Genomic DNA, 56154 nt, shown 5'->3' with positions numbered 1-56154 from the left:
GTCAGGCGGCGGGCGATCTGCGGGGCGAGCAGCGCCACGAAGTCGACGGGGCCGGAGGTTCCGGTGGCCACGGAGGCGAGCACGACTCCGGTGAGGACCAGGCCCAGGCGGACGCGTCCCAGCCGTACGCCCAGCGCGGTCGCGGTGTCGTCGTCCACCGACACCGTGCGCTGGGCGCGGGCGGCCCAGAGGACGGCGGGGAGCAGCGCGAGGAGCACCCAGCCCAGGAGGGCCGCCTCGTCCCAGCCGCGGCCGTTGAGGGAGCCGGTCATCCAGATCTGCGCCTGCTGGGCGACGAGGTGGTCGCCCTTGGTGAGGAAGAGGTGCGTGACGGAGCGCAGGGCGATCGCGAAACCGATGCCGATCAGCACGAAGCGGGTGGCGTGCAGTCCGCCACGCCAGGCGAAGGCGTAGACGAGGGCGGCGGCGAGGATTCCGCCGGCCACGGAGAGGTAGGGGAGTACGGCGTAGGAGGTGATCCCGAAGGTCGTCGCCCCGACGGTGAGGGCGCTCGCGCCCTGGCTGATGCCGATGATGTCGGGGCTCGCGAGCGGGTTGCGCGCGACGGTCTGGATCAGTGCGCCGGCCACGCCGAACGCCGCCCCGACGAGCAGTCCGACGGTCATGCGGGGCAGGCGGAGGGTTCCCACGACGAGTTCGTCCGACGAGGGCCGGCCGAAGAGGACCTTCAGCACTTCGGCGGGCGGGACGTTGCTCTCGCCGACGCAGAGGTACGCGACGCACGCTCCGGCGAGCAGGAGCGCGAGCGCGCCGGCGACGGCGGCGGCCCGCCGGTGCAGCAGGAAGCGTCCCCGTCCGACGCGCACGAGCGCGTATCCGGTGGGCCGCATCCCGACCGCCGCGCTGTTCGTGGTCACGCCGGCACCGCCTTCCGCCGTACCAGGGCGACCAGGAACGGCACGCCGATCAGCGCGGTCATCACGCCCGCCGGGACCTCGCTCGGCGGGAAGACCACACGGCCCGCCACGTCGGACACCAGCAGCACGACCGGGCCGATCAGCGCCGCCATCGGCAGGACCCACCGGTGGTCGCCGCCCACGACCGCCCGCGCGATGTGCGGGACCGCGAGGCCAACGAAGCCGATCGGGCCGGCCGCGGCGACGCCCGCGCCGGTCAGGACCGTCGCGCCGACGCCGCCCACGATCCGTACGGCCGCGACGTTCTGGCCGAGGCCCTTCGCCATGTCCTCGCCCAGTGCCAGGGCGTCGAGTCCGCGCGCGACGCAGAGGACGAGGACCACACCGAGCAGCAGGAACGGCCAGATCCGGCCCACCACCTCCGCGTCGCGGCCGGCCACCGACCCGACCTGCCAGAAGCGGAACTCGTCGAGCGTGGCTGCCTGTGTCGTCAGGACCGTCATCGTGACGGAGGCGAGCAGCGCGTTGATCGCGGCGCCGCCGAGCGCGAGCTTCACCGGGGTCGCGCCGCCGCGCCCGCTCGCCGCGACGGCGTACACCGCGACCGAGGCGAGGGCCGCGCCCGCGAAGGCGAACCACACGTACCCGGACAGCGAGTGGATGCCGGCGAAGGCGATCGCGAGGACCACGCCCACGGACGCGCCCTGGCTGATGCCCAGGATGCCGGGGTCGGCGATCGGGTTGCGGGTGATGCCCTGGAGGACGGTCCCCGCGAGCGCCAGCGCGACGCCGACCATCAGGCCGATGACCGTGCGCGGCACCCTCATGGTCCGTACGACCTCGGTGGCGTCGCTGTGACCGCCGTTGAGCAGGACGTCGAGGACGGTGGACGGGGCGATGGAGCGCGCCCCGACCGCGAGGCTCAGCAGGACGGAGACCAGCAGGGCCGCGACAGCCGCGGCCGTCCAGCCGACACGGCGGGCCACCAGGGCGCGCCCGGGACGGCTGGTGACGGCTCGCATCTGGTCCCATCCGCGTCCGAAGGTTGGTAAGGCTTGGCTAAGTGTAAGGGTGGGTCCCGGAGCCCCCGTGGGCACAATGGCCCTCATGCCCACTCACCTGTCCACGCCCCCGCTGACGGTCGGCTTCGACCTCGACATGACGCTCGTCGACTCCCGGCCCGGCATCAGGGCCACCTACGAAGTGCTCGCGGCCGAGACCGGCACGCACATCGACGCCGACCTGGCGGTCACCCGGCTCGGCCCGCCGCTGGAGCAGGAACTGGCGTTCTGGTTCCCCGAGGACCGCGTCCAGGAGATGGGCGACCGCTACCGCGAGATCTATCCGACGTACGCGATCACGCCAACTCTCGCGCTGCCCGGCGCCCGTGAGGCAGTGGCCGCGGTACGGGCGGCGGGCGGGCGCGCCGTCGTCGTCACGGCGAAGCACGAACCGAACGCCAAGCTCCACCTCGCGCACCTCGGCATCGAGCCGGACGCGGTCGTCGGCTGGCTGTGGGCGGAGGCCAAGGCGGAGGCGCTGCGCGAGTACGGCGCCTCGGTGTACGTCGGCGACCACGTCGGCGACGTACGCGGCGCGCGGGCGGCCGGCGCCCTGTCCGTCGCCGTGCCGACGGGGCCCTGCGACGCCGCTGAGCTGCGCGAAGCCGGTGCGGACGTGGTCCTGGACGACCTCGTGGCCTTCCCCGCCTGGCTGGGCGGCTACCGCGAGGCGGCGCGTGCCTGACGGCGCTGCGCGGCGATCGACCTGAGCACTCCGGCGGCGGCGATCACGAAGCCGACGCCCATCAGCATGCACACGGCGTACGCCACCGGGGGAAAGGGCTCCGTACCCAGGAAGAGCGGGGCGACGGTGACCAGTGTGGCCAGTGCGCCGACGAAGAAGACGACGGCTCCGGTACGTACCAGCCGGTCGCCGGGGCCGGCCTCGGACGATGTGGTTTCAGTCATCACCTGACCAGGGTAGTTCCCTGCCCTGAGGAACCGCCCGGCGACGTCTTGTCACCAGCCCCTGGACCATTAGCCTTGGTGGTGGCGGGTCCTACGACCCGCTGTAGTGCTATCCAGAGCCGTTTTCAACGACGAGTACGAGGACGAGGACAGACGTGCCTACCGGCAAGGTCAAGTGGTTCAACAATGAGAAGGGCTTCGGCTTCCTCTCCCGCGACGACGGCGGCGACGTCTTCGTCCACTCGTCGGTGCTCCCTGCCGGAGTCGACGCGCTCAAGCCCGGCCAGCGCGTCGAATTCGGTGTCGTGGCCGGTCAACGCGGTGACCAGGCGCTTTCGTTGACGATCCTCGACCCGACCCCCTCGGTCGCCGCGGCGCAGCGCCGCAAGCCCGACGAGCTCGCGTCGATCGTGCAGGACCTGACGACGCTCCTGGAGAACATCACGCCGGCGCTGGAGCGCGGCCGCTACCCCGACAAGGCGGCGGGCGCGAAGATCGCGGGCCTGCTGCGCGCGGTGGCCGACCAGCTGGACGTCTAGCCGGGGACCGGGCAGCCGGGGATCAGACGAACGCCAGCGCGTCGGGGCCGAGGGGCGGTACCAGTCCCTCGGCCGCGGCGCGTGTGAGCAGCCCGCGCACCGCCGCGTAGCCGCTCTCGCCCAGGTCGGCGGTGAACTCGTTGACGTAGAGACCGATGTGCTGATCGGCCACCGCGGGGTCCATCTCCTGCGCGTGCTCCCGTACGTACGGCCGCGACGCCAGCGGATCGTCCCAGGCCATCCGCACCGACGTGCGCGCCGCGTCCGCCAGCTCGCGCAGCCGCTCCGCGCCCAGCGAGCGCTTGGCGATGATCGCGCCCAGCGGGATGGGCAGGCCGGTCGTGTCCTCCCAGTGCCCGCCCATGTCGGCGAGCGAGTGCAGACCGTAGTCCTGGTACGTGAAGCGCGCCTCGTGGATGACGAGCCCCGCGTCGACCTTGCCGTCGCGCACCGCCGGCATGATCTCGTGGAACGGCATGACGACGATCTCGCCGACCCCGTCCGGCACGACATCGGCCGCCCACAGCCGGAACAGCAGGTACGCCGTCGAGCGCTCGCCGGGCACGGCGATCCGCTTGCCGGTGAGGTCGGCCCCGGGCTCGCACGTGAGGACGAGCGGCCCGCAGCCCCGGCCGAGCGCCCCGCCGCACGGCAGCAGCGCGTACTCCTCCAGCACCCACGGCAGCACGGCGTACGACACCTTGAGCACGTCGAACTCCCCGCGCTCGGCCATGCCGTTGGTGATGTCGATGTCCGCGAACGTCACGTCGAGCGCCGGCGCCCCCGGCACCCGGCCGTGCGCCCAGGCGTCGAAGACGAAGGTGTCGTTCGGGCAGGGCGAGTAAGCGATCTTCAGTGCGTCAGGCGTCGTCATGTTCCTCATCCCGGTCTTCGTTCCGGTCTTCCCAGGTTTCGAGTACGGGCACGAGCTTGCCGAACGCACCGGTGAGCGCCGCCAGCGCCTCTCCGACGCGCCAGGCCGCCCGGTCGCGCGGCCCGACGGCGTTCGAGACCGCGCGGAGCTCCAGCACCGGCACCCCGTGCAGGGAGGCGGCCTCGGCGACGCCGAAGCCCTCCATCGCCTCGGCGGCGGCGTACGGGTGCCGGGCGCGCAGCTCGGCGGCGCGGGCGGCGGAGCCGGTCACGGTGGAGACGGTCAGCACGGTGCCGGTGACGGCGCCGGTCGCGTCGGCCACGGCCCGTACGAGGGCGGCGGGCGGCAGGTGCTCCACGGCGCCGAAGCCCAGGGCGGTCACCGGGACGTAGCCGTCGGGGGTCTCGGCGCCCAGGTCGGCGGCGACGATCGCGTCGGCGACGACGAGGGAGGCGAGCGGGGCCAGGTGGCCGAAGCCGCCGCCGATGCCGGCGGAGACCACCAGCCCGTACGGGCGGGTCGCGGACGCCAGCGCCGTCGCGGTCCCGGCCGCGCTCGCGGCGGGGCCGACCCCGCAGGCGATGACGTCGACGGCGGTGTCACCGGGGGCGAACGCGCGCGTGACCGCGTCCCGCTCGGCGGGAACCGCGGTCACGACCAGGACACGCATCGTCAGGAGGTCTTCTCCAGCTTGAAGTGCCAGATGCCGGTGAGCTTCTTGCCCTTGGTCTCGACGACGCTGACCTGCGCCTCGTCGGGGCTCGGCGCGCCCGGCTGCTGCTGTTGCTGCTGGGCGAAGAAGGCGCTGCCCGGGATGGTCCGGTACGTCTTCTTGAACGGCTCCTGCTCGGCCTGCTGGCCGTTGATGAAGAGCGTCCAGCCCTTGTCCGCGATCTCGGGGTCGACGCCGAAGCGGACCTTGTCCTCCATGGAGACCTCGACGGTCTTCTCGGCCTTCTTGTTCAGGCAGCCCTGGAGCAGGGATTCCTTGATCGCGGAGCCGTCGTTGTAGCACGCGGCCTCGGTGTGCACCGATTCCGTGCCGACCGTCACGGTCGCGAGCGGCGTCGGCTTGTCGCATGCGGACAGGACGAGGAGTCCGGCCGACACGGCACCGATCACGGTGGCGGTGCGGCGGGCCTTACCAGAGAGGAGCGCAACGGTCATGGGGCGAAGGCTATCGCCCGCCCCGCCTCACGCCACGCGGGGGTACGGCGAGCCGCGCCGCGCCGCACTCAGGAGGCCCCGTACGGACAAGGCCGCGCCGGTCGCGAGGAGGCAGGCGGCGACCGACATGCCGAGCGCGCCGTTCAGCGGCAGGGCGATCCCGACGGCGCCGCCCACCACCCAGGCCATCTGGAGCAGCGTCTCCGACCGCGCGAACGCCGACGTCCGCACCTCCTCGGGCACGTCCCGCTGGATCAGCGCGTCCAGCGACAGCTTGGCGAGCGCCTGGCACAGGCCCGCCGTGGCGCCGAGGACCGCCACCATCAGCCCGCCGAAGAACAGCGCCGCGCAGACGGCCACGCCCAGCGTCAGCCCCAGCACCGTCGCGATGATCGCCTCGGGCCCGCGGTCCCTGAGCCACGCCCCCACCGCCGTCCCGCAGGCGTTGCCCACGCCGGCCGAGACGCCGACGACCGCCAGCGACACGGCGGCGCTCTGCCCGGAGAGCGGGTGCTCGCGCAGCAGGAACGCCAGGAAGAAGATCAGGAAGCCGGAGAGGGCGCGGAGGGCGGCGTTGGCCTGGAGGCCGTGGAGCACGGAGGGGCCGACCGTGCGCAGGCCGGGGCGGCGCGGCGCCTCCCGCTTCCCGTGGCCGGGCCGGTGCACGTATCCGTGCCCGTGTTCCAGCAGCCTGGCCTTCCGCTCGCCCTTCGCGGAGTCCACCTTGTGCGGCATCGTGAACGCCAGGAACGTACCGACGACGAACAGCGCGCACGCCCCGTACAGCGGCCACGCGGTCCCGACCTGCTGGAGCCCCACCCCGATCGGCGCGGCCGCGCCCGTCGCCAGCAGCCCGGCCAGGGTCACCCGCGAATTGGCCTTCACGAGGGAGAAGCGGGGCGGCAGGAGGCGCGGTACGACGGCGCTCCGTACGACGCCGTACGCCTTCGAGGACACGAGTACGCCCAGGGCCGCCGGATAGAGCTCGATCCCGCCCGTGGCCACCGCGCCCGACAGCGCCAGCGCGAGCAGTGCCCGGGCCAGCATCGCGGCTGCCATCGCGGCCCTGCGGCCGTGCGGCACCCGGTCCAGGAGCGGGCCGATCACCGGGGCGAGGAGCGTGAAGGGCGCCATGGTGATCGCGAGGTAGAGGGCGACCCGGCCGCGGGCCTCGTCGGTGGGGACGGAGAAGAAGACCGTGGAGGCGAGGGCGACCGTGATCATGACGTCGCCCGCGCCGTTCACGGCGTGCAGCTCGATCAGCTTGCCGAGGCCCGACTCGCCCGCGCCCTGCGCGTGCGTGGCGCGGCGGATGCCCTTCGCCGTACCGGTGAAGGGCAGGTGGAGGGCGCGGCCCACCGCCCGACCGGTCCTGCGCAGTGGACCGGATCCGTCGGACGAATTTGCGGCAGCCACCCCGCCATAGTGCCCCAACCTCCCCGGCCCGAACCTGAAACGGGGCGGACGGAGCCGATGAGCCGCCACTCCGGGCATTTGGGACTCTCTGCGGGTCTCTCCCGGGCCTTCCGGTCCCAAAGACGGCGTGCAGGTGGGCCCGGGGCGGCAGAGGGGGTAGCGTGCGTAGCGCGCCACCGGCGGTTGTCCTCGGCCGCGCGCCTCTCCGTCATCCCGCAGAATGGGTGGTGGAAAGTGCGCCCGAGACCGAGACGAGTCGGGCGAGGCGTGGACGTCGACGCGGCCCTTCGGTCCGCTCCGCCCGCAGCTCGCACCTCGTATCTCGTACCTCGTACGGGCATCCGTTGGCGCACCCGTGAGACGGCGTAGGAGAGAAGCGAGACCTGTGAGTGCTGCGACGACGCGAAGCCGAACCCCTGACCGCCTGTGCGCCGAGGCGGTAGACCTTGCCCGTGAGGCGGCCGAGGAGGCCGCCTTCCCGGGGGTGGTCGGCGAGCATGTCTCCCTCTTCGCCGAGGGTGACCGGGTGGTCACCCACCTCTTCGAATGCAAGGAACCCGGCTACCGGGGCTGGCGCTGGGCGGTGACCGTCACCCGCGCCTCGCGGGCCAAGCTGGTCACCCTCGACGAGACGGTTCTCCTGCCGGGGCCGGACTCCCTGCTGGCGCCGGAGTGGGTGCCGTGGAGCGAGCGGCTGCGCCCCGGGGACCTGGGGCCGGGCGACCTGCTCCCCACCGAGGCGGACGACCTGCGCCTGGAGCCCGGTTACACGGGCGCCGACGTGCCGCCGCCGGACTCCCCGGTCTCGGAGGAGATGGCGCAACTCGTCGAGGCGGAGGACGCCGAGGTCACGGGCGGTGCGCCGGCGGCGCTGCCGCTGGTTCCCGCGCGGGGTTCGATCGCGGCGGTCGCCGAAGAGCTCGGAATGCGGCGTGCGCGCGTCCTGTCGCGGTACGGGCTGCACATCGCGGCGGACCGCTGGGACGAGGCGTACGGCGCGAAGGCCCCCATGGCCCAGGCGGCCCCCGCCACCTGTGTCTCCTGTGCCTTCCTCGTGCCGATGGCCGGGTCGCTGCGCCAGGCGTTCGGCGTCTGCGCGAACGAGTTCTCGCCGGCGGACGGCCATGTCGTCTCGCTCGCCTACGGCTGCGGGGGGCACTCGGAGGCCGCGGTCATGCCGAAGCCGCTGCGCCCGCCGCCCCCGGTCCTGGACTCGATGGCCACGGACGTGTTCCCGCTCCGCCCGGACCCGGAGGGCGGCTCGGTCCCGGCCACGCCGGACCCGGCGGAGGACCTGGGCCACTCCTGACCCCTGGGACGCGTTGCCGCTGCGCGGGGCTGTTCCCCTGCCCGCTCCTTCCCGAACCGGGGCGCTGCCCCGGACCCTGGTCCCCCGTCGCCGGGCGGGCCGGAGAATCCGGCCCGCCCGGCGACGGGGGACACACCGGCAGGGCGTTTCCGGGCCGGGAAGGGGCGGGGGACCGCCCCGCCCAGCGGCACACCCCGCCGCCCCCGGACCCGCACCGCGACGACCCGGCGGGCAGGTGGACGTCGCAGGCCCGTCCGCGCGCGATACTTGCGCCGCGCAGACACGGGTAGGCGCCAGTCGACGAGATGAGCCGACCGGCGGGCAGCACCCCAGCACCCGTACCTCAGGACGAGCGGAGACAAGCGTGAGCGTCAGGGCCACCGACGAGGCAGACCCCTTCGGGACGGCGCGGCTGCGGCGCGGGGTGCTCGACGCGTGGAGCGCGAGCCCCGCCCGGTTCCGCGAGGACGCCAACGCCGAGGAGGACCTCGCCCTCGGCGGCTACCGGGACCGCCTCGTCGTCGAGCTGGCCCAGAACGCGGCCGACGCCGCCGCCCGCGCCGGCGTCGCCGGCAGGCTCCGGCTCACCCTGCACGCCGCCACCGAACACGGCGCCCCCGCGATCCTCGCCGCCGCCAACACCGGCGCCCCCCTCGACGCCGCCGGCGTCGAGTCCCTCAGCACGCTGCGCGCGTCCGCCAAGCGGGAGTACGAAGAGGGTCCCGGCGGCGCGGTCGGCCGCTTCGGCGTCGGGTTCGCCGCCGTACTGGCCGTCAGCGACGAGCCCGCCGTCCTCGGCCGCCACGGCGGTGTCCGCTGGTCCCTGGCGGAGGCCAGGGAGCTGGCCGTGGACGCCGCCGGCACCGCGCCCGGCCTCGGCGAGGAACTGCGGCGCCGCGACGGCCACGTGCCCCTCCTGCGGCTCCCGCTCCCCGCCGAGGGCTCCGCCCCCGAGGGCTACGACACCGTCGTGGTCCTGCCCCTGCGCGACGGCGGCGCCGTGGACCTCGCCCGGCACCTGCTCGACGCCATCGACGACGCCCTGCTCCTCACCCTCCCCGGCCTCGCCGAGGTGGTCGTCGAAACCCCGGGCTCCACGAGGACGTTGACGCGGTACGAGCGGGACGCGTACGTCCACGTCGAGGACACCGCGCATGGCGCCGCGCCCGCCGCCGCGCCCGCCACCCGCACCACCCGCTGGCGCACCGTCACCCGCTCGGGAGCCCTGGCCCCCGCCCTCCTCGCCGACCGGCCCGTCGAGGAGCGCCTGCGCCCGCACTGGTCCGTCACCTGGGCCGTGCCGGTGGACAGCGAGGGCGCGCCGCAGCGGCCCGCCACCGCGCCCGTCGTGCACGCCCCGACCCCGACCGACGAACCCCTCGGCGTACCGGCCCTGCTGATCGCGTCGCTTCCGCTGGACACGGCCCGCCGCCACCCCGCGCCGGGCCCGCTCACCGACTTCCTCGTGCAGCGCGCCGCCGACGCGTACGCCGAACTGCTCGGCGACTGGGAGCCGGTGTCCACCGGGACGGTCGACCTCGTCCCCGGGCCGCTCGGCAAGGGCGAACTGGACGGCGCGCTGCGCGCGGCCGTCGTCGAACGGCTGCCCCGCGTCGCGTTCCTCGCACCGGCGGCGCCGTCCGAGGAGTTCACCGCGCTGCGCCCGTTCGAGGCGGAGGTCGTCGAGGGCGCGGGCGCGGACACCGTCCGCGTCATGGCCGAGGTGTTGCCGACCCTGCTGCCCGCCGGGCTCGAACGCCGCCCCGAGCTGCGCACCCTCGGCGTCGGCCGGCTGCCGCTGGGCGACGCCATCGAACGCCTCGCGGGCGCCGAGCGCGAGCCGTCCTGGTGGCGGCGGCTGTACGAGTCCCTGGCCGGCGTCGACCCGGACCGCCTGTCCGGTCTGCCGGTCCCGCTGGCCGGCGGCCGTACGGTGATCGGCCCGCGCCAGGTCCTGCTGCCGCTCTCCGGCGCGGACACGTACACGGACACGGACACCGGCGCGGACACCGGCGCGGGCGCGGACACCGGCACCGCCGCCGCCCCCGAGCAACTCACCCGCCTCGGCCTGAAGGTCGCCCACCCCGACGCCGCCCACCCCCTCCTCGAAAAGCTCGGCGCGCTCCCCGCCACCCCCCGCGCCGTCCTCACCACCCCGCAGGTGCGGGCCGCCGTCGCCGCCTCCATGGACGAGGGCGGCCAGATCTGGGACGAGGACGCCCCCGACGCCGAGGAGCTGGCGGAGACCGTCCTGGCGCTCGTGCGCGACGCCGACCTGTCGCCCGGCGACGAGCCGTGGCTCGGCGCGCTCGCCCTGGCCGACGAGGACGGCGAGCTCGCTCCCGCCGGTGAACTCGTCCTGCCCGGCAGCCCGTTCGCGCAGATCATGCGCGAGGGCGAACTGGCCCTGTGCGACGCCGAACTGGCCGCCCGCTGGGGCGAGCAGCCGCTCACCGCCTGCGGTGTCCTGGCCGGCTTCGCGCTGGTACGCGCCACCGACGTCGTCCTGGACCCCGACGAGTTCGAGCCGCGCGACGGCGACTTCGCCGAGCCCGACGACGCGGGCCTGCTCGACGCCGTGGACGTGTGGTGCGAGGACATCCTCGACCAGCTGCCGGAGACCTCCGTGCCGCCGGTCGCCACCGAGATCGTCGCCGTACGGGACCTGGACCTGGTCGACGACGACAAGTGGCCGCAGGCCCTCGCGATGCTCGCCCGGCCGCCGCTGCGGGACGCGCTGACCCAGCCCGTGCGCGTCCTGCTGCCGGACGGGACGACGCAGTCCGTACGCCCGTACACCGCGTGGTGGCTGCGCGACCACCCCGTGCTCGACGGGCGCCGGCCGGCCGGTCTGCGCGCGGCGGGCGGCGACCCGCTCCTCGACGGGCTCTACACCTCCGCGGACGCGACCGGCTTCGACGACGAGCAGGTGCTGAGGGCGCTGGGCGTGCGCACCTCCGTGGCCGCGCTGCTGGACGAGCCCGGCGGCGCCGCCGAGCTCCTCGGCCGCCTCGCGGACCCGGACCGTACGGTCACCGCGCCCCGGCTCCACGCGCTGTACGGCGCCCTGGCCGACCTCGACCCCGAGCAGGTCACGCTCCCCGACGAGCTGCGCGCGGTCGTGGACGGCGAGGTGCGGGTGGTCGACGCTGCGGACGCCGTGGTCGCGGACGCCCCCGACCTGCTGCCCCTCACCGCCGGACTGCCGCTGCTGCCGGTGGCCCCGTCCCGCGCAGCCGACCTGGCCGAACTCCTCCAGGTGCGCCGCCTCAGTGAGTCGGACCGGGCGGAGGTGGACTCGGAGGGCGCGGAGCGCGAGGTTCCGGAAGCGGTACGGGCCCTGCTCGGCGCCGCCACCCCGGCGACGTACGTCGAACACGAGGAACTCCTCGCGGGCGGCGTCGAACTGGACTGGCGCCGCACCCCCGACGGCGTGGTCCACGCGGCCACCCTGGAGGGCGTGGCGGCCGGTCTTGCCTGGTCAACGGGCCAGTGGCCGCGCCGCTTCGAGGTGGCGGCGCTGATCGAGGACCCGTCGCGCACGGAGGAGCTGGCGCGCGACCGCTGGTTCGACTGATTCTCTGTTTACGAACTCTCCACGGTATCCCTACACTTCGTTCGACACTCAAAGATCCCGCCGGGGGGAAACACGGCGGGGTCGCATCCATGTGGGGACTTACATACATGCGCATACGTGCCACTGTGGCCGCCGTTTCGGGCGCCCTGGCCCTGTCCGCCTTCGCCGCCCCGGCCGCCCAGGCCGAGGACGCCCCGAAGCCGGACAGCCTGTCGGCCTTCGCCGGACAGGCCCCCGCTGACGAGATCGTCGGCGACACCAAGATCACCAATGTTGTCGTCAACGGCGGCAAGGCCATCGTTCTCGGCACCACGGCCGCCAAGACCTACACCGTCTCGGTGACCGCGACCGACCCGTCCGGTATCGAAGACGCGTACGTCGACCTCTGGCACGGTGCCTCGGCCGAGGAGGCGGACAACTGGCTCCTCCCGAACGAGGAGGCGGCCACCTGCACGGCGTCCAGCGCCACGACGTCGACGTGCAAGCTCACGATCACGGTCGACCCGCAGATCGACCTGTACGAGAACTCCTTCGCGGGTACGTGGAAGGTCACCGCCGCCGCCCTGGGCAAGGACGGCGACATGATCTGGAAGGACGCGTACAAGACGCACCAGGTCCAGCGCTACGCGAAGCTGACGGTCAACGCCTCGCCCGAGCCGGTCGTGAAGGGCAAGACCATCACGGTCACGGGCAAGCTGTCCCGCGCCAACTGGGAGACCTCCGCCTACGCGGGCTACACCAAGCAGCCGGTGAAGCTCCAGTTCCGCAAGGCCGGCACCAGCACGTACACCACCGTCAAGACGGTCACCTCCAGCAGCACCGGTGACCTGAAGACGACCGTCACGGCGGCCTCCGACGGCTACTGGCGCTACTCGTTCGCGGGTACGTCCACCACCCCCGCGATCTCCGCGGGCGGTGACTACCTCGACGTGCGCTAAGCACCCGGGGCGGTAACCCCAGCAGTACCCCAGGCAGGACAGGCAGTACCCCCGCTGCGCGGGGGAGCGGCGGCCGACCCGGTGCCACACCAGCTCCGGGGCGGCCGCCGCCACCGCCGCGATGCCCACCGCCGCCCACGGCATCGTCGTACCCACCGGCTTCGGCGCGAAGAAGTCCTGGAGCCACGGGACCACGGGCACGACCACGAAGCCGGGGCTCATCGCGGCCACCAGGCCGACGCGCCACCAGGTGTACGGGCGGGCGACGATCGCCGGCACCCAGGCCGACACCGGGAAGGGCGTGAGCGTCGCCGTGCTCGTCTCGGCGGCCAGGGCCCCGGGGCCGGAGCAGTGCGACCGGGCGAGCAGGTACGTACAGAAGGTCGCGGACGCGGCGATGACGCCGCCGGGGACCGCGTACCGCACACCCGGCGTACGTAGTCCGGCCGGGCCCGCTCCTTGTCGGGCGCCGGCGCGAGGAAGAACGCGGGCACCCCGATCGTCGGCTTCGGGAGCAGCGTCGGGTGGCGCGGCAGGAACGGGTACTCGACCTGCGAGCAGACCACCAGGATCGCCGGCAGCGCCGGGTGGACCGTCTTCGTGAGGAAGAGGGGCGCGACCCGGGTGATGTCGCCGATGACCCGGCGCCCCTCGGCCACCACCGAGGGCGGCGTCGCGAAGCTGTTGTCGAGCAGTACGATCTGCGCCACCGTCCGCGTGGCCCCCGCCCCGGACCCCGTCGTGACCCCGATGTCGGCGTCCTTGAGGGCCAGTACGTCGTTGACGCCGTCGCCCGTCACGGCGACCGTGCGGCCCTCCGACTGGAGCGCTCCGACCATGTCGCGCTTCTGCCGCGGGGTGACCCGGCCGCCGCGTACATGGTTCCGACGGTACGGCCGGGCGTGCGGATCGACCCGTCGAGCGGCCGGAGCCCGTCGCTCGTCCGGGTTACGCGTCCGGGGCGGCGGCGCGGGTGCTCGTCCCCGCGGATTCCGGCCCCGCGGCCTTCGCGCGCTCGATCGCCGCTTCGCGCCCGCGCACGTACCAGATGCCGATCAGTCCGAGACCGGCGCCGGCCAGGCAGGTCCACACCCACCACGTCCAGCCGCGGTCGTCGAACCAGGCGTAGAAGGGGAGCTGCACCAGGAAGAGGGTGAACCAGATGAGCGTGCCGCCGACGACGGTGGCGACGACGGGCCCTTCAAGGGGCTCGGGTGCCTCGTGCTTGGGGGTCCACTTCGCCATGGGGACAGTGTAGGCGGCACCCGCACACGTGCGGCCGGTCCAGGTGGCCCAAGGGTCTACGCGCGGAGATAGCGATCTTTCCCTTATGTATTCATACTGAAACAGGTTTCGTCTGACTGGTTTTGTTCGTCTGAACATCCAATGTCGACTGCTTCCAGATGTATCCGACTTGCCCCCCGTCTGCCCTTCGGGCCCCTTCTTCCGCATGAGGTCACGCATGTCTCCCTCGGCCACGGCTCCGGTCGACGCCAAGCAGCCGCCGTCTTCTCCGGAGCCGAAGAACGGTCTCGACCGCTTCTTCAAGATCTCCGAGCGGGGCTCCACCGTTCCGCGCGAGATCCGGGGCGGTCTCGCCACCTTCTTCGCGATGGCCTACATCATCGTGCTGAACCCGATCATCCTGGGCAGCGCGAAGGACATGTACGGGCACCAGCTCGACGGCAGCGAGCTGGTCACCGCCACCGCGCTGACGGCCGCGTTCTCGACCCTGCTGATGGGCGTCATCGGCAACGTGCCGATCGCGCTCGCCGCCGGCCTCGGCGTCAACACCGTCGTCGCGCTCCAGCTCGCGCCCCGCATGAGCTGGCCCGACGCGATGGGCATGGTCGTGCTCGCCGGTTTCGTCGTGATGCTGCTCGTCGCGACCGGCCTGCGGGAACGCGTGATGAGCGCGGTGCCGATCGGCCTGCGCAAGGGCATCGCGATCGGCATCGGCCTCTTCATCATGCTGATCGGCCTGGTCGACTCGGGCTTCGTCTCCCGCATGCCGGACGCCGCGCACACCACCGTCCCGCTCCAGCTCGGCGCCACCGGCCAGCTCAACGGCTGGCCGGTCCTGATCTTCGTCCTCGGCGTGCTGCTCACGCTCGCGCTGATCGTCCGCAAGGTGCCGGGCGCGATCCTCATCTCGATCGTCGTGATGACCGTCGTCGCCCTCGTCGTCAACGCCGTCGCCGACATCCCGTCCTGGGGCCTGACCACCCCCGAGTGGCCCGGCAACCCGGTGGCCTCCCCGGACTTCGGTCTGGTCGGCCAGGTCAGCCTGTTCGGCGGTTTCGAGAAGGTCGGCCTGCTGACCGGCATCCTCTTCGTCTTCACCGTGCTGCTGTCCTGCTTCTTCGACGCGATGGGCACGATCCTCGGCGTCAGCGACGAGGCCAAGCTGCTGGACGAGAAGGGCAACCTGCCCGGCGTCAACAAGGTGCTGCTCATCGACGGCATCGCCGTCGCCGCGGGCGGCGCGACCTCCAGCTCCGCCACCACCTGCTTCGTCGAGTCCACCGCCGGTGTCGGCGAGGGCGCGCGCACCGGTCTCGCGAACGTCGTCACCGGCGGCCTCTTCGCCGTGGGTCTGTTCCTGACGCCGCTGGTCACGATGGTGCCGTCGCAGGCCGCCACCCCGGCGCTGCTCGCGGTGGGCTTCCTGATCCTGTCGGGCTCGGTCAAGGACATCGACTGGGCCGACCACACGATCGCGATCCCGGCGTTCCTGACCATGCTGATGATGCCGTTCACGTACTCGATCACGAACGGCATCGGCATCGGCTTCGTCAGCTTCTGCGTGCTGCGCCTGGCGGCCGGGCGCGGGCGCGAGGTGCCTGCGGCGATGTACGCGGTGTCGGCGGTCTTCGCCTTCTACTACCTGATGCCGGCGCTCGACCTCACGTAACACGCAGGCGGCCTCGAGGGAGCGGTCTCACGCGATGCCGTCGTAGAACTTCTCCGTCTCGTCGACCGCCGTCTTGAAGCGTTCGTCGAAGTCGTCGCGAATGAGCGTCCGGACCACATAGTCCTGGACGCTCATTCCGCGTCTGGCGGCACGGTCCCGGAGGCGGTCGTGCAGCTCACCGTCTATCCGCAGGCTGAGCACTGTTGATCCCATGCGGGACAGCGTCGCCGTCCCGCCCCCGGCCGTACGTCACTTTCTGGAGCGTTCTCACTCGTACGGGTGAAGTGATGCTCCGACTGTATTTAGCGTGGGTAATGAGTTAGGCTAAATAGATGCCTGACCTGTCGCACGCCGGCAACGCTGCCGCTGTGAACTCCCTGCGCTCGGCCGTCATGCGGCTGGGCCGGCGCCTGAAGCACCAGCGCGTCGACGAATCGCTGAGCCCCACCGAGATGTCGGTGCTCGGCACCCTCGCCCGCTGCGGCTCGGCCACCCCCGGTGAGCTGGCCCGCAAGGAGCACGTGCAGCCGCCCTCGATGACCCGCATCGTGGCGCTGCTCGAAGCCAAGGGACTGGTCAGGCTGGAGCCGCATCCCGACGACCGCCGGCAGAAGGTGGTCAGCCAGACCGAGACCGCCGAGGCGATGCTCGAGGAGAGCCGCCGTAAGCGGAACGCCTGGCTGGCCGGCCTCTGCGAAGGTCTGGACGAGGACGAATGGGCGAAGCTGCGCGCTGCCGCCCCCGTCCTGGAGAAGCTCGCACACCTCTGACCGCACCACCGACCCCGCGCGCCGCCGAGGAGGCGAACCCACTTTGAGTACGGGATCCGGAGCAGACTCCGCCCCCGCACCGAACACCCACCACGAGATACCCACCAGGGAACGCAAGGGGCCGAGCATGTTCTCGTCCCTGAGGATCCGCAACTACCGGCTCTTCGCGACCGGCGCCGTCGTGTCCAACACCGGCACGTGGATGTCGCGCATCACCCAGGACTGGCTGGTCCTCGACCTCACCGGGTCGGCGGCCGCCGTCGGCATCACCACGGCCCTCCAGTTCCTGCCGATGCTGCTCTTCGGCCTGTACGGCGGTGTCATCGCCGACCGCTACCCCAAGCGCACCCTTCTGCTCTTCAGCCAGGCCGCCCTCGGCCTGTGCGGCGTCGCGCTCGCCGCCCTCACGCTCTCCGGCCACATCCAGGTCTGGCACGTCTACCTGATCGCGTTCCTGCTCGGCATGGTCACGGTCGTCGACAACCCGGCCCGGCAGTCCTTCGTGTCCGAGATGGTCGGCCCCGACCAGCTGCGCAACGCCGTCAGCCTCAACTCGGCGAACTTCCAGTCGGCCCGTCTGATCGGCCCCGCCGTCGCGGGCGTGCTGATCACGACGATCGGCAGCGGCTGGGCGTTCATGCTCAACGGCCTGTCCTTCCTCGCACCGCTCGCCGGCCTGCTGCTGATGCGCCAGAGCGAGATGCACAAGGTGGAGAGGGTGCCGCGCGGCAAGGGCCAGCTGCGGGAGGGCCTGCGGTACGTCAAGGGCCGCCCCGAGCTGATGTGGCCCATCGTCCTCGTCGGCTTCGTCGGCACGTTCGGCTTCAACTTCCCGATCTGGCTGAGCGCCTTCGCCGACGGCGTCTTCCACGGCGGCGCCGGACTGTACTCCTTCTTCAACATCCTGATGGCGGCCGGTTCGCTGGTCGGCGCGCTGCTCTCCGCCCGCCGCCGCTCCTCGCGGCTGCGGATGCTGGTCGCCGCCGCGATGGCCTTCGGCGCGCTCCAGATCACGGCGTCGTTCTCGCCCGCCCTGTGGCTGTTCGCGATACTGCTGGTGCCGATCGGCATGCTCGGCCTGACGGTCAACATCACCGCCAACACGAGTGTCCAGATGGCGACCGACCCGGCGATGCGGGGCCGTGTCATGAGCCTCTACATGATGGTCTTCGCCGGCGGTACGCCGGTGGGCGCGCCGCTCCTCGGCTGGGTCACCGACACCTACGGCGCGCGCGTCGGCTTCGCGACGGGCGGCGTGATCTCGCTGCTGGCGGGCATCGGCGTGGCGATCGTCCTGGCGCGCCTGGGGGGCCTGCGTCTCAAGGTGGACCTGCGCCGGGGCCACCGGCACGTGGCGTTCGTCCCGAAGGAGTCCGATGAGCCGGTACGCCGGAAGGAACTCGCGACGGTGGCGTGACGCGGACCGACGGGGCGTGATGCCGGGGCCCGGGCGGATGGTGCGCCCGGGCCCCGCCGTACGCCGTCGTACGTCCGTCAGGGCCCGGCCCGTTCACGCAGGCCGCGCGCGAGGGCCCGCACTCCGGAAACTGGTCGTATGAGACTCTTCGCCGCCGTACTCCCGCCCACCGGGGCCGTCGACGAACTCGCCGTCGCCGTCGACCGGCTGCGCGCCCTCCCCGGCGCGAACGGCCTGCGCTGGACGGGCCGTGACGGCTGGCACTTCACGCTCGCCTTCCTCGGGGAGGTGGACGAAGAGCTCCTGCCGGCCGTCGAGGAACGCTTCGGCCGCGCCGCCGCCCGCCAGGACCCCTTCCCCCTCCGCCTCCACGGCGGCGGACGCTTCGGGCAGCGCGCCCTGTGGGCCGGGGCGGCGGGCGGCCTCGACGCGATGCGGCTGCTCGCGGACCGCGCGGACGCGGCGGCGCGGCGGGCCGGGGTGGCGATGGACGAGCACCGGGCGTACAAGGCGCACCTGACGGTCGCCCGCAGCCGCGCCACCGGACCGGCCGCGGACCTGCGGCCGTACGTCGAGGCGCTCGCCCCCTTCGAGGGCGCGGCCTGGACGGTGGGTGAGTTTGCTCTCGTCCGCAGCAACCTGCCGGTGCACGGGGTGCCCGGCGCACGGCCCCGGTACGAGCCGGTGCGGGTCTGGCGGCTGGGGCACTGACCGGGGGCGCGCCCGGGCCCGTGCCCCGGCCGGTTACGCTCGATGTGTGGACCCGAAAAGCAGAAACCGGATCATGGCCGGTGTACTCGTGCTGATGTTCGTCGTCGTCGCCCTGGCCGCCGCGGTCGGCGGCTGACCGATCGGCCGGCCGACCGCGCCCGCCGGGGCGACGTACTGCTGGACGTGCTGCCGGCCGTACTACGGGGCCGGACCTACCAGGCGAAGGCCTCGGGAGACGGCCCCGGCCCCGGGAAGATCTCTTCCAGCGACGCCAGCACCTCCTCCGACAGCTCCAGCTCGACGGCGCGCAGCGCCGACTCCAGCTGCTCCGCCGTACGCGGCCCGACGATGGGTCCGGTGACCCCCGGCCGGGTGAGCAGCCAGGCCAGGGCGGCCTCGCCGGGCTCCAGCCCGTGCTTGGCCAGCAGGTCCTCGTACGCCTGCACCTGCGCGCGGACGGCCGTGTTCGCGAGCGCGTCGGCCGACCGTCCGGAGGAGGACCGGGCCGCCCGGCCCTCACGCTCCTTGCGCAGCACGCCGCCGAGCAGCCCGCCGTGCAGCGGTGACCACGGGATGATCCCGAGTCCGTACTCCCGCGCGGCCGGAATGACCTCCATCTCGGCGCGCCGCTCGGCGAGGTTGTAGAGGCACTGCTCGCTCACGAGCCCGTACGATCCGAGCCGCCGCGCGGTCTCGTTGGCGCGCGCGATGTGCCAGCCGGCGAAGTTCGACGAGCCGGCGTACAGGATCTTGCCCTGCTGGACGAGTACGTCGATGGCCTGCCAGATCTCCTCGAACGGAGTGTTCCGGTCGACATGGTGGAACTGGTAGATGTCGATGTAGTCCGTCTGGAGCCGCCTGAGGCTGGCGTCGACGGACCGCCGGATGTTGACGGCGGAGAGACGGTCGTGGTTGGGCCAGGTCGGCGCGTCGTCCGGCGTCATGTTGGCGAAGACCTTGGTGGCGAGGACGGTCTTGTCCCGCCGGTCACCGCCCTTCGCGAACCAGGAGCCGATGATCTCCTCGGTGCGGCCCTTGTTGGCGCCCCAGCCGTAGGCGTTGGCGGTGTCGAAGAAGTTGAGGCCGGCCCCGAGAGCGGAGTCCATGATGCTGTGGCTGTCGGCCTCGCTGGTCTCGGGCCCGAAGTTCATCGTGCCGAGGACGAGGCGGCTGACCTTGAGTCCCGTGCGTCCGAGTTGCGTGTACTTCATGGAGACCAAGCCAACGCCTTCGAGCACGCTCGAAGCAAGAGGGCGTGCGCGGAAGTCGACGATGCGCCGGCAGCCGCCCGGCGACCGGCTCCCGCGGCGCCGTGGTCCTCGGCGAGCAGGGCGCCCTGGCCCACTGGGCCCGCCACCCCTGTCGGCGGCGGGTTCCGGGGGCGGGTGCCGGGGGGAACGGGGGAGCGACCCCGCCACGCACCCGGCGGGGCCGCTCCACGGACGGCCGTGCGCCGTCGGGTCAGCCGCAGGAGCCGCAGGAGCCGCTGATCCACTGGTGTGACGTGAGCAGGTACGTACCCGCGAGGTTGCCCCGCGCGCCCTGGGGCGTGCAGCCCTTGCGGGTGTTGTGGTTCGCCCACTGGTAGGAGGCGACGCCGCCGGCCGAGCTGGTGCCCCGGTTCCGCACCGACTTCACGTTGTGGGTCCGGGACCAGGAGCAGCGGATGGATCCCTGGGTCCGGTCCGCGTCGGCGACGCTCCAGGACCACGTGGAACCGGTGCCGTGGGTCCCCGTGCGGAAGCAGACGTTGCCACTGGCGCACGCCCCCCACTCCTGCGCGTCGGCCGGGGCCGCGGACGCCGTGGGCGCGGATACGGTGGCGAGGAGGGCGGCCGTGCCGAGGCCGGCCGGCATCGTACGAGTCCTGCGCACGGTCTGGTGCTTCCTCTCCGTCGAGTTCCCCCGTCGCCCCGGGTCAGTGAGGCGACGCGGCCACACCAGGGAAGCGGCGATCGGACGGACAAGGCGCCGAATGAGCCAACTCCGCCCGGAAGTGCGGCTGTTGGAGCGGTACGCCGAACCCTCCGCGCACGCGTTCTGCTCGCTGTGAAGGTTTTGCGAACGGGCAGGACCCTCTTGCGAGCCCTCTTTCGCCTGCTGGTTAACGTGTGGAGAGGCTTGACGGTTGCGAATTCCGAAACAAGGGGGCCCGGCGCGATGGGGGCAGGTTTCAAGGTCGAGATCAGTGAGCTCGACGGGCTCGTCAGAGAGCTCCACCGGAGCCAGGAGGAGATGCGCGCGGCGCTGAACGCGCTGCGCGACACCGGCCCGAAGACCACGGGCAGCAAGGAACTCGACAACGCCTGCGACGAGTTCCACGACAGCTGGGACGACGCGATCAAGAAGATCGCCGACGGTACACAGGTCATCGAGGACAAGGTCAAGCAGACCCGCACGACCTACCACGAGGTCGAATCGGCCATCCGGGACGGCTTCGCCGCCGGGGCCGGAAAGGGCGGCGGGAAGTGAGCGCCACCTACCCCTCCCTCGGCTTCGACCCCGCGCCGGGCGACGCCGGCAACGTGGGTTCCCTCGCGGCCCGTACGAAACAGGCGGCGACCGCGCTCGACAACGCGCAGGCCACCATCAAGCGCCTGACCGGGAACGTGAGCTGGGCCGGGGACGCGGCCTCCGCGTTCTCGCGGAAGGTCGGCGAGCTGCCCGGCTACCTGAAGGACAGCCACGAGGCGATGCGGACCGCGTCGACGGAGCTGTCGAAGTGGCGCGAGGCGCTGACGCACTACCAGAGCACGGCCCGTACGTACGAGACCCACGCCAGGGAAGCCAAGGGCAAGGTGGCCTCGGCGGAGAAGGCCAACGAGGCCGCGATCGGCCGCTACAACCAGGCGGCGGCCGACCCCGCGTTCCGGCTCGGCGGCCAGTACTTCACGGGCCCCGCGCTCCAGGAGGCCCAGGCGAAGGTCGACGCGGCGAACGCGCGGCTGAAGCAGGCGGACGGTGAACTCTCCTCCGCCTCCGCGCAGTTGGACCGGGCGCAGCGCGAACTCGAAGAGATCATCAAGCGGGCCGAGCAGCTGCTGGAGAACCACCAGGCCGAGGCGCGCGGGATCGCGGGGCAGCTGCGCAAGGCGACGGACAGCGCGCCGGATCCGGGGTTCTGGGACCGGCTCGGCGACAAGTTCCAGGAGATCGGACACGCGATCCAGGAGTGGTGCGCCCGCCACAAGGACCTGCTGAACAAGATCGGGGACTGGCTGGGGAACATCTCCGCCGTACTGGGCATCCTGGCGCTCCTGACCCTGTGGTGCCCGCCGCTGTCCGGCGCGCTCGCGCTGGCGAGCGCGGGCTTCTCCGCGGGGGCGCTGCTCTCGCACGGCGCGGCGAAGCTGGGCGGGGCCGATGTCAGCTGGCTGAGTCTCGCGGGGGATGCGGTGGGCATCATTCCGGGCGCGGCGTTCGCCAAAACGGCGATCACCGGCACGGTAAAGGTGGTCAAGGTCGGGAATGTCGTCGATGACGCCATGCATGCCGCCCGTATCGCCGACGCGGGTTTCACGACGGTCAAGGGACCTGCCTACAAACTCTTCAGCAATACCGAGCGGATCGGCGACGTCATCGCCTCGGACGGCCACCGGTTCAAGCTCGCCTGGGAGCATTCGGTGGCCAAGAACCTTGGAGCGGGCCTGGTCGAAAAGGGGCTCAGTCAGGTCGTCGACCGTGTCCCGGGACTGCGGAGCATCGATTCCTTCCGATCTGCGATCCGTGCGGACGGGTCCCTTGATCCCACCTCGTGGTGGTCGAAGGGTCCGTTGCTCGCTCAGTCCGTACCGGGCGCCGTCAGCGACATCTACGACAGCGTGACGGGAGAGTAGGGGTGGCTGTCGTACTGCCGTCCGAATCGCTGGCTGATCCGGTCCTTCCCCACGCTTCCCGGTTCGTTTCCCAGGTACCGGGCACAGCAAGCGACATCTACGACAGTGTTACAGGACAGCGGTGATGAAGAATATTCCCAGTAGTGACCCGGCGCTCCCGGTACTTCCCCGATGGGCACTGCTGCTCTGGTTCGTCGTGCAGTGGGTCGCTATTCCTCTGGAATTCTTGGCACGCATCGCATTCATGGTCATCAAGGTCGCCGGGGATGCCACTTCCAGCGACGGTACTGATCCCCGCCTTGCCGTGGCGCGGGCCACTTCGCTGCGCAGTCTGCGGTTCCAGATGTCCCGCGACCCGGCGAGGCGACGGGCGCACCTTGAGCGGAAGGTCGCCGAGCTGGCCGAACAGCTCCGTACCCAACGTTTCACTCTCACCGCCTCGGTCTTCCACGTCCCCAGGTGGAACGTGCGGACAGGAAGCAAGGGGCTCACGCTTCACGCCCGCGACTACCGGGGCATCCCGCAGAGCACTGTCGAGCAGGTCATTACTTCGCACGGCCTGCGCCGCGAGGGCGAGGGCGGCATCGGGAATTCCCTGCGTATCTTCGAAGGAAAGCTGTGGTCGGAACTGTCATGACCCTCTCTGCCGAGCCGGAACTCCATATGGACATCCCCGGTGGCTTCCACTCCCTGGGTCTCGACCTCGACGCCCAGGGCCAGGTGGATCAACTCTGGTCCATCGCAAAGGAGATCTGGCCGACCGGGACCGACTTCCAACGAGAAGTCGCCTTCCACTCCTACCGCGAGATGGCCGACCACGCCCTGGCCGGGAACGCCTTCTACGCGGGCTTCTGCCTGGACGACGCCCCGGACGGCCGCCGCACCACCGCCTCGCTGCTGGCCCGCCTCGACCCGCTGGACGAGGCCGACGCGGAGCTGTCCGCGCGTGGCCTCTTCGAAGCGCTCTCCGCGAACGAGAACAACACGGTCGAGTACATCCGCGTTCCGGCGGGGCCGGGCGTGCTCGTCCTGTGCGGCCTGCAATGGCAGTCCGACCCGGACGACGACACGGCGCCGTCCATGCCCATCGCCCGGACCGACGTCTACCTGCCCCTGCCCCGCATGGGCCGGCTCCTCGTCCTGAGCCTCACCACGCCGTCCCTGCCGGATCTCCCCTTCTACGTCTCGCTGCTGTCGAAGACAGCCCACGACCTCACGGTCTCCAGCGGCGCGGAGCCTCCCTCCGGCCCGGAACCCGGCGGAGAGAGCGGAGGGAAGGGAACCGCCATCGCCGATCGGGTCAGGGCCGACTTCGGGTAGGCGGGGGTCAGCGTTCGTTGCGGTACGTCGCGACGAAGGCGGACCAGGTGGTGGGGGAGAGGGCGAGGGCGGGGCGGGTGACGTCTTTGGAGTCGCGGACGTGGATGGCGTGGGGGCAGGTGGCTACCTCGACGCACTCGCCCTGATTGGTGCTGTACCTGGACTTGGTCCAGGTGACGGCGATCTCGACGCACTCGCCCTCTTCACCGCTGTAGCTGCTCTTGAACCAGTTGAGGTATGAGCTCATAGTTCTTGTGCCACCTGTTCGATCAATTTGGCGGACTCTTCGGGGGACAGAGAGTGCGCCCGTAGGATGCCATATTTACCGAAAAGGTTGCCGAGGTCGGGTTGTTCGCTGACGAAGTAGCCGCCCTTGTGCCCTTCGATGTAGGCGATCCGACGGCGCTCTGCTGTCTCCAGCAGAATCATTGGGCCCATGAGCCCGGCGTGGGTCTGCCGGTTGTGCGGCATGACTTGGATCTCGACATGGCGAAGCCGGCCGAAGTCGAGGACGGAGTGCAACTGCTCCTTGAGGACCGAGGGGCCGCCGAGCGGACGGGTCAACGTGCTCTCCTCGATCACAAATCCCAGGTTGGGCATGGGCTTGCGATGGAAGAGTTGCTTGCGCTTCAGCCGTGTCTTTACTAGCTTCTCGATCTCCTCGTCATCCAGTGGTGGAAAGTAGTTGCAGTTGTAGACGGCCCGCGCGTACGCCTCGGTCTGTAGCAACCCTGGAATGACGTGGTTCTGGTACGAGTGGACGGACGACGCTTTCTGCTCCTCGGCCAAGTAGTCCTCGGTCCATGGCGGGATCCCGCTGTCTTTGAATTCCTTCTCTGCTACGACCAGTAGTGCACCTTGTGCAGCCAAAGCCTCGTCCGCCTTGGGGACGAAATCTCCCCTGGGAGGCCGCTCCCCCCTTTCCACCATCGCCACTTGGGACTTGGAGAAGCCCAGACGACCGGCCAGCGCCTCCTGTGACAACCCAGCGAGTTCGCGGAAGTGGCGAAGCAACGCGCCGAACGTTCTTGAGTTACTTGAACCTTGTTCACTGGAGTGCACAGCATCCTCCCGGAGTGCACAGACCTGCACGGTCGTCGTGTGGTACTGGTCACAGTCAACTCCGGTGCGAGATCGTCTGTTTCATGAACAGAGACACTGCGCCCTCATGGGTGCCCGCCTCCGGGCATGCCCTGCGACATGCCGGTATCCACTTCGACGCGGTGCGGATCGAGAGGATTCTGGGCGAGCAGGCCGCGTACGAACTGCTCCAGTTCACGGACTTCCGGGCCGGGCCGATCGTCCGTGAGGAGACCGGCGCGCGGAGCATGTACTTCCTGTTGCCACCGCAAACCGCCGCCGCCCACCGCTGGCCGGCGGGTGTGCGGGCGCTGGGCCGGGGTGCGGGGTGTGCGGCGTTCGTCGGCGTACCGGCGCTGGGGGGGGGGGGGGGGCACCTGGCCGCTGGGGTGGCAGTCGCGTCCGACGGCGGAAGTGCCGTTCGTGGTCGGGGCGTTGCTGCGCGAAATGGTCGAAAGGGCGGTCCGTACGGTACGGTGACCGCGTCATCACACTCCGTTAATCGGAGCGGTCCCCGGCGGTGCTGACAACACCGGCCGAGGACCTGCACACCGACTGGATCAGAGGTCCAACGGGATGCTTCGGCATGCTATCGCGCCCTCGCGCGACTATCTCAAGGCCCCGCACGCGATCGTGCGGCATGCACGCCTCAACAACGACGCGAAAATGCTCCTGCTGTACGTCCTCGGGCTGCCCGAGAGCAAGTGCGGCAAGCCCCTGAGCGAGCACGCCGCCCGGCTCGGGATCAAGCCGCGGGCGTACCAGAAGGCCAAGGCGCTGCTGGTCGAGTGCGGGTTTCTGCGGGAGAACAAGTGGCAGAACGACCGCGGGCGTTGGGTCACCGAACAGATGGTGACCAACGACGTTTTCGCGTCACCGGGTGCGCGCTTTCCGACGGCCGGTGATTCGACCGATCGGGTGGTCGGCGCCTCTCCTACGGAGCAGGAAGAACAGAGGAAGAACACTCCCCACCCCCCACCCGAAGGCGAGCCGGAGCCGGAGCCGGAGTCGCAGCCGCAGGCGCAGTCGGAACGGCAGTCGGAACCGCAGGCGCAGCCGCAGCCGCTCACCGGGGAACTCGCCGAGGCCGAGCGCGTGCTGCTGTCGCTGCGGCACCTCGACCGGAGGCTGCACCTGGGCGTACCGGAAGCGCGGAGGCTGGCGGCGACGGCGGTCGAGTGGCTGCGGCGCGGGGTCTCGCCGGGGGAGCTGCGGCTGGCGCTGAGCGCGGGGCTGCCTGCGGGTGGGGTCCGGTCGGCGGTCGGGTTCCTGCGGTACCGGCTGGTGGAGAAACTGCCCGAGGTGCCGTCCCTCGCCCGCACGATCGCCACGGCTACGCCTCCGCCCGGCCGGGACCGGGGCGAGCTGGTGCTGTGCGCGGGGCCGGGCGACGACCACGCCTTCCGGCCGGTCGCGGGCGAGACGGAGTGCGGGGAGTGCCGCAGGGAGGCGGCGGCCGGAGCGGCGGGCTCCGGCGCCCGGCCGCAGGAGGGGGCCGTACGGCTGACCTGGCGGGAGCGGGTCGCGGCGGCCACCGGCACGGCGTAGGACGCGGCGCGGGGGCGGGGGACCGTACGGCGGGCAGACGAGGACGGCACGGTGCGGGTGATGGCGGGCGTTGCTGAAAGGGCTGCGGGCGCACAGCGATCCGTTCATGTCCACGCACGCGCACATGTCCACGCACGCGCACACGCCGGTCCCGGGGGTGGTGCCCGACCCGGTCGCGGGAAGCGGGGTGACCGGTGGCCCGGCGCAGGTGACCGAGGGCAGCAAGGTGCAGAAGCGGTTCTGGCGGGACAAGCGGTGAACGTGCGGATCTCAGAGGGAGGGGCGTGCCGAGAGCACGGCGGACAGGGCGTCCGTTCAGCCGTTCAGCCGTTCAGCGCAGTTCGACCGTGATCCCGGGCGCTCCAGCAGCCACAACAGGCTCGCGAAGCAACTGAATTCGCCGTTCCCGTCCCCTTCCACGCTGACCGGGGCCAGGGCCCGGCGGGCGGTCCGCAGGGGTTGTCGAGGCACGCAGGGTGCGATCCGGGGCGTGGTCAAGACGCTCCTGCGGCGCTACGCGACGAGTCTCCGGGCCATCCCCGGCTCGCACCCCGCCACCGTCAGACTTCAGGACCGAGCGGTCGGTCGTCAGAACCGAGCTCAGCCTTGAGAGCCTCGTTCTCGGCCTCCAGCAGCATGATGCGCTTCCGGGCGAAGTACAGCTCCATGACGGCGTCCTGGAATTCCGCCACCAATTGTTCGGGGGTCAACTGCATGTTTACCTCTGCGTCAATACGGGGGCTCAGGACGGTGCGACGACTGTTACTGTCCCGTTGGATCCACGCCATTTGAGGGCACCGTTTTCAGCGAAAAGAACGCCGCCGTTGGTCGGGTCTTCGCTGGGCACTGTCGTTGCGTTACGGATTCCCACGACTCCGTCACCGCCTCCGTACGACTCGGCGTCGGCAACTCCGAGCTGTGCGTTCTTCGCGGCCAGGGCCCCGCTGTTGAGGATGCGTGTCTTCGCGACACCGTTTCGGTCACGGAACTCCGCCAGGCGGCCGGCCGAATCCGAATTGGCCGCCATGAGCAGCCCGATCGTGGCATCCCGCTGACTGATCTCCACGCGTCCGCCGGGGGTGCTGCCCACCGGGATGCCGATACCGACCCGTCCGCTCCCCTTCACGACGAAGTCGTCCACGTTGTTGTTGCGCAGGGTGATGAGATTTCCCTTGGTGGCCCCAGTGGTGGCCGTGACGTAAATCCCCTGTGCGGCCGTGCCGCCCGACTTGTCCACTACACCTGTCGTCTTCAGGTCGATGGACAGTGCGGAGGCGCCCCCGTCCGAGGCGTCCACGTATCCGAAATGGGAAATCTTGAGTGTGCCCCGGGAATTCTTCTCGTGGCCGGTCAGGTACATCGCTGAATCTTCCGGGTTCTTGGACACCACATTCAGGGCGACACCTTCACCGGCTGTGCCGTCCTGAAGGACGGCCAACGCGTGGAGCTTTCCCGAGGTCGCCGTGGACGTCGTCCGGAAAGTCGATGTCGCGCCGGACTCCGTCCTGAAGCTCTGTGCCCTCACCTCACCCGTGAAGGTCACGTCCTCCTCCGCCAGGCTCTCGCCCTGCTCATTCGCTGATGCGGTCCCACTCGTGGCCACGGTTACGGCCCCCGCCGTGAATGCTCCCAGGAACAGCCTTCGCGTACTTGTCACCATTCTCCCCCACCCGATGCGATCAAACAGAATACGCCAAGTAAAGCATTCCGTATGAGGATTGGGAATGCCGTCGCGATAGCTTGCGACAGTATTCGGGGGGCCGGATTCGGCCGGTACGCGGGGCCGCAGTCGTCGTGATCACTGGTCAGCGGCTCGGTCACGCCCGCACAGCACCTAGGGGGCGGGGTGGACTTCCGTCGGATGTGGCACCGAGGCCGTGCCGCGTACGGTCGCCGCATGGTCGACATTCGCCGCCGTACCGCAGCCGTCCTGCTCGCGCTCGCACTGCCGCTGTCGCTGCCCGCCGTCCCGGCGGGCACGGCCCTCGCGGCCTCTCCCCCGCCCGCCTCCCGTACCGCTCAACTCCAGCTCCCGCTTCCCACCGGCCCGTACGCCACCGGGCGCCAGACCCTCCACCTCACCGACAAGAGCCGGCGCGACCCGTGGGTGCCGTCGGCGGGGGCGCGGGAGCTGATGGTGTCGATGTACTACCCGGCCCGCCCCGGGACCGGCGGCCAGGTCGCTGAGTACATGACGACCGAAGAGGCCCGGCTGCTGCTGGAGAGCCAGGGGTACGCGGGCGTCTTCCCGCCCGAACTGCTCAGCTCCACCCGCACCAACGCGCGCACGGACGCCCGTCCGGCAGCGGGCCGGCATCCGCTCGTCGTGCTCTCGCCCGGGTTCTCCCTCAACCGCGCCACCCTCACCCTCCTCGCCGAGGAGCTGGCCGGGCGCGGTTACGTCGTGGCTCTGATCGACCATGCCCACGAGTCCGTCGGAACGGCGTTCCCCGGTGACCGCACCCTCACCTGTGTCGCGTGCGAGAAGGTCGAATCGGTGCCCGACGGCAGGGCGAGCGAGGCGGTGCTGGCCTCCGTCGCGAATGGCCGGGCGGCTGACGTCTCCTTCGTGCTCGACCGGCTGACGGGCCGTCATCCGGTGTGGAAGGACGCGGGGATGATCGACGGCAGGCGGGTCGGGATGGCCGGGCACTCCATCGGCGGCAACAGCGCCGCCCGTGCCATGGCGTACGACAGCAGGATCCGGGCCGGGGTGAACATGGACGGCACGTTCTTCGCGCCGGTGCCCGTCCACGGGCTCGACGGGCGGCCGTTCATGATGCTCGGCACCGATTCGCTCCACCACCCCGGCGGCGAGGACAGGAGCTGGGACAAGGGGTGGAAGCGCCTGGACGGGTGGAAGCGCTGGCTGACCGTGACCGGTTCCGGTCACTTCACCTTCATCGACCTGCCGGTGCTGGGCGGGCAGCTGGGCGTAACCGATCCCGAGGCCCCGCTGCCCGGGAAGCGGTCCGGCGAGATCACCCGTGACTACGTCGGCGCCTTCTTCGACCAGCACCTGCGCGGGATGAGCCGACCGCTGCTGGACGGTCCCTCGTCCGCGAACCCGGAGGTCGACTTCCATCCCCGGTGAGGCCAGTCGGCGCGGTCAGACGGCGTGCTCAGTCGCGGGGGAACTCGTCGAACGATACGCACGGTGACCGGGTCATGCGCGGCTGAATGAGGGGGAGGGAGCGGAGGGGGCGGAGGCGTACGGCGCTCCCAGGCCCCACTGCGCGTGCATCGCGTCCGCGAAGGCCGCCGCCAGTTTGTGTTCGCCCGTCGGGCCCGGGTGCGTGCCGTCGTACGTGTCCTGGTGGATGTCGTACGCCGGGTGGGGCGCCGCCAGCAGCAGGGGGGACGTCCCGGGCGCGTCGAGGTTCGCCACCGCCTTGGAGAGGAACTCGTTGAAGCGGACGCACTCGGCGGCGAACGGGGCGTCGGACTCGGCCCGGACGTTGGGGACGACCGGGTGGATCGCGATGCGGACGCGCGGGTTGGCGGCGCGGGCCTCGGCGACGAAGCGCTCCGCGTTGTCGGCGGTCTGCGCCGCGTCCGTGTAGAAGCCGAGGTCTATCAGGCCCAGGGAGACCAGGAGGACGTCCGCCCCGGAGGAGGCGACCGTCTCCCGGATCAGGGGTGCCATGTGCAGCCATCCCTCGCCCCAGCCCGACAGGTGGCGGCGGGCGTGCGGCGGGAAGGCCGGATCGGCGTACGCGCGGGAGACCGGGGCATCAACGGCGGCGTCGTACAGCTCGGTGCGGGGGCCGACAACCTCGAAGGGGCCGCCGAACGACGCCGTCAGGTGCTGCCACATGCGGTAGCGCCACGTGAAGTCGCCGGCGCGCCCGACGGTCATGGAGTCGCCGACAAACAGGAAGCGCATTGCGTCATCATCCCGGATCACCGCCGTGGCCTGCGACGTGATGATGAACACTTGGGCCATGCGCTCGCTCCCGTACGCCGCCGTTCCCGTTGTCGCCGCCACCGCCGCTCTTCTGCTGGGCGCGGCCGGTACCGCCGCCGCCGAGGACGGCTTCACGATCAAGGACCCGCGGATCACCGAGTCCAGCGGCCTGGCCGCCAGCCGCATCCATCCCGGCGTCTACTGGACGCACAACGACAGCGACGACGGGGCGTTCGTCTATGCCGTGGACTCCAGGAGCGGGGAGACGGTCGCGACCCTCACCCTGCGCGGGGTCGGTGCGCCGCGCGACGTCGAAGCGATCTCGATCGGAGCCGACGGGAACATATACGTCGGCGACATCGGCGACAACCTGGGCGGGACCTGGGACCACGTCTGGATCTACCGCTTCCCCGAGCCCGGGAAGCTCGGCGACGCGACGGTCGACGCGACGCAGTTCACGGTGGAGTACGCAGACGGGGCGCGCGACGCCGAGGCCCTGATGGTGCACCCCAGGACCGGCCGGGTCTACATCGCCAGCAAGAACGAGGACGGCGGTGGGCTCTACGAAGGGCCCGCCCGGCTGTCGGCCGGCGGCACGAACGTCTTCCGGCGGGTGGGCGAGGTGCCGTGGGTGACGGACGGGGCGTTCTCGCCGGACGGGAACGAACTGGTGCTGCGCTCCTACCTCAGTGCGCGTGCGTACGAGTGGAAGGCCGGGGGCGGGTCCGGGGGCGGGGGACGGCTGGGGGCCGACCGGGGGGTGGGAGCGCCGTTCCAGAGGCAGGCCGAGTCGGTGACGTACACGGCCGACGGTACGGCCATGATGTTCGGCTCCGAGGGCGTCGGGAGCGAAGTCGAGCGGGTGGAAGTGAAGGGCAGGGAAGGCGGCGGGGAGGGACGGGGAGGCGAAGGCAAGTCCCCTTCCGGGGAAGGGGGTTCGAGTGGTGGTGGTGAGGGGGGCGGCGGCGGCGGTGGTGGTGACGGGGAGGTCACGCTGGGGCTCGTCGTGCTCGGGGGCGTGGTGGCCGCGTTCCTGGGACTGAAGCGGCGGCGGCGGCCCTAGGGGCGGCGATCCCAGGGGGCGGCGTAACGGACAGTGACATTTCGGCGTGCGAGGGTGACGGGTTGCTGCTTCGCTGGAGGGGACCCGCTCTTCCTAGCGTCAAGGAGTGACGATGAGCGTTGCAGGCGAATCCCGTGGCCGCGTACAGCAGATGCGAGACAAGGCCGAGCAGCTGAAGCAGGCGGCGGAGCGTGCGACCGACCCGCAGGAGCGTCAGAAGCTGCAGGAGAAGGCCCGGCGGCTGCAGGAGCAGAGCCAGCAGGAGGGCGCGACGGGCGGCCAGGGGCAGTACCCGCCCGACTAGTCGAGTCGGCCCTCGGCGTCATCAGCGCCATGCGTGCCGAGCGCCCTGCGCGATCAGCACCCTGCGTGACCAGCACCATGAGTGATCAGCACCCTCACGGGTGGATGGCCTTCCGTTCCGCGCACGCGGGCGGGGGGCCATCGGTCCGTTCCCGGGAACGGACCGATGGCCCATACGCCCGTTCCCCCACGCGTTCACCGGCCGCCCTGGCTACGGACGGAACGTCGGGTTTCCCGCCGGGGATTGTGCACAGCGGCGCAGGACCCGCCGCACCGCCGCCCCTAGCCTCACCGGAACAACACCAGCACCTACGAGGGGCGGCACTGGTGAACTGGCTGATCCATGACTACCGCGAGAGCGATCTCGCGGCAGTGGTCCACCTGATCGACACCACGGCCGAACTCGGACAGGAGTCGGTCTTCTCTCTCGCCGAGTGCATCGGTGCGCTCACCTCGCGCCAGCCCGCCGTCGTCGCCGTGCACCAGGGCGTCCCCATCGGCGCGGCGCTCGCCTGTGTCGCCGGGGAGCGCGCCTGGGTGATGCGCATCGCGATCTCCTCGGCCTGGCGCGGGCGGGGGCTGGCCAGCGCCCTCCTGGTGGAGCTGGAACGGCGGCTCGTCGCGGCGCGGGTGGGGCGTATCGCGTATGTGCTGCCCGAGGAGGACCTGCTCGGCGAAGGGCTGCTCAACGCGGGCTACACGCGCCGGCCGGCCGTGGCGTACTTCGAGAAGGTCGAGCCGCTGCACGGCCCCTCGGCCAGCCTCCTGGAGGACCTGGGCGGGCGGTTCCTGCCCAGTGACCTCTGGGCGAAGGTGGCCGGCATGGAGGCGGAGAAGGACCTGATCGAGCGGCGCGTCGTACTGCCGCTCGCGCAGCCGGAGCGCGCCGCCCGGCACGGGGTCCGGCCGCCGCGGGCGATCGCCCTCTTCGGGCCTCCCGGGACCGGCAAGACGACGTTCGCGAGAGGCATCGCTTCCAAGCTGGGCTGGCCGTTCGTCGAACTGCTGCCGTCGCGGCTGGCCGACGAGGGCAACCTCGCCGCGGCCCTGCGCGACGCGTTCGCCCGTATCGCGGAACTGGAGCGGGTGCTGGTCTTCATCGACGAGGTGGAGGAGATCGCTCCGGTACGCACCGAACCCGCCCAGCCGGGCGGGATGCACGGAGTGACCAACGAGCTGCTCAAGCTGATACCGGGCTTCCGGGAGGGCGACGAGCGTCTGCTGGTGTGCGCCACCAACTCCGTCCGGTCGCTCGACCCGGCGTTCCTGCGGCCCGGCAGGTTCGACTACCTGATCCCCATCGGTACGCCGGACACGGCGGCGCGGGCGGCGATCTGGTCCCGGTACACGGACGGCCGGGCCGATGTGGACGTGGCGGTGCTGGTCGCGGCCAGTGAACTGTTCACCCCGGCGGACATCGAGCACGCGGCCCGCATCGCCGCCCAGGCCGCGTTCGAGCGGGACCTGGAGGAGGTCGGGGCCGGTGCGGGCGATTCGCGCGCGCTGGGCGCGAGCACCGAGGACTACCTGGCGGCGATCGCGCAGTGCCGGCCGACGGTGACGCCCGGGATGATCGACCAGTTCGGCGCGGACATCACGGCGCACGCGCGGTTCTGAGGGCGACCGGGCGCGGGACCCGGGAGCGGGGCCCGTGAGCCCCGCGAGCCCTTGTGCGTGCGTGCATACGGTCGGGCGGACGGGCGAGTGGTGCCGGGGGTCACTCCTCGGCGCGCTTCGCCACCAGGGTCTCGAAGCCGTCGATCAGCCGGCGCAGGCCGAATGCGAAGTGGTCGAAGCCGGTGGAGAAGGCGTCCTCGGCGAGTGCGGCCATCAGCGGGAACTCGCCGCTCGCCATGGCCCTTTCGAGGTACGGCCGCTGCCCCTCCCAGAAGTCCTCGTGGCTCAGCCCCGTCTCCTTGGCCGCCTCGTCGGCCTCGGCCTCCATACGGGCGATGCCGACGACGAAGCTCTGGACCGCGATGATCACCGAGATCAGTTCGGCGTCGCGCAGCCCCATGCCCTTGAGGCCGGCCAGGGACACTTCGAGGCCGCGCACCGCGCTGGGGCCGAGGACGGTGCGCGCCTGGTTGATCCTGAGCAGCCACGGGTGGCGCCGCAGGAGACCGAGGTGGGTGCGGGCCATGGACTCGACGGCCGCCCGCCAGTCCACCGGTCCGCGGGTGCCGGCGGCGTCGAGCGGCTCGCCCTGGACACGGTCCAGCATCAGGTCGAGCAGTTCGGCCTTGCCCGGCACGTAGCGGTACAGCGACATGGTGCCGGTGCCGAGTTCGGTGGAGAGGCGGCGCATCGACACGGCGTCCATGCCCTCGGCGTCCGCGATCCCGACGGCGGTGGCGACGATGCGGTCGAGCGTGAGGCCGGGCTTGGGGCCCCGGCTGGGGCGGTCGCCCGTGCCCCAGAGGAGTTCGAGGCTGCGGCCGATGTCGCCACTGCCGCTCGTGGCGCTCGTGTTGCCTGTCCCGGTCGTCTTCTTCATGGAGCCACCTTAAATCTCCTGAACGAAAACTGAGTACGGTGTACTCTCATCAGGGTACGCCGTACTCAGTTTTGTCGTGAACGGGAAGGGAGCCCTTGGTGAGTGCCACCGATTACGCCGTGCGGGCGGAAGGAATCCAGAAGAGGTACGCCGGAAAGCCCGCTCTCGACGGCTTCGACCTCGCCGTCCGCCCCGGCACCGTCCACGGCCTGCTCGGCCCCAACGGCGCGGGCAAGACCACCGCCGTGCGCGTCCTGTCCACGTTGCTCGGGTTCGACGGCGGCCGGGCGCGGGTCGCGGGCGCGGACGTGGCCCGCGATCCCCGGCTCGTACGCCGCAGGATCGGTCTCACCGGACAGTACGCCGCGGTCGACGAGGTCCTCACGGGACGGCAGAACCTGGAGATGTTCGGCCGCCTCTTCCACCTGGGAGGGAAACGGGCGAGGGCGCGGGCCGGGGAACTCCTGGAACAGTTCGGCCTGGTGGAGGCGGCGGACGAGGGCGTGGGCGCGTACAGCGGCGGGATGCGCCGCCGGCTGGACCTCGCCGCGTCGATGATCCTCGCCCCGCAGGTGCTCTTCCTCGACGAGCCGACGACCGGGCTCGACCCGCGGGGACGGGGAGAGATCTGGGGCGCGGTACGGGACTTGGTGGCCGGCGGCACGACCGTGCTGCTGACGACCCAGTACCTGGACGAGGCCGACAGGCTCGCCTCGCACATCACCGTCATCGACCGGGGGCGGGCCATCGCCGACGACACCCCGGACGGGCTGAAGAACCGGGTCGGCGGCGACCGTATCGAAGTCGTGGTCGCCCAGGCGGAGGACTTGGGGATGACCGCCGAGGTGATCGCGCGGGTGTCGGAAACCGAACCGGAGACGGACGGTGCGGCGCTGCGCGTGCACGCGCAGGTGGGCGACCGGGTGGCGGCCCTGACGGAGGTGGCGCGGACCTTGCGGGACGGGGGAATCGCGGTGGAGGACATCGGACTGCGCAGGCCGAGCCTCGACGACGTGTTCCTGCGCCTGACCGGACACCGTACGGAAGAGGAGGCAGCGGCATGAACAGGACGAGCGCAGTCACCGCGGTCGGCACCACGGACGTGACCCTGACGGGGCCCGACCGGCGGTTGTACTGGGCGCTGGCCGACTGCTGGAACGTCACCAGGCGCACCCTCACCCACTACCACCGCCAGCCCGTCGCGATCGTCTGGCAGCTCGGTTTCCCGATCATCTCCGTGCTGCTGTACGGATTCGTCTTCGGCGAGGCGATGGCGGTGCCCGGGGGCGGGGACTACCGGGAGTTCCTGATGCCCGGGATGTTCGCCTCGACCATGGCCTTCGGGTTCATGAACACCACGATGGCCGTGGTCACCGACTCCACGAAGGGCGTCATCGACCGCTTCCGCTCCATGCCGATGGCGCCGTCGGCGGTGGCGTCCGGGCGGGGCGTGTCCGATCTGCTGGTCGCCTGCGCCGAGTTGACGATCCTCGCGGTGACGGCCCTGCTGGTCGGCTGGAAGGCCGAGGGGGGAGTGCCCGCCGCCGTGGCGGCCTTCGGGCTGCTCCTGCTGCTGCGCTTCAGCCTGATCTGGGTGGGGGTGTGGCTGGGGCTGCTCGTCCCCAGCGCGGAGGCGGCGGGGGGACTGTACGCGGTGGCCTTCCCGCTGACGATGGTCTCCAGCATCTTCGTGGCACCGTCCCTGATGCCGAGCTGGCTGGGCCCGGTCGCGGCCTGGAACCCGGTTTCGTCGACGGTCACGGCGGCCCGCGAGCTGTTCGGGCAGCCGGTGAGCGGCGGCTCGTGGATCGAGGAGAACGCGGTGCTGATGGCGGTGGTCTGGCCGCTGGTGATCACGGCGGTGTTCCTGCCGCTGGCGGTACGGCGGTTCCAGAGCCTGAGCCGGTGAGCCGGTGAGCCGGGGTGTGGGCCGGCCTGGGGGTGGGCCCGGGAGGGGGCGGGCCCACCCGGGGCGGCTAGGCCGGGCACTCCTTCCAGGCCAGCCGGTAGATGGTTCTGATGTCGCCGTCCGTCGCGTCCATGGCGATGAAGCTGTTCGTCCTCGCCGGGTCGGAGGTGCCCGCGCTGACGCGCAGCTCAGTGTTGATGTTGAAGTTCCGCTTCACCCCGCAGGGCGCCCAGACCAGCTGACCCCAGTCGGTCTCGTCGGTCGCCTGCCAGTTGTTGTCGTACGGCCCGGTGTGCGGATGGGTCCTGGACGCCGTGTCGGGGGAGCCCTGGAAGTAGTACGACGCCTTCTGGGTGGCGGTGGCGCCCGCCTGAAGGCGGGCGTAGCCGCGGTAGTCGGCGCCGGCGACCGCGTAGGTGAAGCCGTGCGGGACGTGCACGATCAGGTTGAGCTGGCAGTTCTTGCGGAAGTCGGTCGGCTTCGCGCCGAGGCCGACCTGGGCCAGGTACTCGCTGTACGTGACGGTGAAGGCCGTGTTGTCCGGAGAGACGGCCACGGCGGCCGTTCCCTGCGGGCAGCCCGATCCGTTGACGGTCGCGATCTCGATGACGATCTTGTCGGGCGGCGCGACGATCCCGGCGCCGGAGGCCGCGGAGGCGTTCTGTGCGAACAGGGTGGAGGCGAGCAGTGCGGCGGCCGCACCGCCGACGAGCACCTCTCGGTGCTTGGGTGCGTGGCTGGGCATGGTGCTCCGATCGGTCGTCGGGCGAACTTGGGGGGTCCAACCGAAGGAACTGTCGTGCTCATGTCAAACATTCAAGCGTCCCGGCGCATGGACGAAGCGCCGGGGCCCTTCGGACTGTAGACAGCGCGGCGGGGGCTGCACAGGGCGGTTATCGGCCGCGCGCGTACGCCTAGAGCTTCTCGATCACGTAGTCGACGCAGGCGGTCAGGGCCTGGACGTCGGCCGGGTCGATCGCCGGGAACATCGCCACGCGCAACTGGTTGCGGCCCAGCTTGCGGTACGGCTCCGTGTCGACGATGCCGTTGGCGCGCAGCGCCTTGGCGACCGCCGTGGCGTCGATCTCGTCGGAGAAGTCGATCGTGCCGATGACCTGCGAACGCTTGGCCGGGTCGGTGACGAACGGCGTCGCGTACTTGGACTCCTCGGCCCAGCCGTACAGATTGGCGGCGGAGGCCGCGGTGCGGCGGGTCGACCAGTCGAGGCCGCCCTGCGTGTTGATCCACTTCAGCTGGTCGTCCAGCAGGAAGAGGGTCGCGAGCGCCGGGGTGTTGTACGTCTGGTTCTTGAGGGAGTTGTCGATCGCCGTGGGCAGGCTGAAGAACTCCGGGATGTGGCGGCCGGACGCGTGAACGCGCGCGGCGCGCTCCAGGGCGGCGGGGGAGAAGACCGCGATCCACAGGCCGCCGTCGGAGGCGAAGGACTTCTGCGGGGCGAAGTAGTAGACGTCGGTCTCGGCGATGTCGACCGGCAGGCCGCCCGCGCCGGACGTGGCGTCGACCAGGACGAGGGAGCCGGCGTCGGCGCCCTCGACGCGCTTGACCGGGGCCGCGACACCGGTCGAGGTCTCGTTGTGGGTGAAGGCGTAGACGTCGACGCCCGCCTCGGCCCGCGGGTTCGGGTGCGTGCCGGGGTCGGAGGCGATCACGGTCGGGTCGTCCAGCCAGGGCGCCAGCTCGGCGGCCTTCGCGAACTTCGACGAGAACTCGCCGAAGTTCAGGTGCTGGGACTTCTGCTCGATCAGGCCGTGGGTCGCGATGTCCCAGAAGGCGGTGGAGCCGCCGTTGCCCAGGACCACCTCGTAGCCCTCGGGGAGCTGGAAGAGGTCGCGTACGCCGTCGCGCACCGAGCCGACCAGGTTCTTGACCGGGGCCTGGCGGTGGGACGTACCGAGAAGGGAGGTGCCGGTGGCGGCCAGGGCGTCCAGCGCCTCCGTACGCACCTTGGAGGGGCCCGCGCCGAAACGGCCGTCGGCGGGCTTCATGTCAGCGGGAATCTGGATCTCAGCCACGAGCCGGAGCGTAGCCGGTCCGCAGGGGTGCTGGAGACGCGTGTCCGGCCCGTGAGACGTGGGCTTCGGGGGGTGAGACGTCGGAGACGGGCGTACGGGCGGGGTGGGGACGAGGTGCGGAGGGGGCGGGGGAGGGGTGTGGCCGGGGTGCGGGAACGGCACGGCTTCGACGCGGGAACGGCCGGTTCGGGCAGGGGGTGCGAGGGGCATCCTTGGGTGCATGCCCGAACAGAGGAACGCATGGCGCAGGCACGACACGGCGGCGCTGGCGCGCGAGCTGCGCGGTGCCGTCCGCGGTGAGGTGGCCTTCGACGCGGCGGCGCGCGCTCTGATGACGATGGACGCCTCCAACTACCGGCGCGTGCCGCTCGGCGTCGTCGCCCCGCGCGACACGGAGGACCTGGCCGCCGCGCTCGCCGTCTGCCGGACGTACGGGGTGCCCGTCGTGCCGCGCGGCGGCGGCACGTCGATCGCGGGACAGGCGACCGGCACGGGCGTCGTCCTCGACTTCACCCGGCACATGCGCGCCATCACGGAACTGGATCCCGGGACCCGTACGGTCGTGGTCCAGCCGGGCGTCGTCCTCGACGATCTGCGGGCCGCCGCGGGGGTGTACGGGCTGACGTTCGGGCCGGACCCCTCCACGCACAGCCGCTGCACGCTCGGCGGCATGATCGGGAACAACGCGTGCGGCTCGCACTCGGTGGCGTGGGGAACGACAGCCGACAACATCTACGACCTCTCGGTCGTCCGCTACGGCGGCGGAGAGGAACTGCGCCTCGGCCAGGGCTGGCGCAGCGACGCACCCGAAGGACTGCGCGCACTGGTGAACGGCAACCTCGCGCTCCTGCGCACCGGGTTCCCCGAACTGCCGCGCCGCATCTCCGGATACGCACTGGACGCGCTGCTTCCCGAGAACGGCGTGAACGTCGCGCGGGCGTTCTGCGGAAGCGAGGGAACGCTCGCAGTGATGAGCAGGGCGACCGTACGCCTGGTGGACGCACCTCGCGCACGGGTACTCGCCGTTCTCGGGTACGCCGACGAGAGCGCCGCCGCCGAGGCCGCGCCCGCGCTCCTTCCGTACGGCCCGCTCACCGTGGAGGGCATGGCCGAGGACCTGGTGCCCGAACGGGAGCGGGCCCTGCTGCCGCGCGGCCGTGCGTGGCTGTTCGTGGAGATGGGCGGGGACACGCCGGCCGAGGCGCTCTCCCGTGCGCGACAGCTGCTGAAGGCCGCCCAGGCGCTCGACGCGGAGGTCGTCACGGGACCGGCGCAGCAGCGCGCCCTGTGGCGCGTCCGCGAGGACGCCGGCGGTACGGCGACGCGGATGCCCGACGGGAGCGAGGCATGGCCCGGCTGGGAGGACTGCGCCGTACCGCCCGCACGGCTCGGCGCGTACCTGCGCGACTTCAGGTCCCTGCTCGCCGGACACGGTCTGCGCGGCACGCCCTACGGCCACTTCGGCGACGGCTGCGTCCACGTCCGTATCGACTTCGACCTGCTGAGCGAGAGCGGCGTACGGCGCTTCCGCGCGTTCTCCGAGGAACAGGCGGAACTCGTCGTCGCGCACGGCGGCTCGCTCTCCGGTGAACACGGCGACGGACAGGCACGCGCCGAACTGCTCCCGAAGATGTACGGGAACGAACTCGTGGCGCTCTTCGGCCGGTTCAAGGACGTGTGGGACCCGGCCGGCGGAATGAACCCGGGCATGCTCGCCCGCCCCGCGCGGCTGGACGAGGACCTGCGCTTCGCGGTGCTGCCCGGGGAGCCCGTCGACGTCACCTTCGCCTACCCCCACGACGGCGGGGACTTCTCCGCCGCCGTACGCCGCTGTGTGGGTGTCGCCAAGTGCCGGACGGAGACGCCGTCGGGAGCGGGCGTGATGTGCCCCTCCTTCCGCGCCACCGGCGACGAACAGCACTCCACGCGCGGGCGCGCGCGTCTGCTGCACGAAATGCTCGCGGGGGAGGTCGTCACGGACGGCTGGCGGTCGGAGGAGGTGCGCGGCGCCCTCGACCTGTGCCTGTCCTGCAAGGGGTGCCGGAGCGACTGCCCGGTGGGCGTCGACATGGCGACGTACAAGGCGGAATTCCTGCACCACCACTACAGGGGCCGTGTGCGCCCCGCCGCGCACTACGCGATGGGGTGGCTTCCCGTGTGGCTGCGTGCGGCGGCGCCGTTCACGCGTGTGCTGCGGCCCGCTTCCCGGGTACGTCCGGTGGCCGCTCTCGTGAAGCGTCTGGGAGGCATCGCACCGGAACGCGACCTGCCCGCCCCCGCGCCCGGCACCTTCAGGAGCTGGTGGCGAGCGCGGAACAGGGCCGGGCGTCAGCCGGCGCAGGAGCCTGGTACGACGACGGTCGTCCTGTGGCCCGACACCTTCACCGACCACCTCTCCCCGGACGTCGGACGGGCCGCCGTGCGCGTGCTGGAAGCGGCCGGCCTGCGGGTCGCGGTGCCCCCGCGGCAGCTGTGCTGCGGCCTGACGTACGTCTCGACCGGACAGCTCGACAGGGCCCGCGCGGTCATGCGCCGCACCCTGGACGGCATGGAACGCGCCGCCGGGCTGCCCGTCGTCGTCCTGGAGCCGAGCTGCGCGGCCGCCCTCAAGGCGGACCTCCCCGAGCTCCTCCCGGACGACCCGAGAGCGGCCGCGCTCGCTTCCTCGGTACGCACCTTCGCGCAGGCACTGGAGGAGTACGCCCCGCACTGGCGGCCACCCGTGATCGACCGCCCGGTCGCCGGCCAGACGCACTGCCACCAGCACGCCGTACTGGGCGACGCGGCGGAACAGCGACTGCGCGAGCGGGCCGGCCTCGCAGGGCCCCTCAGCGGCGGCTGCTGCGGCCTCGCCGGGAACTTCGGCTTCGAGCGCGGCCACTACGACGTGTCGGTGGCCTGCGCGGAGGAACAGCTGCTCCCGTCGGTGCGCGAGGCCGCACAGGGAACGGAGCTCCTGGCGGACGGCTTCTCCTGCCGCACCCAGCTGGAACAGCTGGCGGGCCGCCGGGCGAGGCACCTGGCGGAGGTGCTGGCCGAAGGACTCGCGGCGGAACCGGCGGACGGGTCGGAGGGGCCGGCGACCCGGCCGGCAGAGGGGCTGTGAGCGGGATCCGGGTCAGGGGCAAGGCGCGCCACAGGGCCCGGGAGCGGTCCGGGTTCGTCGCGTCGTCCCGCTCGAAGCCGTCGCAGAAATAATGCAAGCACGCTTGCTTGTTTTCTGAAGCGCTGCCATGCTCCGGGACACATCGCCCTACCCCGAGGGGAGCGCACCGTGTCCGATCCGGCAGCCGTGCTCGACGACCTCCGTGCCGAAGGGGACGAACTCGACCAGTTGGCGGGCGGCCTGAGCGAGCGGCAGTGGTCGCTCGCCACGCCCGCACCGGGCTGGAGCATCGCCCATCAGATCGCCCACCTGGCCTGGACGGACACGGCGGCGCTGCTGTCCGTCACCGACCCCGAGGGCTTCGCGGCGGAGGTCCGGAAGGCGTTGGCCGCGCCCGAGCGCTTCGTCGACGAGGGCGCCGAGGCGGGGGCCGGGCTGCCGGCCGGTGAACTGCTGGCGCGGTGGCGGGACGGACGCGAGCGGCTCCGGCGCGCGCTGCGGGCGGCGCCGGACGGGGCGAGGTTCCCCTGGTACGGGCCGTCGATGAGCGCCGCTTCCATGGCGACCGGGCGGCTGATGGAGACCTGGGCGCACGGGCAGGACATCGCGGACGCGGTGGGCGTACGCCGGGAGCCGACGGCGCGGTTGCGGCACGTGGCCCGGATCGGGGTGCGGGCGCGCGGCTACGCCTTCGCGGTACGGGGACTGGCGCCGCCCGCCGAGGAGTTCCGGGTGGAGCTGACCGCACCGGACGGGCATGGGCCGAGGCTGTGGGCGTACGGGCCCGAGGACGCCCGTCAGCGGGTCACCGGACCGGCGCTCGACTTCTGCCTCCTGGTGACGCGGCGGGCCCACCGTGACGATCTCGCCGTACGTGCCGAGGGCGCCGACGCCGACCGGTGGTTGGACATCGCACAGGCGTTCGCCGGGCCTGCGGGCGCGGGGCGCGAGCCGAAGCGGGACGGGGGAGACGCGGGGCGCGAATCGAAGCGGGACGGGGGAGGGGCGTGAGCGCCGCGACGGGGCGGCGGCCGCTGCGGATCGGGAACGCCTCCGGCTTCTACGGCGACCGCTTCGACGCGATGAGGGAGATGCTCACCGGCGGTGCGCTCGACGTCCTCACCGGGGACTACCTCGCCGAACTGACCATGCTCGTCCTCGGACGCGACCGGCTGAAGGACCCGCGCCTCGGGTACGCCAAGACCTTCCTGCGGCAGCTGGAGGAGAACCTCGCCCTGGCGCACGAGCGCGGGGTGCGGATCGTGACCAACGCGGGAGGGCTGAACCCGGGAGGTCTCGCCGACGCCGTACGGGAACTCGCCGGCCGCACCGGTGTGCCGGTGCGGGTCGCGCATGTGGAGGGCGACGGTCTGCCGCTGCCCGAAGGGGCCCTGACCGCCAACGCCTACCTGGGAGGCGGCGGCATCGCGCAGTGCCTGCGGGCGGGCGCGGACGTGGTGGTGACGGGACGCGTCACGGACGCGGCGCTCGTCACCGGGCCGGCCGCGTGGTGGTTCGGCTGGGGGCCCGAGGAGTACGACCGCCTCGCGGGGGCGGTGGTGGCCGGGCACGTGCTGGAGTGCGGGACCCAGGCGACGGGCGGCAACTACGCGTTCTTCGCCGACCGTTCCCCGGAACACCGCGCGAGGCGTCCCGGGTTCCCGCTCGCGGAGATCCGTTCCGACGGTTCCTCGGTCGTCACGAAGCACCGGGGAACGGGCGGCCACGTCGACACGGGAACGGTCACCGCGCAGCTGCTGTACGAAACGGGCGCCCCCCGGTACGCCGGTCCCGACGTCACGGCACGCCTGGACACCGTCCGCCTCGCACCGGACGGGCCCGACCGGGTGCGGATCTCGGACGTACGCGGAGAGGCCCCGCCGCCCACCCTCAAGGTGGGGCTGACCCGTGTCGGCGGGTGGCGCGACGAGGTGGTGTTCGTACTGACCGGCCTGGACGTCGAGGCGAAGGCCGCGCTCGTACGGGACCAGGTGGAGGACGCGCTGCCGGCGGCCGGGCGGCGGCCGGCGGAGGTCCGCTGGGAGCTGGTGCGCACGGACCGGCCGGACGCGGACACCCAGGAGTGCGCGAGCGCGCTGCTGCGGCTGACCGTACGGGACCCGGATCCGGCGAACGTCGGCCGCGCGGTCAGCGGAGCGGCGGTCGAGCTCGCACTCGGCAGCTACCCGGGCTTCCATGTGACGGCGCCACCCGGGAAGGGCGCTCCGTACGGAGTCTTCGAGGCGCTGTACATCGCCGCGGAGGAGGTCGACCACGTGGCGGTGCTGCCGGACGGAGAACGGGTGAGGGTGCCGCACCCCGTACGCACGAGGGCGCTTGAGGCGCTTGAGGCGCTTGAGGCGTTCGAGACGGCCGACGCGGCTGTTCCCCTGCCCACGGCGTGGGCGGGGCCGGCGCCGACGCGCAGGGCGCCGCTCGGACTCGTCGCGGGCGCCCGCAGCGGGGACAAGGGCGGGGACGCGAACGTCGGCGTGTGGGCGCGCTCGGAGGACGCGTGGCGGTGGCTGGCGCACGCGCTGACGGTGGACCGCTTCCGGGAGCTGCTTCCGGAGACGGCGGACCTTCCCGTGACGCGGCACGTCCTGCCGAACCTGCGCGCGCTGAATTTCGTGGTCGAGGGCCTCCTGGGCGAGGGCGTCGCGTCCCGGGTCCGCTTCGACCCCCAGGCGAAGGCACTGGGCGAGTGGCTCCGCTCCCGGCACACCGACATCCCGGAGGTACTCCTGTGACGCCCCCTGTGACCACTCCTGCGGCGCAACGGCCTTCCCGCCGCCCGGCGGTGCGACACCCCGCGGCGGTGACCCCGTGACCGTGCTCCCCTCCGCACTGGACCCCAGGTCCCCCGAGTACGCCGCCCACCGCGCGGCCATGCTCGCCAAGCTGGCCGCCCTCGACGCCGAGCACGCCAAGGCGCTCGCCGGCGGCGGCGAGAAGTACGTCACCCGCCACCGCGAACGCGGCAAACTGCTCGCCCGCGAACGCGTCGAGCTGCTGCTCGACCCCGACACCCCGTTCCTGGAACTGTCACCGCTCGCCGCCTGGGGCAGCGCCTACGCCGTGGGCGCGTCCATGGTCACCGGGATCGGCATCGTCGAAGGCGTCGAGTGCGTGATCACCGCCACCGACCCGACGGTCCGCGGCGGCGCCTCCAACCCCTGGACCCTCAAGAAGGCCCTGCGGGCGAACGAGATCGCGTACGCGAACCGCCTCCCCTGCGTCAGCCTCGTCGAGTCCGGCGGTGCGGACCTCCCCTCCCAGAAGGAGATCTTCATCCCCGGCGGCGCGCTCTTCCGCGACCTCACCCGCCTCTCGGCGGCCGGCATCCCGACCGTCGCGGTCGTGTTCGGCAACTCCACCGCCGGCGGGGCGTACATCCCCGGCATGTCCGACCACACCGTCATGATCAAAGACCGGTCGAAGGTCTTCCTCGGCGGCCCGCCCCTGGTGAAGATGGCCACGGGCGAGGAGTCGGACGACGAATCCCTGGGCGGCGCCGACATGCACGCCCGCACCTCCGGCCTCGCCGACCACTTCGCCCTGGACGAGCACGACGCGCTGCGCCAGGCACGCCGCGTGGTCGCCCGCCTCAACTGGCGCAAGGCACACCCCGGTCCGGGCCCCGCCGAGCCGCCGAAGTACGACCCCGAGGAGCTGCTCGGCATCGTTCCCGGCGATCTGAAGACCCCCTTCGACCCCCACGAGGTCATCGCCCGGATCGTCGACGGCTCGGACTTCGACGCGTTCAAGCCGCTGTACGGGCCCAGCCTGGTGACGGGGTGGGCCGGGCTGCACGGCTACCCGGTGGGGGTGCTGGCCAACGCGCAGGGCGTGCTGTTCAGCGCGGAGTCCCAGAAGGCCGCCCAGTTCATCCAGCTGGCGAACCAGCGCGACATCCCGCTCCTCTTCCTGCACAACACCACCGGCTACATGGTCGGCAGGGAGTACGAGCAGGGCGGCATCATCAAGCACGGCGCGATGATGATCAACGCGGTGTCGAACTCGCGGGTGCCGCACCTGTCGGTGCTGATGGGCGCCTCCTACGGGGCGGGCCACTACGGCATGTGCGGCCGCGCCTACGACCCCCGCTTCCTCTTCGCCTGGCCCAGCGCCAAGTCCGCCGTCATGGGTCCGCAGCAGCTCGCCGGCGTCCTGTCGATCGTCGCGCGCGCGTCCGCCGCGGCGAAGGGGCAGCCGTACGACAACGAGGCCGACGCCGGCCTGCGCGCCGTGGTCGAGCAGCAGATCGAGGCGGAGTCCCTGCCGATGTTCCTGTCGGGGCGGCTGTACGACGACGGGGTCATCGACCCGCGCGACACCAGGACCGTGCTCGGCCTGTGCCTGTCCGCGATCCACACGGCACCGGTCGAAGGCGCGCGCGGCGGCTTCGGCGTCTTCCGGATGTGAGGGGCTCACCGATGATTTCCTCCGTCCTCGTCGCCAACCGGGGCGAGATCGCCTGCCGGGTCTTCCGTACGTGCGCGCGGCTCGGCATCACCACGGTCGCCGTGTACTCCGACGCGGACACGGGAGCGCTCCACGCGCGTTCCGCGGACGCCGCGGTACGCCTCCCGGGAACGGCCCCTTCCGACACGTACCTGCGCGGCGATCTCCTCGTGGAGGCGGCCCTGGCCGCCGGAGCGGACGCGGTGCATCCCGGGTACGGCTTCCTCTCCGAGAACGCCGGGTTCGCCCGCGCCGTACTGGACGCCGGCCTGGTGTGGATCGGACCGCCCCCCGGAGCGATCGACGCCATGGCCTCCAAGACGCGCGCCAAGGAACTCATGGCCGCTTCCGGCGTCCCCCTCCTGGCCCCCGTCGCCCCCGACCGGGCCACCGAGGCGGACCTCCCGCTGCTCCTCAAGGCGGCGGCGGGCGGCGGCGGCAGAGGCATGCGCGTCGTACGCGACCTGGCGGCGCTCCCGGGAGAGCTCGCAGCGGCCACCGCGGAAGCGCACGCGGCCTTCGGCGACGGCGAGGTCTTCGCCGAGCCGTACGTCGAACGCGGCCGCCACGTCGAGGTCCAGGTGATGGCCGACGCGCACGGCACGGTGTGGGCGCTCGGCACCCGCGACTGCTCCCTCCAGCGCCGCCACCAGAAGGTCGTGGAGGAGGCCCCCGCGCCCGGCCTGGACGACGCCCTGCGCGCCACCCTGTACGACGCCGCCGTGGCGGCGGCGCGGGCGGTGGACTACCGGGGCGCGGGAACCGTCGAGTTCCTGGTCTCCGCCGGGGGCAGCCCGTACTTCCTGGAGATGAACACCCGCCTCCAGGTCGAGCACCCGGTGACGGAAGCGGTGTTCGGCATCGACCTGGTGGCGCTCCAGCTGCGCGTCGCCGAGGGCGGGGCCCTGCCGCCCGGACCGCCGCTCCCCTCGGGGCACGCCGTGGAGGCCCGCCTCTACGCGGAGGACCCTTCCCGGGACTGGCAGCCGCAGGCGGGCCCCCTGCACGCCCTGAGCGTCACCGAGGCGCCCGGACTGCGGCTCGACAGCGGGTACGCGGCCGGGGACGTCGTCGGGGTGCACTACGACCCGATGCTGGCCAAGGTGATCGCCCACGCGCCCACCCGCGCCGAAGCGGTGCGCATGCTCGCCCACGCCCTGGAGCGGGCCCGCGTCCACGGTCCGGTGACCAACAGGGAGCTGCTCGTACGCTCGCTGCGCCACCCGGACTTCGCGGCCGGGCGGCTCGACACCGGGTTCTACGACCGGCACCTGGGCGAGCTGACGAAGGCGTCCCCGGACCCCTCGCGAGGGGCGCTGGCCGCGCTCGCCGCCGCCCTCGCCGACGCCGCCGCCCGGCAGGCGGCGGGAACACCGGCCGCCCGCCTCGGCGGCTGGCGCAACCTCCCCTCCCGGGCCCAGGTGAAGACCTACCGGACCGAGCCCGGCGGAGAAGACCACGAGATCCGCTACCGGAGCACCCGCGACGGCTTCACCGCGGAAGGCTTCCCGGACGTGCGCGCGCACGACGTACGCGCCGATCACGTGACCCTCGAAACCGGCGGCGTGCTGCGGCACTTCCGCGTCGCCGCGCACCCCGGCGGCCGGGTGTACGTCGACACGTCCACCGGCGGCTCCCACACCCTCACCGCCCTGCCCCGCTTCCCCGACCCCGCCACCCGCACCGCACCGGGCTCCCTGCTCGCGCCCATGCCCGGCACCGTCGTCCGCGTCGCCGAAGGGCTCACGGAGGGCGCCCGCGTCACCGCCGGACAGCCCCTGCTCTGGCTGGAGGCCATGAAGATGGAGCACCGCGTCCGCGCTCCCGCCTCCGGCACGCTCACCGCGCTCCACGCCGCCCCCGGCCACCAGGTCGAGGTCGGCGCCCTGCTCGCCGTCGTACAGGCCGAAGAGGCCGCCGAAGAGCCCCAGGAGGAACAGCAGCCATGAGCCCCAGCCCCGCCGTCGCGGAGACCGAGGAACACCAGGCGCTCCGAGCGGCCGTCGCCGCTCTCGGGAAGCGTTACGGACGCGCCTACGCCACCACCGTCGTACGCGAAGGAGCACACCCCGACGCGCTCTGGGCGGAGGCCGCCGAGCTCGGCTACCTCGGCGTGAACCTCCCCGAGGAGTACGGCGGAGGGGGCGGCGGCACGGCGGAACTGTCCATCGTCCTGGAGGAGCTGGGGGCCGCCGGCTGCCCGCTCCTCATGATGATCGTCTCGCCCGCCATCTGCGGCACCGTCATCGCCCGCTTCGGCACGGACCGGCAGAAGGCCACCTGGCTGCCCGGCCTCGCCGACGGCAGCCTCACCATGGCCTTCGGCATCACCGAACCCGACGCCGGATCGAACTCCCACCGGATCACCACCACGGCCCGCCGCGACGGTGGGGGGGACTGGCTGCTCACCGGACGCAAGGTCTTCGTCTCCGGCGTCGACATCGCCGACGCGACCCTGATCGTCGGCCGCACGGAGGACGCGAGGACGGGCCGCCTCAAACCGTGCCTGTTCATCGTCCCCCGCGACACCCCCGGCTTCCGGCGCTCGCAGATCGACATGGAACTCCAGGCCCCGGAGAAGCAGTTCGAGCTGGTCCTCGACGAGGTGCGCCTGCCCGCCGAAGCCCTCGTCGGCGACGAGGACGCCGGCCTCCTCCAGCTCTTCGCCGGACTCAACCCCGAACGCGTCATGACCGCCGCCTTCGCCCTGGGCATGGGCCGCTACGCGCTGGGCAGGGCCGTCGAGTACGCCAGGGAACGCACAGTCTGGAAGGCCCCCATCGGCTCCCACCAGGCCATCGCCCACCCCCTCGCCCAGGTCCACATCGAACTCGAACTGGCCCGCCTGATGACGCAGAAGGCCGCCCGCCTCTACGACGAGGGCGACGACCTCGGCGCGGGCGAGGCCGCCAACATGGCGAAGTACGCCGCCGCGGAAGCCTGTGTGAAGGCCGTCGACCAGGCCGTCCACACCCTGGGCGGCAACGGACTCACCCGCGAGTACGGTCTCGCGTCGCTCGTCACCGCCGCCCGGGTGGCCCGTATCGCGCCCGTCAGCCGAGAAATGATCCTCAACTTCGTCTCCCACCAGTCCCTGGGTCTCCCCAAGTCGTACTAGGACGCGCGATTCTGGCCACCACCCCTACCGCGGGAGGAAACCGTCATGGCGTTCCAGAGCGAGTACGCGCCCGTAGCACCCGTCGAACTGCCCATCCACGAAGCGGTGCTCGGGAAGGCCGCCGAGTACGGCGAAACGCCCGCCCTGATCGACGGGACGAACGGCGACACGATCACGTACGGCCAACTGGACGCCTTCCACCGGCGCGTCGCCGCCGCGCTCACCGAGGCGGGCCTGCGGCAGGGCGACGTACTCGCCCTGCACAGCCCCAACACCATCGCGTACCCGGTGGTCTTCTACGCCGCCACGCGCGCGGGGGCCTCCGTCACGACCGTCCACCCGCTGTCCACGGCGGAGGAGCTCGCCAAGCAGCTCGCCGACTCCTCCGCCCGCTGGATCGTCACCGTCTCGCCGCTCCTCGGCGTGGCGCGCAGGGCCGCCGAACTCGTCGGCGGGATCGAGGAGATCTTCGTCTGCGACCGTGCGGAGGGGCACCGTTCGGTCCTCGACATGCTCGCCTCGACCGCGCCCGAACCGCGGCTCGCCATCGACCCGTCCGAGGACATCGCGGTGCTCCCGTACTCGTCCGGCACCACGGGACTTCCCAAGGGCGTCATGCTGACGCACCGCAGCATCGCCACCAACCTGGCGCAACTGGACCCCTTCATCCCCGTGGGCCCCGGCGACCGCATCCTCGCGGTTCTGCCGTTCTTCCACATCTACGGCCTCACGGCTCTCATGAACGCACCCCTGCGCAAGGGTGCGACGGTCGTCGTACTTCCGCGCTTCGACCTCGCCCAGTTCCTCACGGCGATCGACAAGCACCGCATCAACGGCCTGTACGTCGCCCCGCCGATCGTCCTGGCCCTCGCCAAACACCCCGCCGTCGCCACGTACGACCTGTCCAGTCTGGAGTACGTCGTCAGCGCCGCCGCCCCGCTCGACGCCGCTCTCGCACGGGCCTGCTCGCACCGCCTCGGCCTGCCGCCCGTCCTCCAGGCGTACGGCATGACGGAACTGTCCCCCGGCACGCACGCCGTTCCCCGGAACGCACCGAACCCGCCCCCGGGAACGGTCGGAAAACTGCTCCCGGGAACGGAGATGCGCATCCTCTCCCTCGACGACCCCACGAAGGACATGGGCGTCGGAGAGGAGGGCGAGATCGCGATCCGTGGCCCCCAGGTGATGAAGGGCTACCTCGGCCGCCCCGACGCCACCGCCGCCATGATCGACGCCGACGGATGGGTGCACACCGGCGACGTCGGGAGGACCGACGCGGACGGCTGGCTCTTCGTCGTCGACCGCGTGAAGGAACTCATCAAGTACAAGGGCTTCCAGGTCGCCCCGGCCGAACTCGAAGCGCTCCTCCTCACCCACGAGGACATCGCGGACGCGGCGGTCGTCGGCGTGTACGACGCGGACGGCGAAGAGGTGCCCATGGCGTACGTCGTCCCGCAGCCCTCCGCCCGTCTCACCGAGGCCGACGTGACGGCGTACGTCGCCGAACGCGTCGCCCCGTACAAGAAGGTCCGCCGCGTCGCGTTCCTCACCAGCGTCCCCAGGGCGGCCACCGGAAAGATCCTCAGGCGCGAACTGCGCGCCCTGCACGCACGTGAAGGGGACCGCGCATGACCCTGGTACTCACCGCACACGAACGTGGGATCACCACCCTGACCCTCGACTCGCCGGCGAACCGCAACGCGCTGTCCGCACGGCTCGTCGGCGAGCTCGGCGACGCCCTGTCCGCGTGCGCGAAGGACCCCTCCGTACGGGCCGTACAGCTCACCCACACAGGGGGCACTTTCTGCGCGGGCGCCGACCTCACGTCCCCGCCCGGTCCGGCGGCCTTCGTCGCGCTCCTGCGGGGCCTCGCCGAACTGCCCAAGCCGGTGGTGGCACGGGTGGAGGGACACGTGCGGGCCGGCGGCCTCGGACTGCTCGGCGCGTGCGACATCTCCGCGGCGGGACCCGGCGCGAGCTTCGCGTTCACCGAGTCCCGGCTCGGGCTCGCCCCCGCCGTCGTCTCGATGCCGCTGCTGCCGCGCCTGGACCCGCGCGCCGCCGCCCGCTACTACCTGACCGGGGAACGGTTCGACGCGGCGGAAGCGGCCCGTACGGGACTGATCACCCTCGCGTCCGACGACGTGGACGAGGCGCTCGCGCCCGTGCTCGACGGGCTGCGCAGGGCCTCCCCCCAGGGGCTGGCCGAGTCCAAGCGCCTGGTCACGGCTACAGTGCTGGCAGCTTTCGACCGGGACGCGGACACGCTCGTCGAGCGCTCCGCGCGCCTGTTCGCCTCACGGGAGGCGGCCGAGGGCGTGACGGCATTCCTCGAACGACGGGACCCCGCATGGGTGCTGTGACCCCATCCCCGACCTCAACCCCACCCCCGAGCCCACCTCCACCCCCGGGCCGGGCCCCCTCCCCAGCCCCCTCCCCATCCCCATCCCCAGCCACGGGCACGGGCAAGGCACCCAAGCAGGACCGCTCCAGGGCCACCAGACAGCGCCTGCTGGAGGCCGCCGTGTCCTGCCTGGCCGAACGCGGCTGGGCGGGCTCCACGGTGACCGTCGTCGCGGAACGGGCCGGCGTCTCGCGGGGCGCCGCCCAGCACCACTTCCCGACCCGCGAAGACCTCTTCACGGCAGCCGTCGAGTACGTCGCCGAGGAGCGCTCCACGGCGCTGCGCGCACTGTTCCCGCAAGGCGCCGCGAACCGCAGGGCCGTGATCGGCGCGCTCGTCGACCTCTACACGGGACCGCTCTTCCGGGCCGCCCTCCACCTGTGGGTGGCCGCGTCCAACGAGGACCAGCTCGGCACCCGCGTCACCGAACTCGAAGGCCGCGTCGGCCGCGAGACACACCGCATCGCGGTGGAACTCCTCGGCGCCGACGAATCGGTTCCCGGCGTACGCGAGACCGTCCAGGGCCTCCTCGACATGGCCCGCGGCCTGGGCCTCGCCAACCTCCTCACCGACGACGCGACGCGACGCCGGCGCGTAGTGGCGCAGTGGGCCGCACTGCTCGACAGCGCGCTCGACGGCGCATTCGACAGCGCGCCGGACTGACGCCTGCGCGCGTACGTCAAGCACGTGAAGGCACGTGAAACGCCGGAGGGGCCGGGGAACAAGCGGCCCGGCCCCTCCGCGGTCGTGCGACCGCTCAGCGCGCGATGTCGTCGAAGCCCGTGACCTCCCGCGGGCCGCGCGACGCGGGACCGACGTACCGCGCGGAAGGCCGCACCAGGCGGCCCGTGCGCTTCTGCTCCAGGATGTGCGCGCTCCAGCCGGCCGTACGCGCGCACGTGAACATCGACGTGAACATGTGCGCCGGAACCTCCGCGAAGTCCAGCACGATCGCCGCCCAGAACTCCACGTTCGTCGCGAGCACCCGGTCGGGGCGCCGCGCGTGCAGCTCCTCCAGCGCCGCCTTCTCCAGCGCCTCGGCGACCTCGAAGCGCGGCGCGGCGAGCTCCTTCGCCGTACGCCGCAGAACGCGCGCCCGCGGGTCCTCGGCACGGTACACACGGTGGCCGAAGCCCATCAGGCGCTCGCCCTTGTCGAGGGCCCGCTTCACGTACGCGGTCGCGTCCCCGGTGCGCTCGATCTCCTCGATCATGCCCAGGACGCGCGAGGGCGCGCCACCGTGGAGCGGCCCGGACATGGCGCCGACCGCACCCGAGAGGGCCGCGGCCACGTCCGCGCCGGTCGACGCGATCACCCGCGCCGTGAACGTGGAGGCGTTCATGCCGTGCTCGGCGGCCGACGTCCAGTAGGCGTCGACGGCCTTGACGTGCTTGGGGTCGGGCTCGCCGCGCCAGCGCTTCATGAAGCGCTCCACCACGGTCTCCGCCTTGTCGATCTCCTTCTGCGGAACCATCGGCAGGCCCTGTCCGCGCGCCGACTGGGCGACGTACGACAGCGCCATCACGGCGGCGCGCGCCAGGTCGTCGCGCGCGGTCTGCTCGTCGATGTCGAGCAGCGGTTTCAGGCCCCATACGGGCGCGAGCATCGCCAGCGCGGACTGCACGTCGACGCGGATGTCACCGGAGTGGACGGGGATCGGAAACGGCTCGGCGGGCGGCAGCCCGGGATTGAACGCGCCGTCGACCAGCAGGCCCCACACGTTCCCGAAGGACACGTGCCCGACCAGCTCTTCGATGTCGACCCCCCGGTAGCGGAGCGCACCGCCCTCCTTGTCCGGTTCTGCGATCTCCGTTTCGAACGCGACGACCCCTTCGAGACCGGGTACGAAGTCGGACATCAGGCGGCTCCTCATGATGTGTTCGACAAGCATCGACAAGCGGCTCATGACCGGGGGTCAGGTGTCAGGTGCCATGGTCACCCCGGCGATTCCCCGCGCGGCCGGTGGGCACCCCACCGCTTCGCAAGCAGGCACGATATCCCCTGCTGTATGGAGGTCACAGTGCCCGGCGCCCACATTTTGGCGGGTTCCGCCGATGCGGGGAAGCGTGATTACCGGCACACTTCCCCATTTCCCGCGCAGAGGGTTGATGGCACCGGGTGCCGGGCAGACTGGACGGCTGCGGCAGGATGGCACCGTGCCGAACCGAGATTTCGATCCCGCCGCCATGCGCGAGCACTACCGCAGCGAAGCCTTCACGGAGGCGGAACTCGCAGCCGAGCCGATGGGTCAGTTCGACCACTGGTTCAGGCAGGTCGCCGCCGGCGGCCTCCACGAACCGAACGCCATGATCCTCTCCACGGCCACCCCCGACGGCCGGCCCTCCTCCCGCACGGTCCTGCTCAAGAAGTACGACCCCCGGGGCTTCGTCCTCTTCACGAACTACGCCTCCCGCAAGGGGCGCGAGATCGCGTCCAACCCGTACGTCTCCCTGCTCTTCCCGTGGCACCAGGTCGCGCGCCAGGTGATAGTCACCGGCACGGCCGCGCGGATCGGTCGCGACGAGACGGCGGCGTACTTCAGAACGCGTCCGCACGGCTCGCAGCTGGGGGCCTGGGCGAGCGCGCAGTCGTCGGTGGTCGCGTCACGCGAGGAGCTGCTCGCGCGCTACGAGGAGCTGGCGGCGCGCTACCCCGAGACGGAGCGCGTACCGGTGCCTCCGGAGTGGGGCGGGTACCGGATCGTTCCCGAGACGGTGGAGTTCTGGCAGGGCCACGCGAACCGCCTGCACGACCGCCTGCGGTACGTCGCCGAGGACGGCGCGTGGCGCGTGGAGCGCCTCTGCCCGTAGGGGCGGCCGCACAGGGCCCCCGCAAGCCCGTGCGCCCGAGAGGGCCCGTGGAACGCAGAAACCCGCGGGCTCTGGTCCCTCCGGAGAGGAGCCGGCCGGACTCACCGGCGAGCCCGCGGGTCGGTGACTGCTTGGGATTTCGGCCGACACCCTGTCGACCTGCACTGAGTGCGACGACGGGCCGTCAGCCCGCAGTCACCTCACGAGTCCGAAATGACATCACTTCCGAACCACCTCCCTTCACGTGTACTGCAAGCCTAAGAACCTCCCCCGCTCCCCACAACCGAATTACCGGCAGGCATCTTTTTCCCCGAACCGGGTGTGTGCTGCGTCACGTTCCAGTTGAATGATCCCGGGTTCAGCAGTGCAAGCAGTGCAGCGAAGGCGAACACCTGCAGGGGGTGCCGGGTGAGTGCTTCCCGGATGGGCGAGGCCACCGATGCGTTCGGTCCCGACGAGCCGGGACCGGGTTCCGGCGGTCTTCTCGCCGCGCTTCTCGACGGCATGGACGCCGCGCTCTGCGCCTTCGACGCGGACGGGGTGATCACCCACTGGAACCGCGAGGCCGAGAGGATCCTCGGGTGGACGGCCGGCGAGGCGGTCGGGCGGACCGGCTTCGCGGGGTGGGCGGCGCGGCCGGCGGACGCGGACGAGGTGCAGGGACGGCTGATGTCGGCGATGCACGCTCCGGGCCGGCAGGTGCACGAGTTCGCGCTTCTGCGCAAGGACGGCGGGCGCGTTCTCGTCCGGACGCAGTCGGCGGGCGTGCAGGGCGCGGAGGGCAAGCCCGCCGGGGTGTACTGCGCGTTCGGCGAGGTGCACGCGCAGATCGACCTGGAGCGGGCGATCGCGCTGAGCGAGGCGCTCTTCGAGGACGCGTCCTGGGGCGTCGTCCTGGTGGACGTGGACCTGCGCCCGACCGTCGTCAACGCGCACGCGGCGCGCGCACTGGGCGTGGGGCGTGCGGCGCTGCTGGGCCGTCCCCTGGGGGAGCACGTCGTGCAGGGCGTGGAGGAGCTGGAGGGCGCTCTCCAGCACGTACTGGCGGAAGGGGCGCCCCCGGCCCCCGCGGAGCTGTGGGTGACGCTGCGGGCGGCGGAGCCGGGCGGGAAGCGCGGACGGCGGTGCTGGCGCAGCGGCTTCCTGAGACTGGCCTCGCCGCTCGCCGAGGAGCCGGTTCCGCTGGGAGTCGGCTGGCTGTTCCAGGACATCACCGAAGCGAAGACGACGGAACAGGAAGCCGCGCAGCAGCGGTTCCGCGGCAACCAGCTGCACCGCGCGGGACGCGCGGCCGCCGAGTGCGAGGACCCGATGGAGGCCGCGCTGTCGTACCTCGACTTCGCCCTCGCCGGTTTCGCCGACCACGCGCTGGTCGACCTGACCGTGGGGGACCACCCGGCCCGCCTGGTCCGGGCGGCGGCCACGCCGTCGGGCGCCCCGGGCCCGTGCCTGCCGATGACCGGCGGAGCCGGTATCCCGGCCCCGTACCCGCCAGGCCATCCGGCACTCCAGTGCCTCGACCGGCTCGGTTCGGTACGGGCGAGCGGGGGCCCGGAGGGCTGGGCGGCGCGGCGCCAGTGGCCGGAGGACACCGTGCACGCCCTGTGCGTGGTGCTGCGCAGCCGCGGCAGGACGCTGGGTGTGGCCACGTTCCTGCGCGGTCCCAGCCGCAGCGCCTTCGAGCGCCCGGACGCGGCGTACGCGGAGAACATCGCCGTGCGCGTGGCGGCGGCGATCGACCTCCACCAGTGCCTGCGCGGGTCCTAGCCGCCGGTCGGGCCCTTTCAGCGGCGGAAGAAGATCCGGTCGCGGTACTCCGTCATCACGCGGCCGTTCCATTCGTGGCCGCCGTCGACGTTGCCCGAGCGCAGCAGGGGCGGTTCGATGCCGCGTTCCGCCAGGTCGCCCGCCGCCGTGGCCAGGACGGCCTGCATCAGGGCGCTCGTCACCACCGTCGAGGCGGGGGCGAAGGGTGCCTCGATCCCCTCCGCGGTGAGCTCGGCGTCACCGACCGCGATCTTGCTGTCGAGGACGATGTCGCAGTGGTCCTTGAGGTGCGTACCGGAGACGTGCCGGGACTTCGTCTCGCGCGCGTACGCCAGCGAGGTCACGCCGATGACCTTCAGGCCGAGCGCCCGCGCGTTCATCGCCATCTCCACCGGCAGGGCGTTGCGGCCCGACAGCGAGACGATCACCAGTACGTCGCCCGGCTCGGCGGGACTGCTGTCCAGCACGGCTCCCGCGAGCCCGTCGACGCGTTCCAGGGCGGAGCCGAG

At 71.9% G+C, this 56154-nt stretch carries 53 protein-coding genes and 2 pseudogenes (2 of these 55 only partly in view); 33 read left to right on the top strand and 22 right to left on the bottom strand.

Features of this window, described 5'->3' with window-relative positions:
- Positions 1-851, bottom strand: the 5' portion of a protein-coding gene (locus ABD374_RS19935; RefSeq protein WP_425577283.1) for a FecCD family ABC transporter permease. Its footprint begins 187 nt before the window's first position; only the first 851 of its 1038 coding nucleotides appear in the window; the start codon lies at positions 849-851; its stop codon lies beyond the left edge, outside the window.
- Between the two features lie 23 nt (positions 852-874).
- Entirely contained in the window at positions 875-1900 is a 1026-nt protein-coding gene (locus tag ABD374_RS19930) for a FecCD family ABC transporter permease (RefSeq protein ID WP_344496907.1), read from the bottom strand.
- 76 nt (positions 1901-1976) lie between these two features.
- Between ABD374_RS19930 and ABD374_RS19925 the strand changes: the two genes are divergently transcribed.
- A complete protein-coding gene (locus tag ABD374_RS19925) occupies positions 1977-2624 on the top strand; it encodes an HAD family hydrolase (protein ID WP_344496945.1) in 648 nt (215 codons plus the stop codon).
- On the opposite strand, the gene ABD374_RS19920 is transcribed toward ABD374_RS19925, so the two are convergent.
- The gene (locus ABD374_RS19920) at positions 2600-2848 is read right to left on the bottom strand and encodes a hypothetical protein (RefSeq protein ID WP_344496906.1); all 249 of its coding nucleotides are present in this window, start codon (positions 2846-2848) and stop codon (positions 2600-2602) included. The genes ABD374_RS19925 and ABD374_RS19920 overlap by 25 nt on opposite strands.
- Before the next feature lie 155 nt (positions 2849-3003).
- Here ABD374_RS19920 and ABD374_RS19915 point away from each other — a divergent pair, with 155 nt between their 5' ends.
- Positions 3004-3387 (top strand): cold-shock protein, encoded by a 384-nt coding sequence (locus tag ABD374_RS19915; protein ID WP_093800323.1) that lies wholly within the window; start codon positions 3004-3006, stop codon positions 3385-3387.
- Positions 3388-3409: 22 nt separating this feature from the next.
- Here ABD374_RS19915 and ABD374_RS19910 read toward each other — a convergent pair whose 3' ends face one another.
- From ABD374_RS19910 to ABD374_RS19895, 4 genes are read right to left on the bottom strand one after another with little or no spacing between them, the layout of a single operon-like run.
- A complete protein-coding gene (locus tag ABD374_RS19910; RefSeq protein WP_344496905.1) occupies positions 3410-4261 on the bottom strand; it encodes a 1,4-dihydroxy-6-naphtoate synthase in 852 nt (283 codons plus the stop codon).
- Positions 4248-4931 carry a futalosine hydrolase gene (locus tag ABD374_RS19905; RefSeq protein WP_344496904.1) on the bottom strand — a complete coding sequence of 228 codons (684 nt, stop codon included), beginning with the start codon at positions 4929-4931 and terminating at the stop codon, positions 4248-4250. Before ABD374_RS19905 ends, ABD374_RS19910 begins: the two co-directional genes overlap by 14 nt.
- Before the next feature lie 2 nt (positions 4932-4933).
- A complete protein-coding gene (locus tag ABD374_RS19900) occupies positions 4934-5428 on the bottom strand; it encodes a DUF2771 domain-containing protein (RefSeq protein ID WP_344496903.1) in 495 nt (164 codons plus the stop codon).
- A 27-nt stretch (positions 5429-5455) separates the two neighbouring features.
- Positions 5456-6844, bottom strand: a complete 1389-nt coding sequence (locus tag ABD374_RS19895) for an MFS transporter (protein ID WP_344496902.1) — start codon at positions 6842-6844, stop codon at positions 5456-5458.
- A 385-nt stretch (positions 6845-7229) separates the two neighbouring features.
- Between ABD374_RS19895 and ABD374_RS19890 the strand changes: the two genes are divergently transcribed.
- The 3 genes from ABD374_RS19890 to ABD374_RS19880 all read left to right on the top strand — a co-directional run bounded on the left by ABD374_RS19890 (position 7230) and on the right by ABD374_RS19880 (position 12668).
- Positions 7230-8153, top strand: coding sequence for a DUF3027 domain-containing protein (locus ABD374_RS19890; RefSeq protein ID WP_344496901.1), 924 nt, complete (start codon positions 7230-7232; stop codon positions 8151-8153).
- 364 nt (positions 8154-8517) lie between these two features.
- The gene (locus ABD374_RS19885) at positions 8518-11730 is read left to right on the top strand and encodes a sacsin N-terminal ATP-binding-like domain-containing protein (protein WP_344496900.1); all 3213 of its coding nucleotides are present in this window, start codon (positions 8518-8520) and stop codon (positions 11728-11730) included.
- Positions 11731-11837: 107 nt separating this feature from the next.
- Positions 11838-12668 carry a DUF5707 domain-containing protein gene (locus ABD374_RS19880; RefSeq protein WP_344496899.1) on the top strand — a complete coding sequence of 277 codons (831 nt, stop codon included), beginning with the start codon at positions 11838-11840 and terminating at the stop codon, positions 12666-12668.
- A gap of 57 nt (positions 12669-12725) precedes the next feature.
- Here ABD374_RS19880 and ABD374_RS19875 read toward each other — a convergent pair.
- Together ABD374_RS19875 and ABD374_RS19870 are read right to left on the bottom strand one after the other, a co-directional pair.
- Positions 12726-13612: pseudogene (locus ABD374_RS19875) on the bottom strand (HAD-IC family P-type ATPase); the annotation flags it as partial.
- Positions 13613-13616: 4 nt separating this feature from the next.
- Positions 13617-13913, bottom strand: coding sequence for a DUF2530 domain-containing protein (locus ABD374_RS19870; RefSeq protein ID WP_344496898.1), 297 nt, complete (start codon positions 13911-13913; stop codon positions 13617-13619).
- 217 nt (positions 13914-14130) lie between these two features.
- Between ABD374_RS19870 and ABD374_RS19865 the strand changes: the two genes are divergently transcribed.
- Positions 14131-15582, top strand: coding sequence for an NCS2 family permease (locus tag ABD374_RS19865; protein WP_344496897.1), 1452 nt, complete (start codon positions 14131-14133; stop codon positions 15580-15582).
- Positions 15583-15609: 27 nt separating this feature from the next.
- Here the strand turns inward: ABD374_RS19865 and ABD374_RS19860 are convergent, their stop codons facing one another.
- Positions 15610-15795: a ribbon-helix-helix protein, CopG family gene (locus ABD374_RS19860; RefSeq protein WP_344496896.1), complete on the bottom strand. Its 186-nt coding sequence runs from the start codon at positions 15793-15795 to the stop codon at positions 15610-15612.
- Between the two features lie 119 nt (positions 15796-15914).
- Between ABD374_RS19860 and ABD374_RS19855 the strand changes: the two genes are divergently transcribed.
- The 3 genes from ABD374_RS19855 (at position 15915) to thpR (ending at position 18480) form a co-directional block, all read left to right on the top strand.
- Complete coding sequence (locus ABD374_RS19855) at positions 15915-16352, top strand: MarR family winged helix-turn-helix transcriptional regulator (RefSeq protein WP_069932509.1); 438 nt, start codon at positions 15915-15917, stop codon at positions 16350-16352.
- A gap of 43 nt (positions 16353-16395) precedes the next feature.
- Positions 16396-17769: an MFS transporter gene (locus ABD374_RS19850; RefSeq protein ID WP_344496895.1), complete on the top strand. Its 1374-nt coding sequence runs from the start codon at positions 16396-16398 to the stop codon at positions 17767-17769.
- 138 nt (positions 17770-17907) lie between these two features.
- Complete coding sequence (gene thpR, locus ABD374_RS19845) at positions 17908-18480, top strand: RNA 2',3'-cyclic phosphodiesterase (protein WP_344496894.1); 573 nt, start codon at positions 17908-17910, stop codon at positions 18478-18480.
- A 212-nt stretch (positions 18481-18692) separates the two neighbouring features.
- On the opposite strand, the gene ABD374_RS19840 is transcribed toward thpR, so the two are convergent.
- Entirely contained in the window at positions 18693-19691 is a 999-nt protein-coding gene (locus tag ABD374_RS19840) for an aldo/keto reductase (RefSeq protein ID WP_344496893.1), read from the bottom strand.
- A gap of 250 nt (positions 19692-19941) precedes the next feature.
- Entirely contained in the window at positions 19942-20355 is a 414-nt protein-coding gene (locus ABD374_RS19835; RefSeq protein WP_344496892.1) for a peptidase inhibitor family I36 protein, read from the bottom strand.
- Between the two features lie 285 nt (positions 20356-20640).
- Here ABD374_RS19835 and ABD374_RS19830 point away from each other — a divergent pair, with 285 nt between their 5' ends.
- The 4 genes from ABD374_RS19830 (at position 20641) to ABD374_RS19815 (ending at position 23636) form a co-directional block, all read left to right on the top strand.
- Positions 20641-20952, top strand: coding sequence for a WXG100 family type VII secretion target (locus tag ABD374_RS19830; protein WP_344496891.1), 312 nt, complete (start codon positions 20641-20643; stop codon positions 20950-20952).
- Positions 20949-22316, top strand: coding sequence for a putative T7SS-secreted protein (locus ABD374_RS19825; protein WP_344496890.1), 1368 nt, complete (start codon positions 20949-20951; stop codon positions 22314-22316). The genes ABD374_RS19830 and ABD374_RS19825 overlap by 4 nt, the downstream gene beginning before the upstream one ends.
- Before the next feature lie 124 nt (positions 22317-22440).
- Entirely contained in the window at positions 22441-22953 is a 513-nt protein-coding gene (locus tag ABD374_RS19820; protein WP_344496889.1) for a hypothetical protein, read from the top strand.
- Positions 22950-23636 carry a hypothetical protein gene (locus ABD374_RS19815; RefSeq protein ID WP_344496888.1) on the top strand — a complete coding sequence of 229 codons (687 nt, stop codon included), beginning with the start codon at positions 22950-22952 and terminating at the stop codon, positions 23634-23636. The genes ABD374_RS19820 and ABD374_RS19815 overlap by 4 nt, the downstream gene beginning before the upstream one ends.
- Before the next feature lie 7 nt (positions 23637-23643).
- Here ABD374_RS19815 and ABD374_RS19810 read toward each other — a convergent pair whose 3' ends face one another.
- Positions 23644-23883, bottom strand: coding sequence for a DUF397 domain-containing protein (locus tag ABD374_RS19810; RefSeq protein ID WP_344496887.1), 240 nt, complete (start codon positions 23881-23883; stop codon positions 23644-23646).
- Entirely contained in the window at positions 23880-24698 is an 819-nt protein-coding gene (locus ABD374_RS19805) for a helix-turn-helix domain-containing protein (RefSeq protein WP_344496886.1), read from the bottom strand. The genes ABD374_RS19810 and ABD374_RS19805 overlap by 4 nt, the downstream gene beginning before the upstream one ends.
- A gap of 83 nt (positions 24699-24781) precedes the next feature.
- On the opposite strand from ABD374_RS19805, the pseudogene ABD374_RS19800 reads away from it, so the two are divergent.
- The 3 genes and pseudogenes from ABD374_RS19800 (at position 24782) to ABD374_RS19790 (ending at position 26523) form a co-directional block, all read left to right on the top strand.
- Positions 24782-25196 (top strand): annotated as a pseudogene (locus ABD374_RS19800) (hypothetical protein).
- A gap of 96 nt (positions 25197-25292) precedes the next feature.
- A complete protein-coding gene (locus tag ABD374_RS19795; RefSeq protein ID WP_344496885.1) occupies positions 25293-26264 on the top strand; it encodes a hypothetical protein in 972 nt (323 codons plus the stop codon).
- 106 nt (positions 26265-26370) lie between these two features.
- Positions 26371-26523 (top strand): hypothetical protein, encoded by a 153-nt coding sequence (locus ABD374_RS19790; RefSeq protein ID WP_344496884.1) that lies wholly within the window; start codon positions 26371-26373, stop codon positions 26521-26523.
- Between the two features lie 301 nt (positions 26524-26824).
- Here ABD374_RS19790 and ABD374_RS19785 read toward each other — a convergent pair whose 3' ends face one another.
- Both ABD374_RS19785 and ABD374_RS19780 read right to left on the bottom strand, forming a co-directional pair.
- On the bottom strand, positions 26825-26980 hold the full coding sequence (locus tag ABD374_RS19785; RefSeq protein ID WP_344496883.1) for a hypothetical protein: 156 nt from the start codon (positions 26978-26980) through the stop codon (positions 26825-26827).
- A gap of 26 nt (positions 26981-27006) precedes the next feature.
- On the bottom strand, positions 27007-27924 hold the full coding sequence (locus ABD374_RS19780; RefSeq protein WP_486388631.1) for a hyaluronoglucosaminidase: 918 nt from the start codon (positions 27922-27924) through the stop codon (positions 27007-27009).
- A gap of 237 nt (positions 27925-28161) precedes the next feature.
- On the opposite strand from ABD374_RS19780, the gene ABD374_RS19775 reads away from it, so the two are divergent.
- Positions 28162-29358 carry an alpha/beta hydrolase family protein gene (locus ABD374_RS19775; RefSeq protein ID WP_344496881.1) on the top strand — a complete coding sequence of 399 codons (1197 nt, stop codon included), beginning with the start codon at positions 28162-28164 and terminating at the stop codon, positions 29356-29358.
- Positions 29359-29430: 72 nt separating this feature from the next.
- Here ABD374_RS19775 and ABD374_RS19770 read toward each other — a convergent pair whose 3' ends face one another.
- Positions 29431-30210, bottom strand: coding sequence for a GDSL-type esterase/lipase family protein (locus tag ABD374_RS19770; RefSeq protein WP_344496880.1), 780 nt, complete (start codon positions 30208-30210; stop codon positions 29431-29433).
- Between ABD374_RS19770 and ABD374_RS19765 the strand changes: the two genes are divergently transcribed.
- The 3 genes from ABD374_RS19765 to ABD374_RS19755 all read left to right on the top strand — a co-directional run bounded on the left by ABD374_RS19765 (position 30209) and on the right by ABD374_RS19755 (position 33154).
- Positions 30209-31234, top strand: coding sequence for a WD40 repeat domain-containing protein (locus tag ABD374_RS19765; protein ID WP_344496879.1), 1026 nt, complete (start codon positions 30209-30211; stop codon positions 31232-31234). The genes ABD374_RS19770 and ABD374_RS19765 overlap by 2 nt on opposite strands.
- A 112-nt stretch (positions 31235-31346) precedes the next feature.
- The gene (locus ABD374_RS19760) at positions 31347-31538 is read left to right on the top strand and encodes a DUF6381 family protein (RefSeq protein WP_344496878.1); all 192 of its coding nucleotides are present in this window, start codon (positions 31347-31349) and stop codon (positions 31536-31538) included.
- A 326-nt stretch (positions 31539-31864) separates the two neighbouring features.
- Entirely contained in the window at positions 31865-33154 is a 1290-nt protein-coding gene (locus tag ABD374_RS19755; RefSeq protein WP_344496877.1) for an ATP-binding protein, read from the top strand.
- A gap of 100 nt (positions 33155-33254) precedes the next feature.
- On the opposite strand, the gene ABD374_RS19750 is transcribed toward ABD374_RS19755, so the two are convergent.
- On the bottom strand, positions 33255-34034 hold the full coding sequence (locus ABD374_RS19750; protein ID WP_344496876.1) for a TetR/AcrR family transcriptional regulator: 780 nt from the start codon (positions 34032-34034) through the stop codon (positions 33255-33257).
- Positions 34035-34132: 98 nt separating this feature from the next.
- Between ABD374_RS19750 and ABD374_RS19745 the strand changes: the two genes are divergently transcribed.
- Together ABD374_RS19745 and ABD374_RS19740 are read left to right on the top strand one after the other, a co-directional pair.
- Complete coding sequence (locus ABD374_RS19745) at positions 34133-35098, top strand: ATP-binding cassette domain-containing protein (protein ID WP_344496875.1); 966 nt, start codon at positions 34133-34135, stop codon at positions 35096-35098.
- The gene (locus ABD374_RS19740; protein ID WP_344496874.1) at positions 35095-35943 is read left to right on the top strand and encodes an ABC transporter permease; all 849 of its coding nucleotides are present in this window, start codon (positions 35095-35097) and stop codon (positions 35941-35943) included. Before ABD374_RS19745 ends, ABD374_RS19740 begins: the two co-directional genes overlap by 4 nt.
- A gap of 67 nt (positions 35944-36010) precedes the next feature.
- On the opposite strand, the gene ABD374_RS19735 is transcribed toward ABD374_RS19740, so the two are convergent.
- Positions 36011-36688: a DUF4360 domain-containing protein gene (locus tag ABD374_RS19735; RefSeq protein WP_344496873.1), complete on the bottom strand. Its 678-nt coding sequence runs from the start codon at positions 36686-36688 to the stop codon at positions 36011-36013.
- A 169-nt stretch (positions 36689-36857) separates the two neighbouring features.
- Complete coding sequence (gene serC / locus ABD374_RS19730) at positions 36858-37976, bottom strand: phosphoserine transaminase (protein ID WP_344496872.1); 1119 nt, start codon at positions 37974-37976, stop codon at positions 36858-36860.
- Positions 37977-38196: 220 nt separating this feature from the next.
- Here serC and ABD374_RS19725 point away from each other — a divergent pair, with 220 nt between their 5' ends.
- The 9 genes from ABD374_RS19725 (at position 38197) to ABD374_RS19685 (ending at position 51731) form a co-directional block, all read left to right on the top strand.
- Positions 38197-41082, top strand: coding sequence for an FAD-linked oxidase C-terminal domain-containing protein (locus ABD374_RS19725; protein ID WP_344496871.1), 2886 nt, complete (start codon positions 38197-38199; stop codon positions 41080-41082).
- Between the two features lie 168 nt (positions 41083-41250).
- On the top strand, positions 41251-42093 hold the full coding sequence (locus ABD374_RS19720) for a TIGR03084 family metal-binding protein (RefSeq protein ID WP_344496870.1): 843 nt from the start codon (positions 41251-41253) through the stop codon (positions 42091-42093).
- 71 nt (positions 42094-42164) lie between these two features.
- On the top strand, positions 42165-43832 hold the full coding sequence (locus tag ABD374_RS19715; protein WP_425577281.1) for an acyclic terpene utilization AtuA family protein: 1668 nt from the start codon (positions 42165-42167) through the stop codon (positions 43830-43832).
- 76 nt (positions 43833-43908) lie between these two features.
- Positions 43909-45507, top strand: a complete 1599-nt coding sequence (locus ABD374_RS19710) for an acyl-CoA carboxylase subunit beta (RefSeq protein WP_344496868.1) — start codon at positions 43909-43911, stop codon at positions 45505-45507.
- Positions 45508-45518: 11 nt separating this feature from the next.
- Positions 45519-47495 (top strand): acetyl/propionyl/methylcrotonyl-CoA carboxylase subunit alpha, encoded by a 1977-nt coding sequence (locus ABD374_RS19705; protein ID WP_344496867.1) that lies wholly within the window; start codon positions 45519-45521, stop codon positions 47493-47495.
- On the top strand, positions 47492-48664 hold the full coding sequence (locus ABD374_RS19700; protein ID WP_344496866.1) for an acyl-CoA dehydrogenase family protein: 1173 nt from the start codon (positions 47492-47494) through the stop codon (positions 48662-48664). Before ABD374_RS19705 ends, ABD374_RS19700 begins: the two co-directional genes overlap by 4 nt.
- A 45-nt stretch (positions 48665-48709) precedes the next feature.
- Positions 48710-50296 carry a 4-coumarate--CoA ligase family protein gene (locus tag ABD374_RS19695; RefSeq protein ID WP_344496865.1) on the top strand — a complete coding sequence of 529 codons (1587 nt, stop codon included), beginning with the start codon at positions 48710-48712 and terminating at the stop codon, positions 50294-50296.
- Positions 50293-51027: an enoyl-CoA hydratase family protein gene (locus tag ABD374_RS19690; RefSeq protein WP_344496864.1), complete on the top strand. Its 735-nt coding sequence runs from the start codon at positions 50293-50295 to the stop codon at positions 51025-51027. The genes ABD374_RS19695 and ABD374_RS19690 overlap by 4 nt, the downstream gene beginning before the upstream one ends.
- A complete protein-coding gene (locus tag ABD374_RS19685) occupies positions 51015-51731 on the top strand; it encodes a TetR/AcrR family transcriptional regulator (RefSeq protein ID WP_425577274.1) in 717 nt (238 codons plus the stop codon). Before ABD374_RS19690 ends, ABD374_RS19685 begins: the two co-directional genes overlap by 13 nt.
- Before the next feature lie 94 nt (positions 51732-51825).
- On the opposite strand, the gene ABD374_RS19680 is transcribed toward ABD374_RS19685, so the two are convergent.
- Complete coding sequence (locus ABD374_RS19680; RefSeq protein WP_344496863.1) at positions 51826-52926, bottom strand: citrate synthase 2; 1101 nt, start codon at positions 52924-52926, stop codon at positions 51826-51828.
- Positions 52927-53254: 328 nt separating this feature from the next.
- Here ABD374_RS19680 and pdxH point away from each other — a divergent pair, with 328 nt between their 5' ends.
- A complete protein-coding gene (gene pdxH, locus ABD374_RS19675; RefSeq protein WP_344496943.1) occupies positions 53255-53878 on the top strand; it encodes a pyridoxamine 5'-phosphate oxidase in 624 nt (207 codons plus the stop codon).
- 408 nt (positions 53879-54286) lie between these two features.
- Positions 54287-55645: a PAS domain-containing protein gene (locus tag ABD374_RS19670; RefSeq protein ID WP_344496862.1), complete on the top strand. Its 1359-nt coding sequence runs from the start codon at positions 54287-54289 to the stop codon at positions 55643-55645.
- 17 nt (positions 55646-55662) lie between these two features.
- On the opposite strand, the gene ABD374_RS19665 is transcribed toward ABD374_RS19670, so the two are convergent.
- Positions 55663-56154, bottom strand: partial view of an SIS domain-containing protein gene (locus ABD374_RS19665; RefSeq protein WP_344496861.1) — the 3' portion only. Its footprint extends 264 nt past the window's final position; the window shows 492 of its 756 coding nt (coding positions 265-756); the start codon falls outside the window, past its right edge — the gene reads right to left on this strand; the stop codon is at positions 55663-55665.

It is taken from the genome of Streptomyces enissocaesilis, assembly GCF_039533765.1.
GTDB lineage: Bacteria > Actinomycetota > Actinomycetes > Streptomycetales > Streptomycetaceae > Streptomyces > Streptomyces enissocaesilis.
The sequence above is the reverse complement of the archived record's forward strand: the minus strand, read 5'-3'. Positions and strand labels throughout refer to the sequence as shown.

Coding starts and splice junctions, on each gene's coding strand:
- ABD374_RS19820 (WP_344496889.1), top strand. CDS start 22,441: ATGAAGAATATTCCCAGTAGTGACCCGGCGCTCCCGGTACTTCCCCGA.
- ABD374_RS19740 (WP_344496874.1), top strand. CDS start 35,095: ATGAACAGGACGAGCGCAGTCACCGCGGTCGGCACCACGGACGTGACC.
- ABD374_RS19715 (WP_425577281.1), top strand. CDS start 42,165: ATGAGGGAGATGCTCACCGGCGGTGCGCTCGACGTCCTCACCGGGGAC.
- ABD374_RS19910 (WP_344496905.1), bottom strand. CDS start 4,261: ATGACGACGCCTGACGCACTGAAGATCGCTTACTCGCCCTGCCCGAAC.
- ABD374_RS19815 (WP_344496888.1), top strand. CDS start 22,950: ATGACCCTCTCTGCCGAGCCGGAACTCCATATGGACATCCCCGGTGGC.
- ABD374_RS19880 (WP_344496899.1), top strand. CDS start 11,838: ATGCGCATACGTGCCACTGTGGCCGCCGTTTCGGGCGCCCTGGCCCTG.
- ABD374_RS19810 (WP_344496887.1), bottom strand. CDS start 23,883: ATGAGCTCATACCTCAACTGGTTCAAGAGCAGCTACAGCGGTGAAGAG.
- ABD374_RS19860 (WP_344496896.1), bottom strand. CDS start 15,795: ATGGGATCAACAGTGCTCAGCCTGCGGATAGACGGTGAGCTGCACGAC.
- ABD374_RS19735 (WP_344496873.1), bottom strand. CDS start 36,688: ATGCCCAGCCACGCACCCAAGCACCGAGAGGTGCTCGTCGGCGGTGCG.
- ABD374_RS19685 (WP_425577274.1), top strand. CDS start 51,015: ATGGGTGCTGTGACCCCATCCCCGACCTCAACCCCACCCCCGAGCCCA.
- ABD374_RS19900 (WP_344496903.1), bottom strand. CDS start 5,428: ATGACCGTTGCGCTCCTCTCTGGTAAGGCCCGCCGCACCGCCACCGTG.
- ABD374_RS19795 (WP_344496885.1), top strand. CDS start 25,293: ATGCTTCGGCATGCTATCGCGCCCTCGCGCGACTATCTCAAGGCCCCG.
- ABD374_RS19785 (WP_344496883.1), bottom strand. CDS start 26,980: ATGCAGTTGACCCCCGAACAATTGGTGGCGGAATTCCAGGACGCCGTC.
- ABD374_RS19770 (WP_344496880.1), bottom strand. CDS start 30,210: ATGGCCCAAGTGTTCATCATCACGTCGCAGGCCACGGCGGTGATCCGG.
- ABD374_RS19830 (WP_344496891.1), top strand. CDS start 20,641: ATGGGGGCAGGTTTCAAGGTCGAGATCAGTGAGCTCGACGGGCTCGTC.
- ABD374_RS19680 (WP_344496863.1), bottom strand. CDS start 52,926: ATGTCCGACTTCGTACCCGGTCTCGAAGGGGTCGTCGCGTTCGAAACG.
- ABD374_RS19750 (WP_344496876.1), bottom strand. CDS start 34,034: ATGAAGAAGACGACCGGGACAGGCAACACGAGCGCCACGAGCGGCAGT.
- ABD374_RS19905 (WP_344496904.1), bottom strand. CDS start 4,931: ATGCGTGTCCTGGTCGTGACCGCGGTTCCCGCCGAGCGGGACGCGGTC.
- ABD374_RS19760 (WP_344496878.1), top strand. CDS start 31,347: ATGAGCGTTGCAGGCGAATCCCGTGGCCGCGTACAGCAGATGCGAGAC.
- ABD374_RS19775 (WP_344496881.1), top strand. CDS start 28,162: ATGGTCGACATTCGCCGCCGTACCGCAGCCGTCCTGCTCGCGCTCGCA.
- thpR (WP_344496894.1), top strand. CDS start 17,908: ATGAGACTCTTCGCCGCCGTACTCCCGCCCACCGGGGCCGTCGACGAA.
- ABD374_RS19780 (WP_486388631.1), bottom strand. CDS start 27,924: ATGGTGACAAGTACGCGAAGGCTGTTCCTGGGAGCATTCACGGCGGGG.
- ABD374_RS19855 (WP_069932509.1), top strand. CDS start 15,915: ATGCCTGACCTGTCGCACGCCGGCAACGCTGCCGCTGTGAACTCCCTG.
- ABD374_RS19925 (WP_344496945.1), top strand. CDS start 1,977: ATGGCCCTCATGCCCACTCACCTGTCCACGCCCCCGCTGACGGTCGGC.
- pdxH (WP_344496943.1), top strand. CDS start 53,255: ATGCGCGAGCACTACCGCAGCGAAGCCTTCACGGAGGCGGAACTCGCA.
- ABD374_RS19700 (WP_344496866.1), top strand. CDS start 47,492: ATGAGCCCCAGCCCCGCCGTCGCGGAGACCGAGGAACACCAGGCGCTC.
- ABD374_RS19725 (WP_344496871.1), top strand. CDS start 38,197: ATGCCCGAACAGAGGAACGCATGGCGCAGGCACGACACGGCGGCGCTG.
- ABD374_RS19790 (WP_344496884.1), top strand. CDS start 26,371: ATGTCCACGCACGCGCACATGTCCACGCACGCGCACACGCCGGTCCCG.
- ABD374_RS19695 (WP_344496865.1), top strand. CDS start 48,710: ATGGCGTTCCAGAGCGAGTACGCGCCCGTAGCACCCGTCGAACTGCCC.
- ABD374_RS19765 (WP_344496879.1), top strand. CDS start 30,209: ATGCGCTCGCTCCCGTACGCCGCCGTTCCCGTTGTCGCCGCCACCGCC.
- ABD374_RS19840 (WP_344496893.1), bottom strand. CDS start 19,691: ATGAAGTACACGCAACTCGGACGCACGGGACTCAAGGTCAGCCGCCTC.
- ABD374_RS19690 (WP_344496864.1), top strand. CDS start 50,293: ATGACCCTGGTACTCACCGCACACGAACGTGGGATCACCACCCTGACC.
- ABD374_RS19930 (WP_344496907.1), bottom strand. CDS start 1,900: ATGCGAGCCGTCACCAGCCGTCCCGGGCGCGCCCTGGTGGCCCGCCGT.
- ABD374_RS19705 (WP_344496867.1), top strand. CDS start 45,519: ATGATTTCCTCCGTCCTCGTCGCCAACCGGGGCGAGATCGCCTGCCGG.
- ABD374_RS19865 (WP_344496897.1), top strand. CDS start 14,131: ATGTCTCCCTCGGCCACGGCTCCGGTCGACGCCAAGCAGCCGCCGTCT.
- ABD374_RS19920 (WP_344496906.1), bottom strand. CDS start 2,848: ATGACTGAAACCACATCGTCCGAGGCCGGCCCCGGCGACCGGCTGGTA.
- ABD374_RS19870 (WP_344496898.1), bottom strand. CDS start 13,913: ATGGCGAAGTGGACCCCCAAGCACGAGGCACCCGAGCCCCTTGAAGGG.